The organism is Mycolicibacterium llatzerense (genome assembly GCF_000878195.1).
Lineage (GTDB): Bacteria > Actinomycetota > Actinomycetes > Mycobacteriales > Mycobacteriaceae > Mycobacterium > Mycobacterium llatzerense.
Window position 1 is genome coordinate 1 of the sequence record NZ_JXST01000048.1, and the last position, 46,085, is coordinate 46,085.

The window sequence follows — 46,085 nt, forward strand, 5'->3', positions numbered from 1 at the left end:
GGGCAGCCCGAGCAGTCGAGCGCGCTCGGCGACGTCGGCGACCTGGCGGCGACGTGCCCACTCGTTGATCGCCGACCACGCATAGTCGATCGGGACATCGGATTCGAGCAGCGCCGGCACCGCAGCGACGTCATCGGGCCGCGCCAAAGTCAGGGCGAACCAGCCGTCTCGGCCGGCAAGCAGTCGCGTGGCCCCGCCCGCGCTGATCCGGCCTTGCCGGCGCAGCCCCAACAGCGCGGCCCGCCCCGCCAGGAGTTCCGCGGCGTCGACCGTGACGCCGAAATGACCGGACAACTCGGACGCGACCCCGCGTGCCCGGCCCAACACCGCGGCGCGACCGACATCCGGCGGCCCGTCGGGCATGCCGGTCAGCGCGGCCAGCCCGCTGGCCGACCAGTCACGCACAGACGGCATCGACCAAGCCCCAGGTCTGCGCCGTCGCCGCGTCGAGCGTCGCCCCGGACAGCACCAAATACGCGGTGCGCCAGCGACCGATCCGCCGCGTGATGCTCACCGTGCCGCCCGCACCGGGGATCAGCCCTAACGCCAATTCCGGCAGGCCGAGTGTCGCATCGGGATGACAGGTCACCTGCCCGCAGAACGCCGCCATCTCCAGCCCGCTGCCGAGCACCTGTCCGTGCACGACGGCCTGGCAGGCTGCGCCCAGCCTCGCCGTGATCTCGTCGAGCACCTGGGCCGGGCTGTAGCGCGTGCGGGCCAGATGCGCCGACGCCGGATCGTCGAAGGACCCGAATTCGGCAAGATCGCCGCCGCTGCAGAAGGACGGGCCGTTCCCGGTGAGCACCAAACCCGTGACAGAGGTGTCCAACCGAGCCACCTCCAGCGCCTCGAGCAGCGCCGCCCGAGCATCCGTGGAGAACGCGTTGTGGCGCTGCGGACGGTTGAACGCCACATGCAACGTGTCGCCGTCGCGGCGCGACACCACCGGATCAGGCAGCAGCGGAACGGTTTTCGGGCCGCGCTCAGCCAGCCAGCGGCCGAACTCCCGGCCGGATTGCAGCGTCGAGTACGCCAGCGATTCGGTGATCACCCCGGCGAACGCAGGCGCCGCGGGATCGAAAGCGCGGAGCACGTCGTCGCACACGGCGGCGGTCTGCGGCCAGGTCGCTGCGCGTTCGGTGATCTGCGCCAGCGCCTCGCCCACGTCGGGCACCTGCACGGTCCTCGGGTCCGCACACGGGCGGTCGACCAGCGTGAAAGTCGCTTCCCGCAACCAGAACTCGGCGTCGTCGCCCGCGGGATCCCCGACCCCGATCACCAAACCGGCGGCGCCGGGCGCATCGGCGAGGTCGACGACCCTCAGTTCGTCAGGCAACAGAGACCCAGCCCTTCGCCTCACGGTGGGCCACCGGCATGTTCGCGCCTCCTGCTGATATCGACATCCGGATCATGCCATTTCTGCCGTTCATCACACCCGTGTTGTCGGTAGCCGGTGCAAGGATGCGGAGCATGTCGCCCACAGCAGAAACCGCGGGTCCGAAGTGATCGACCACGTATACATTTCGGTCACCGATATCGACACGGCGCTGAAGTTCTACCTCGAAGCCCTCAAGCCTTTGGGCTGGCGAGAGTTCGGCAGCTACAGCGCCTCGTCGGGCCCGGCCAACGTGCCCGACCTCTTCGGCATCGGCGACGCCACGTACGTCTCCGGGACAGGTGTCGGCTCCAGTATCTGGCTGCGGCAACGCCAAGCCGGTGAGACCGGCCTCTATCTCGGCATCGTGTGCGACAACAACGACGCCGTCGACGCGGCCTACGCTGCCGCCATCAGGGCCGGCGGCATCGACGAAGGGAAGCCGGCCGACCGGACCTACTTCGCACCGGGCTACTACGCCGCCAACGTCGCCGACTCGGACGGCAATTGCCTGGAGTTCGTGCACAAGGCGTGGAATGCGACGCGCCAGCCCTAAGCCAAGGCGACGCGCACCGTGACCCGGCCCTTGTCGTCGCGCGTTGCGATGGCATGGCCGGCACGGTCGGTGCCGCGGAAGTTGAGCAGCGTGATGGGTCCGCCGTCGCCGAGGAAATTGCGCCACCAACTCTTGGCGTCCGGCGCCATCACACTGATGACCACATCGTCACCAGAGAGCCGGTAGTTCACCGGGGTCTGGAAGCTGCGCCCCGATTTGCGGCCGGTGTATCGGATTTCGACCAGGTTGCGGCTGACGATTCCGCCAAGGACGGGGACAGTGGTCAGACCCACCGCCGCCTTGTTGAGGGCGTGGGCGACAGGGTTGTCGAAGATGCTGTTGGACATGCTCGCCAGGCTAGCCCGGGTGGTGATAGCCGATCAGTGGACAGTTGTCGGCAGCTGTACACCCTCTCCCGTACGGTGTGTCTGTGAGTTTCACGATTGACAGGTCAGTAGAGATCGACGCGCCCGCCGACGTGGTCTGGCAGGTGCTCACCGATGGAGCCAGCTACGGCGAGTGGAATCCGTTCGTCACCGAGTGCTCGTCGACGTTCGAGCCCGGCAGCCCGATCGACATGAAGGTGGTGCTGGTCGGCCCGCCGAAGAAGCAGCGCGAATTCATCAACACCTTCACCCCGGGTGTCGAGTTCAGCTACAACATGAAGCCCGCCCCGCTGGGACTGCTCCGCAGCGAGCGCTCGCACCGGCTGACCACGCTGCCCGACGGCCGCACCCGCTATGACTCGCATTTCCAGCTGTTCGGCCCGGTGTCACCGATCGTCGCCGGCATCATGGGCCGCGCGCTGAAGAAGGGCTTCGGCGGCATGACCGACGGCGTCAAGAAGCGGGCAGAGTCCATCCGCTGAGCGGATATCGCGCGGTAACCCTCGGCGTGAACCGCGCCGAGGGCCCGCACTGGCGACCAGACGGAAGCGGGACAATCAGCACCGATCGGGTAGTCTGAAACATGTCGGTAATATTGCCGACCCTCAGGGCAGACAACTCGTTGGACGTTGGGCTCATCGCCTCGCCTCGATCTCGTCGCCTCCTCTGAGCCTTCTCAGAGGAACTCATGTCTTCGCGTACCAGTGGTACCCCTTCTCTCATCGCATCTCTCGCCACCTCCAAACCGAGCGAGTCGATCCTTCCGGCAGCTCCGTTTTCCCTGCCCGTTGGTTCCACCGCGATCGTCTACTGCGAGGGCCAGTTCGGCGAGCAGGACGGTAAGACGGCCAACGGCCTGGTCCGGCACTCGGAGAAGTACGAAATCCTCAGTGTCATCGATAGTCTGCGGGCCGGCGTCGATGCCGGGAAGTTCCTCGACGGCACCGCGAACGGCGTTCCGGTGCTGGCGTCGCTCGCCGAGTCCATCGCGCACGCCGGCCGGGTACCTGACTACTTGATCTGTGGGCTGGCGCCTGCCGACGGTCTCCTGTCGGATGAGCAGCGGGTCGTGCTGCTCGACGGCATCGCCCGTGGCATGCACATCATCAACGGTCTGCACGAATTCCTCAACGACGACGCCGAATTCGTGGCGGCAGCCGTGATCGCCGGCGTCACTATCACCGATGTGCGCCGGCCGAAGGACAAGCGCGACCTGCATCTGTTCTCCGGCCGGATCTTCGACGTGACGTGTCCGAGGATCGCAATCCTCGGGACAGACGGGGCGATCGGGAAGCGCACCACTGCCACCTTGCTGGTCCAGGCGCTGAACGCGCACGGCATCAAGGCGGTCATGGTCGGTACCGGTCAGACCACGTTGATCCAGGGCGGGAAGTACGGCGTCGCGCTGGATGCGCTGGTCCCCCAGTTCTGTTCGGGCGAGGTCGAGCACCAGGTCGTCGCCGCGTTCGAGGGTGAGGACCCAGACGTGATCGTGGTCGAGGGCCAGGGCGCGCTCAGCCATCCCGCCTACATCACGTCGGCTCACATCCTTCGTGGCAGCCGCCCGGCCGGCGTGATCGTGCAGCATGCGCCCAAGCGCGCGGTGCTCGGCGACTTCCCCATGGTGCCGATGCCGACCGCGGCCACCGAGATCGCATTGATCGAGGCGTTTGTGGACACCCGCGTCATCGGCATCACGATCAACCACGAAGAGATGACCGAAGACGAGCTGAGTGATGCTATCTCCCAACATCATTCGCAGCTCGGCCTCCCGGTCACCGACCCACTGACCCGCCCGGCGTCGGAGCTGGTCGACATGGTGCTGACGGCCTTCCCCGCGCTCGCGGCGGTGGCCGACACGTCCACTTCTGTGTGACACTCCGGATCGAGACCGACCTCGACAAGATCGAGCAGAACACGCGGATCCTGGTCGACCGGCTGGCCTTGACGGGCATCCGGGTCACCGGGGTCACCAAGGCCGCGTTGGGCTCGCCGGGAGTCGGCGCGGCGATGCTACGTGGCGGCGCCCGCGGCCTCGGCGATTCCCGCGTGCCGAACCTCGCTCGGATGGCCGGCCTCGATGCATCCCCACCACGCACGTTGATCCGCTCGCCCATGCTCAGCCAAGTGGCACAGGTTGTCGACTTCGCCGACGTCAGCCTGAACACCGAGGCCGTCGTCCTGGCGGCGCTCAATCAGGCTGCGGCCCAACAGCATCGGACGCACGCCGTCGTGCTCATGGTCGAGCTCGGTGACCTACGCGAGGGCATCTCGCTCGACGATCTGCCAGCGGCCGCGCGGACCGTCCTCGGTCATTCCGCTCTCCGGCTCGCCGGGGTCGGCGCCAATCTCGCGTGCCAGAGCGGCGTCGTACCCGACGACCGCAACATGGGCGTCCTCACCGGGCTCGCGAACGATATCGAGGCGCGGCACGGGATTTCACTCGACATCGTTTCAGGCGGCAACTCGGCGAACCTGAACTGGGCGCTGCACACCCACGACGTCGGCCGGATCGACGAGCTCCGACTGGGCGAAGCCATCCTTCTCGGCCTCGATCCCCTGTACCGGACAGCGATCCCTGGGCTGCACACGGATGCCTTCACCTTGACCGCCGAAGTCATCGAGGTCGCCACGAAACCGGCTCAACCCTGGGGCGATCGCGCTCAGGCGGCCTTCGGCCATGCGCCCGTCCGCACCGGCAACAGCACTGTGCGCCAAGCAATCCTGGCCCTCGGTCGCCAGGACTCGGACCCCGACGGTCTGCAGCCTCCCGAGGGCATCACGATCCTCGGGATGAGCAGCGACCACCTGGTGGTCGACGTCGCCGATCACCCTGTGGAGGTCGGCGACGAGATCGCTTTCGGTGTCGGCTACGGCGCACTCGTGCGGGCGATGACATCGCCTTTCGTCACCAAGATCGAGCACCGCCTCAGTTGAGGCGGACATCTGCTCAGCGTGCGCTGAACGGAATCCGTAGCCCCGTCCCCATTGTTGTCGTCGGTATGCCCACTGGTGTCGTGCTCGATCCCGACCGTAGTTCCGCCAACCATGTCGCCGCCGCGATCGACCAGGCCCGACGCGCCTACGACGCCGGCGTTCGCCAGGTGTGGATAGCCCAGCAGTTCGACCACGACGCCATCTCGCTGGCCGGATACGTCGGCGCCGCGGTGCCAGGCCTGGGCGTCGGTACCTTCGTCGTACCGATCAACCCACGGCATCCGCTCATCCTCGCCTCCCAAGCGCAGACCGCCCAAGCCGCCACCGGTGGGAACTTCAGCCTCGGGCTGGGTCTGGGGGCCCACGCGCCGGAAGAGGTGGCTTTCGGGACGGCATGGCCCAACACCATCGGCCGGCTACGCGAGCATCTGCAGGTGCTCAGGTCGATCCTCGACACCGGTACCGTCGACTTCCACGGTGACGAATTCACCGCCGCCCCGCAGTTTCCGGTGACAGTCGCCGGCGGCACGCCCCTGCCCGTCTACGTCGCGGCCATGGGTCCCAAGGCATTACGAGTGACGGGCGAATTGGCCGATGGCACGCTGCCCTATCTGGCTGGGCCTCGCACCCTCGAGGATTTCATCGTGCCGACCATCACCGCTGCGGCTACCGAAGCCGGCCGGTCCGCACCGAAGGTGATCGCCGCGGTGCCCGTACTGGTGACCGATGACGTCGAGGAGGGCCGGGCCCGGGCCGCCGAGGCCCTCGAGTTCTACGCAACCATCCCGTCGTACGCGCGGGTGATCGAACGCGAAGGCGTCGACTCGGTCATCGACCTCGCGGCGGTCGGCACCGCCGCCCAAGTGACTGCACAACTGCGCCGCTACCGCGACGCCGGTGCAACGGACATCGTGCTCAGCCCCCTCGTCCGCACGGGCATCGCAGCGCTGGAACCGATCTGGGACGTCGCCGCAGCGCTGTAGACGCGGGCGACAGGCCGGCTACCGCGCTGACGCGACGATGATGTCCACGGCTTCTGCCACGCTGTCGGTGCAGTGGATCAGGTCAAGGTCCGATGCGGAGATCTTCCCTTCGGACTGGACGGTGTTGCGGATCCAGTCGATCAGGCCCGACCAGTAGTCGACGCCCAACATGATGATCGGAAATGCGGTGACCTTGCGGGTCTGGACGAGGGTCAAGGCTTCGAAGAGTTCGTCCAGGGTGCCGAATCCGCCGGGCAGGCAGACGAACGCCTGCGCATATTTGACGAACATGGTCTTGCGCACGAAGAAGTAGCGGAAGTTGATCCCGAGATCGACCCAGTGGTTGAGGCGCTGTTCGAACGGCAGCTCGATACCCAGACCGACCGAATAGCCGCCGGACTCGCTGGCCCCACGGTTGACCGCCTCCATCGCACCCGGGCCGCCACCAGTGATCACCGCATAGCCCGCCCGTGCCAGTGCGGTGCCCAATTCCTCACCCAATCGGTACTCGGGCGAATGCGGTTCCGTGCGAGCAGAGCCGAAAACCGTTACGGCCTTGGGCATTTCGGAGAGCGCATCGAAACCGTCCACGAACTCGCCCTGAATCCGCAGTACCCGCCAGGGGTCCGTGTGCAGCCACTGGGTGTCACGGTGACTATCCAGCAGACGCTGATCAGCGGTCGTGGCAGCGCAACGGTCGCGACGAAGTTGCACCGCACCGCTGATCTGCAGCTCGCCGTCATTGTCCTGGTTGTCGATCTCGTTCACATCGGCCAGCGTATGCGGCGCAGGATCAACTCTGGGTTCAGCGACTCACGGCGCCGTGGCGGATCAGCCCGGCGAGATCCTCACGGTCCGAGATGTCGAGCTTTGTGCAGGCCCGATACAGGTGGCCCTCCACCGTCCGCACCGACACAGTGAGCCGGTCGGCGATTTCGCGGTTACTCAATCCAGCGGCAACCAGGTTGGCGATCTCGCGTTCGCGCACCGTCAAGGGCAAGGGGTGGGTCGCCAATTCCAGTGCCGGAGTTCGCACCCCGCCGCACTGCGCGGCCAGCCGGTTGGCCACGGCTGCAGCCTCGGCGCTCCGCCGCCGGTCGTCGGCCGCTTCGAAGGCGGCCGATGCTTGCGCCGCCGCGTCGAGCGCGGACAACAATGCACCGAGTTGCTCAAATTGCTGTGCAGCGGCGAACAATCCAGCGCCGTCGCGATCACTGACTGCCCGGGCATGCGCCACAATCACGGTGGCGAGACGGCCACCGACGGCAGAGGCGATCTCGATCAACCGGTCCGCGGCACCCTGGTCGCCGAATCGCACCGCATCGTGCAGCGCCAGCATGGACACCGCACATTGGCCGGAGCTGTCGGCCAACCGGGCTGCATCCAATGCCAGCTCGATAGCTGCACTTACGTTTCCCTCGGCCGCAGCGAGCCACGACTCCGCGATCCTCAGCTGCGGGCCGAACACCGCGACGTGCCGGCCCGAGCGGACTTTCAACTCGGCCACCATCTTGGCCCCAGGTTGCACCCGGCCCAACGCGCAATAAGACTGCGCCAGCAGCAGCCGGGCCGGGAAACTCCAGGAGGCTGCCGACTCAGCAGTCAGCGCCGCCACCGTCTGCTCCATCCGCGACACAGTCTCGATGAAGTTGCCGCGGGCAAGTCCGATGGTGCCGGCCAGCACATTGGCCATCCCCCACGCCAGATACTGACCCGACGAGGTGATCCGCATCATGACGGTGGATCGGTCGCTCGCCGCGTCGAATTCTCCGGCGAGCACCAATGCGCGCACCTCCCCGAACGCAGTGAGGTAGCGGAGCAACCCGTCCGCCTTCGCGCTGGCCATGCGACCGCGGCGAGCCAATACCGCCACCTCATCACTGCGTCCCATCAGCGCCAGCGCGAGTGCACCGCCGAATGCCGCCCACTGCACCGCGACCGGGTGCGCGATCGGGTCGGCCAGCACCCGTTCGGCCATCGCCACGGCCTCTGGCAGGCGGTTCTCGAAAGTCAGAGTGGCCGACGCGGTGCCATCGATGATCGGTACCAGCTCGGGACTCGTGATCCGCTCCCGGAGCAACGCGAGTACTTCGTCGGCGCCCTCGGCGTCACCCATCGACCAGTGCAGGTTCGCGATACGCGCCCATCCCCACCGCAGCAGCTCCAGTTCGGTCATCTGTTCGGGATCGAAGGAGCTGAGCGTTTCCTCGGCTTCGGTCGCCTTGCCCTGCCACAGCAGCGAACGCGCCAGCAGTTCTCCGGCCTCGAGACCGCCGCCCCGATTGGTCGCCGCGCGGGCCAGTCGCTCACCCAGCGTCACGTTCGTCAGGGCGATCGCCTCTCGTGCCGCCGTGACGAGCAGGTCCAGTTCGGGGACCTCGTCACTGTCCAAAGTCAGCTCGGCCAGCCGGATTCGATGCGCCGAACTGACCAGTGGACGGTCGCGCATCGCGCGCACGAGTTCGCCGCGCAAGCGGCGCCCCGCGGCCATCCCCAGTCGCCGGCGGATCACCTCACCGAACAATGGGTGGGTGAATCTCACGTCGATGCCACCCGGCTCCTCGGCGACGCGCACCAGGCCGCGGTTCTCCGCCTCTTCCACCACGTCCGCACCGACGATCACCGTCAGGGTGTCCAGGTCGAGTGGTTCGCAGAAGGTCAGCAACCGCAGCGCGTGCAGCACCTGGTCGGGCAACTGGTCGACCCTCGAATCCAGCAACGACGCCAGCTCTGAGGTGACCGCAGCCCGCCCCCGAAGCTGCCACACTCCCCGCACCTGCCGCAGGGTCCCCGCCTCGATGGCCCCTTCCACCAGGTGGCGGACGAATAGCGCGTTGCCGCCCGAGGCCTGCCACATCAGCTCGGCGGACAACCCCTCGACCTGCCCGCCCAAGGCCTCTTCGATGAGGCCGACACATTGCTGCTGGCTGAACGGCATCAAGTGCAACCGCTGCAGATATCGGTCCTTCCACAGCGACGTGATCGCGTCGGGGACCGGCGCGCCGGAACGGACCGTGGCCACGATGCGCACCGACCCGTCCATTGCCAGCTGATGCAGCAGAGTCGCCGACAACTGATCCAACAGATGCGCGTCGTCCACACCGATCACCGAATGACCCTCGGCCATAATCGTTTCGCGCGCCGCGGACAGGAATGCCACCGGATCGCGCGACGTGGCGCTGCGCACGAGATGGGCGAATACCCCGAGCGGAATGCCCCGTGCCGACTCGGTCGCCGCAACCCAGTGGGCGCGCACCGGCAACGACTGGGTGACCAGCCGGGCGAGCGTTGTTTTACCGACACCCGCGTCACCGACCAGGACGATGCCGCATTCGCCGGATTCCCCGAGCAATGCTCCGCGAATCAGCGAGAATTCACTATCGCGGTGAACGACCGGCCAGTTCTGGGCCACGGCGTATAAGACTACCTGCCGGTTTCTGCCGTTGAAGGCGTTATGACAGCGAAATATCAGGCCCGCCTTTCGGGCCGGCAGTTAACGTCCGGCCCGAAATATCGACCGTCACATCTTGTCGTGCAAATCGGACACCATGTCGAATAGCGTCTTGTTGTTGTGGGTCCTGGTGAGGACTTTCGCCAACGTCGTGATTTCGTCCAGCACCGAGCGGGTGGCGTTCTGCCTTAGGTCGAGCGGCGCAGTGTCCGGGGCCAGCAGGTCGACCACACGGTAGTCCGCGCCGTCAGGACCGATCAGCGGCGAGCCGTCGGTGTTCGTGCCGTTCAGCATGTTCCAGATGTCTTGAGTCTGGGCCATGGTGATCACACCTCGCGCCGCTGTGGCGGCTGCCGGTCTCACGCCGGCTGCGGTTCCGATGCCGCAGGCCGCGGCAAAATCGTTGGGCGACAAGCCGTCTGCGACGTTCATATCGCAGTTGCCGAACGGGTTACAGCCCATCGGCAGGCCCTGATTGGCGCCGTATGCGCCGTCTGTGTACTGGTGGGCGATTTGCCCCGGCAGCAGCGGGTTTGAGCCGTACGACGCCGCGATCACCCGTAGTCCTTTGGGCCGCGACAGCCACATCGTGTTGAAGTCGCCCTGGTTGGCGTAGCCGATGATGCGCGCCGGGTTACCGGCGTATTCGGCGAGATTGTTGTAGAGGGCATTGATCCAGGCCGATCCGTCGCCACCAGGGTTCCCGCCGCTTTCGACGTCCAGCATTAGTACGACCCTGGGGTGCAGTCCCCCGTTGGCGTCGATCATCTGCCGCACCGTGTTGGCGTTGTCCTGCCAATTCGGCCGCACGTAGGTGTAAACGATGCCGCAATCCAGCCGGCCGGAGTCCAACGCATTGCGCATCCACGCATAGTTTTGCGCGAAGTTGGAATCCTGGTGAGTGCCGTCGCACACGCGGATCGAGAGAATCTTGTACGGGTAGGAATCGCTGACCGGCGCCTGGAATTCGGACACGTCGGCGAAGAAGCTGTCCACGTGGCCCTGAGTCGGGGGTGTGCCGTCTTCGACGATCGGGCCGGCCACGTACCAGTGATCGTTCCAGTAGTTGCTGTCGGAGGGGATGGCCTTGGGGGTGGTACAGCACCCCCAGGAGCCCGACGATTCCATCGCGACCCCGTCGACGACACAGTTCATGTGCGAGTGGGGACCGCCGTCGCCCTCATGGTGAAGGTTGATCACCACCGGCGCGTCGCCAGGCACGTCGCTCAACGATGCGACGTGCATCAGATCGAACGGCCCGACGTGCTGCTCTCCAACCGGCAGGTAGCGATACGACTCGGTGGACAGACCTTGCCTGCCCCAAACCATTTCGCTGCCGTTGAACACCGCTGAGAGCACATCGGTCACCAAGCCCGAACAGTCACAACCCACACCGCGATCATTCGGATCCCAGGTGCCGCCGTAGACGTACTCGTCGCCGAGCCGGTCCAAGAATATGCGTTTGGCGAACTCCACGTCGCCGCGAGTGACGGTCATCGGTCCCTCCTTTGATGAAGTGATGGAAAACCAAGTGTCGCGACGAAATGTGCAGGCACGCACCAGTAGCCCACTACTCGAATCGGTACTGATCTGGGCACCGAATGTCGTGGTGACGCGGCGAAGGTCGAGTAGCCGGCTACGCGGGCGCCCGAGTCGCCAGCGGCGCAACATCGTTGGGGCGTAGGCGAACTGGATCGCGAGCTGACGCGGCGACTCGGTCGTCCTCGCCGTCACAGAGGAGGTCATCATGAGTCTGGCTTGCATGGCGTCGTTGGCGATCGCGCGCGACCTCGCACCCGCCGGCCAACCGCTGAAGAGCCCGGCGATGGGCTCGACAGGCGCGGATCTTCCGCCACCGGCGCCGCCGAACGGACTGTCGTACCCGCAGTCGGAAATGCCGGCGATGGGGCCGACCGCGACATTGCCTCGACCACCTGAGCTCCGCCAAATCGCCGGCTCCGCACCGCTGGTTGACACAGCTGCCGGATTTGCCCAGTTGCTGGCCGCGCAGATCCCCGCTGAGGCGCTGGTCGCCTACACGACGTTGTTGGCTTTGCTTTATCGCGCGGACGGTTCGTACAACACGGGCCGGTGGGTGCTCTACGGATTTTCGGTGATCGCCTGCGGAGCCACAATTCTTGCGGCTTATTGCGCGAAACGGAATTACACGTTGCACCCCGGTGCCGGTGGCGTGTCCGGCGGCTTGGCTTTACGTGGCATTCGTCCGCCGTACCTGCCGATCGCGGCGGCCATGTTGTCTATGGCCGTCTACGGATTGACAGTGCCCGGGTCGCCACTGCAGTTCAATGTGTCGGAGTCGGCATTTACCTTGCTGTCCGGATCGCTTTCCGTCGGCGGAGCGATGATGATGACCATTCTCACGCCGTTCCTGGGCACCGGTAATGATGCCGTTCCGGTAGCGAATTCCGAGTCATGACACCTGAATTTGAAAAGTCGAGTAGTCGACTACTCGATACAGGTACACGACACCGCCATTAGCTTCGAATTCAGTAAAGGGAGGTGCGCGATGGCTTTTCAGAATCCATCATTGGCATCGGATGCCACCCAGGAACTGCGACTGGCGACCACGATGACCGGTGGTGTCAGCCTCGCGATCTGGATGGCCGGGGTGACACGCGAGATCAATCTGCTTACCCAGGCGTCTCAGTGGCGATTGAAGGGCGGCGACCTCCCCGCCTCCACGCTGACCACAGCGGCGGAAGCGTCCCTCAAGCTGTATGCCGAACTGATCGATGTGCTCGACGTCGTTGTCGACGTCGACGTCCTGTCAGGGACCAGCGCCGGCGGCATCAACGCAGCGTTCCTTGCCTGGGCCCGAGTCAAGGGCGCCGACCTCGGCAATCTCCGCGAACTCTGGCTCGACCTGGGTGCCTTGACCGACCTGTTGCGCGAGCCGACGGACGCCAGCACGCCGTCGTTGCTCTACGGCGACGAACGCATGTTCAAGAGCCTCGACGCCGAGATTCCGACATTCACGCATGGGCCGTTCCCGATCCAGCCCACCGCCGGCAGCAACGGTGGTCTCCCGTCCACCACGCTCTACATCACGACGACGCTGCTCAACGGCGAGACCAGCAGGTTCACCGACTCCTTCGGTACCCAGGTCCAAGATGTCGACCGGCGCGGCGTCTTCACCTTCACCGAGAAGAACCTCACGAATGGCGACGCCGCGTCAGCGCTGGCGTTGGCCGCCCGCAGCAGCGCCTCGTTCCCCGCCGCATTCGAACCCTCCTTCATCCCCTTCACCGAAGGAACCGCCAAGACGGGAGGCGTGCCCGCTCGACCGCCGATGGCACCCTTCACCAACTTCACGCGGCCGCACTGGGTCGCCGATGGCGGAATGCTGGACAACCGTCCCATTGACGTTGTGCTGCAACGAATCTTCGACCGTCCCGCCCAACGACCAGTCCGCCGGGTCCTCCTGTTCGTCGTGCCATCTTCGGGACCGACACCGACCCTGGAAGAAGCTCCGCAAGACGAACTCAACGAACCACTCGGACTCCTTGACTCGCTGCTCAAGGATCTCACCGCGATGACCTCACAGTCGATCTCAGCCGACCTGCGCGCCATCCGCACCCACCAAGACCGCATGCACGCGCGCGTCAACACGAGACTGCATCTCGCGCAGCTCGCCCTCAAGCTGGGGGCAGATACGCCGTTGCTCACCCCACAGCTGCTGGCGGACTACACCCTGCAAGAAGCTACCCGACACGCACAGACCATCACCGCCGCCCTGCTCCGCCAACTGAGTACATGGCCAGCGGCGAACGGCTCACCGCAGTGCATCCCCACGAACTGGGGGGCCAATCTGAAGATCGGCGGCAATGCCGAAACCCTCTGCCGCACAACGATCACCGAAGCCATCAAGAACCGTTGGCAGTCCGCCGGCGGTTCGTTGCCAACGAGCGCAGCCGACCTAACACGGTACGGACGGCCGGCCTTCGACCTTGCCAAAGCGTGCGCGATCGTCATCATCCGGGCCGCCTACCAGCTCGCGACATCGCCAGCCGAAATGGCCGCCGTGGCGACGATCGCCAACGGCATATCCGATGCGTGCCCGCCGCCCGAACCGTTCGACCTCGGCGACCTCGTCAACACAGTCTGCACCAACCCGCAGACCCGGAACGGTTCGTTGCAAGACGCCGCCACTCAACTCGCCGACGCCTACCTCGAACACTTCGGAGTCGAAGACGATCCCTGGGGCAAGCTGGGCACTGCCATTGTCAACGGTTACGGAACGCTGAGCGCCATTGCCGACCAATCAGCGACGCCCGACCCCGCAGCAGATGGCGTGCGCGCGCCCGACGCGCGACAAGTCGATCAGCTGACGACCTACCTCGAATATCTTGCGCCAGGCACCAATCCGGCGACCGTGGCAACCAAGCTGTTCAACCTCGCCGCCACCCAGCGAGCGATGCTCCCCGCCGACGCAGACGTCGAACAATCACTCGAATTGATACAGGTCAGCGCCGACACCCGGTGCCAGCTCGCACCCGAATGCCAGACTGCCGCCCAGAAACTCACCGGCATGCAGTTCCACCACTTCGGCGCCTTCTACAAACGCTCATGGCGAGCCAACGACTGGATGTGGGGTCGACTCGACGGAGCGGGATGGCTCGTCCACGCCCTGCTGGAACCACGACGAGTGCAGCGGATCGTCCAAACACACAGAGCCGGGTGGCCGGCCGGCCCGGACTGCAGAGCCCAGTGGTTCGCGAGCAGGCTCAGTACGATTGGGGCACAGGATAATCCGAGTCCTACTCCCCCGCCGGCCGCGGTACTCACAGAACTCCGATTCCTGGACCAGCCAGAAATGCCGCTACCGTCCAGCCTTCCCAACACATCACTGTGGCTGGCGCAGGCGTGGCAGAAGCGCGTCCTCGACGAGGAATTGGACGCGCTAGCCAATGCGGTGCTCAACCCACAACCACCGAAACCCGCGGACTGGAGCCCCACAACAACTCACGACTGGGCCGAAAAGGTACTGGCCAAACCCTCCGGACCCGCCAAATACGCTCTCCTGGCAGAGAATCCCGTCGCCCGCGAGACCCTCGCCACCGACAGGAGCTCGCCACTCATGTCGCGCACCATCACCAAAACCGTTGCCACCGCGACCGCGGCGGTCGGCTGCGTCCAGCAGCTGCCCGGCGTCCTCAAGCCGCCCCTGAACACGGCCCGGACCATGGCACTGGGTGCATACCGCGTCGTGTGGTCGACCAAAGGCAATGCGGGACCGGTCATCATGGCCGGCGCCGTGCTGCTGATTCTCGGTGTCGCGGCTGCGATGCAATCCTCAACCGGGCTCGGACTGTTCGGTCTCGGCGCGAGCGGGACCGGCGCCTATCTCATCACACTGGGAACCTGGCAACGCTCCAGCAAGCTGCCGCTTGCCTTGCTCTCGACAACGCTCGTGATCCTGATCGCGGCCCTGACCGTACCTACAGTCCGGACGGCATTGTTCGGCACCCGCGAGCACAGCGGTTTCGTTGGCGCCCATGCCTACTGGATCGGAGCCCAGTGGTGGTACCCCCTCATCGCCGTCGGAGCGCTCGCGTTGGCGGTCAGCGCCGTCGGTGCCGGCATCGAACGTGCGAGGCACAGCCACAAACGATGAACAGCGAGGTCTCGACCTGGGACCAGCGCGACATGACAAGAAGGGAGCAGACCGATGCCACTACCGTACGGGCCGGGGGCCCACGGAACAGAAATCGAATACTGGCAAGCATGGTTCCAGCGTGAGTATCGCGCGTATGCACCGATCAAGGACCGGGTTTACGGTGACGGCGATGTCGCCGCGGTCACCGAAATGCAACGGCGCCTAGGGTTACCGCAGACCGGAATCTTCGACGACACGACCGCGCAAGCCGTCCACTACGTTCCGCCACCGCCGAATCTGCGCCCGATCATGTTCACGGTCGAGGGCCACCTTTCGGACATGTTCAGGGGGCCGGTGGCCGACACGGCGACTGCCCTTGAATCCCAAGGCATTTGCCGTCACCAGCCCATCGGCTACAACAACGGCGCGCTCCCGTTCGACAACGACAGCGGTGTCAACGAACTCGCCCGGCTGCTCGGCGCCACCCAGATGGACAACGGCGTTCCGTTCCCGCAGGGCACGCCCTGGTCGCTCGGCATCTACTCCCAGGGCGCGATCGTGGGATCGTACTTCTACTTCCGCTACCTGCAACCCGGTCAGCCGCTGGCCTGGCGCACCCCGGATCTCAAAGGCGTTCTGGCGTACGCCAACCCGTGTCGGCAGACCGATTCCATCGCGCCATGGGCCAGACCAGGGGTGACAGCGACCGGTACCCACGGCCTGGACCCGCTTCAGCGGTTCGGGTTGCCCGGTTTCCCTGCCAAGCCCGACAACTGGATGGACGTCTACCGCGAAGGCGACATCTTCGCCGAGAACAAAGACGACCAGGCAAGTGCGGTCAAAGCTGCCGTCTACGAAGCGGTGATGAACGACTGGATCAGCAACCCGTTCTCCCTTGCCGGGCAGATCGCGTTCACTCTCCACGCGCCCTTCAACGAGGTGTTCGCGGTAATCGAGGCGATGATCAGCGGCGCGGTGTTCCTGGCCAGTAACCCGAACCCGCACTACGCGCCGTTCGAGCTCGAGGGCGGCACGCAGTGGATGCGCGAACGACTCATCAGTGGATCAGTACCGACGCCGGTAGTCGTCTGAATCCCCTAGCCCACGCGGACTTGGATCACTGCGTACCCGCCGCTGGTCCGCCATCGCTCTCCGGTGGCATCGAGTTGTGCGACTTGCTCGGACGTGAGGCCGACGAGGACTTCCGATTTCAACGTCCGCAGTGCGGTCACCGGAGACGGAAAGTAGGCCACGGTTTCGTCGAACGGTGTCGTGGCGGGCCAGTACCGGTCTCCGACGAGGCGCCGATAGTTGAGGTCGCCTTTCATCACCGTCATTGTGGCCGTGGCAAATTCGGCTGCGAGGTCGTCGGGCATGTCGTGGAACGCCAGCGGCGCACAGAAGAACTTATGCGTGCGTACCTTGAGCCGGCCGCTGCGCACAGCGTCCCAGAGTCGGTCGCCGATGCTGCCGATCTGGGGACGTGGCTCGGCCCTCAACCGTTGGATGACCGCCAGCACATCGGTCATGGTCGCATCCGACACGTAGTAGGGGCATGGCTTGACGTACAGCACGATCTCGGCCGCAAGACGCTGCGTGAGCAGACTGTCGGCCAGCACGAGATCCGCCAGCAGCTCGCGTCCGGCGTTGTCTGCGACGACGCAGACGATCGGGTTGTCCTGCGCACTCAGCGCAGCCCAGAGCAACGCACTGTCGTCGACGAGGATGCCCTCCGACCGGGCTTCTGCGGCAGCTGCGTTCAGTTGGAGTTGGAAGCTGAGGTCGGCGCGGTTACCCCACAGCGCGGCAGCCAGCAGCGCCTCGTGTTGCAGGTCCCCCGACGCGTCCGCCAATACGGCGAACGCACTCAGTTCTTCATCGACCTCTGGTCCCGCCAACTCGGCGTTCTTGACCGGAGCGAACGGGTCGACTCCGTGCCAGGGGCCGGTCCCGAAGTAGCCGACAGCCTCGAGCAATCGCCGGTAGAAGTAGCTTTCGCTCCACAGGAACGGCACGTCACCCCACGGTCGTCCGTAGAGGCCTTCTCCCCACGCCAGCCAATCGGCACGGTCATGAGCCGTCTCGGGCAACGGCTCGAGGACGCCGGTGGTGCTTTCGGCGAGAAGCTGTTGCAGCATCGCCCCCTCAGCGGAGGGGTACGGCGTGGTGTCCAGTACCTGACGAATCAGCTTTGGGTGCCGCTCGTGGAACACACCCCACTCGAAGGAGCCGGGGACCGCTGCGGTGATCGTGGGCGCAGCAGTGCTGTCTGCATGGCTTGGCACCATCAAACCCGCGGGGGTCCGCTACTCCGCTAGGCGGAAGTACGGTTCGACCGTGCCGCTTTGCTTGACGACCATCGGATTTCCGCGGCGATCTTTGGCGGTCGGGACTTCCAAACGCACCCAACCCTCGGCGACGTCGTATTCGACCACGTTGGTTCGCTCGACGCCATTGAAGCGAATACCCACGCCTCGGATGAGCGCCTCTTCGCTATAGAAGGGGCTACGCGGATCGATGGAGAGGTGATTCGGTGGGACGTCTGTGTTCTGATCCTCGGGCATGATGGCTTTCGTCGATTGGTGCGTTGGGTTCTCGGACTTGATTCTCCAAGAACGTACGCGACCCTGCACCGGCGGGTTCCGGGTAGGTCTCGGCGAGCCGTGGGGCCGAAAGAATTCCGATCTAAACCCGTTGGCGGCGTGGGCAATTGCTGACGAGCGCCCTCTCAGCATCCCCACGTACCTCACGCGTCGCACCCGTCCCGCGAACTCCACCGGGTGCGGTCACTCGCCTACTCCCATATCAATCTCAGTACCCCAAAACTCGGCCTACCATCGGAATTTATGGGCCGGGTGAAGGCAACTCACCAGAGCCTCGCGACAGATCAAACCTCATGGCAGAAGGAGGGATGGGCTGATGAAAACCGCACTAGCGATCGCCGCCACCGCGCTCGCACTCAGCCCCATTGGCGTAGCCCACGCCACGCCGGGACAATGCATGAACACGCCCTGGGGCGGATTCTGCGACGGACAATCCGACAACAACGGCATCTTCAACCATTGCGAAGGCGCACTGGGATTCAGCAACTGCTACTACGTGCGCGCCGTACCCACGGATGTAGACCCGCGCGGGTGGGTACCGCTGAACTGACGCCTCGCTCGCCTGGAGCAGTTGCGGACGGGCGGCGTTCAGCTCGGTATCAGCCGGAGTTGACGCGCCTTTTCCAGAATGATCCGGGCGCGGTTCAACCGAGGTAAGTCGCTGCCGTCCTTGGGTTTTCCACCGCGGGCGTTGAACTGCTCGACGAACTCGCGCGCCCAGCCGATATCAGAATCGGACGGGCTCAGCCCGGTGTTGATGGTGTCGGCGTCGGACGAACGCAGCGCGAGCTTGCCCGTCATCCCCATCTGCCGAGTGAGCGCCACGCCCTCGGCCAGCTGATCCGGGTCGCGGGTCGGCCCGTCGATCGGACCCGGGATGTGCGCCGCGCGCGATGCGACGACCAGCTGGGAACGGCTGTAGGCCAGCGCCAACGGGTCCTGCTCCACCCCGATGTCCAGTGTGTAGTCGTTGACGCCGAACGCGATGCGAAAGCACGGTCGCGCCGCGGCGATGTCATGCACGCGCGCCAGCCCGCGCGCGGTTTCGATCAACGCGATCACCGGCGACTCGCCGCCGAGCCGGTTCGCGGTGTCCCACATGTGATTCCCGCCCTCCGTCTTGGCCAGCACGACGCCCTTCATCCCGCGGCACTCGGCCAGGGCACGACAGTCGGCAGACCAGAAATCGCTGGACGCATCGTTGACGCGGACCCACGCCCGGGCGCCGGAGTTCAGGAATTCGATGACCCGGTCCCGCGCCGCCTCCTTCTCATCGGGAGCGACGGCGTCTTCGAGATCCAGAATCACCTCGTCGGAGCTCGTGGTCGCCACAAGTGCCCCGAGATCAGGCTCGCGAGACGGATTGACGAGGAGCCAGGAGCGCGAAACCTTCGAGTTCACGGTCATGGCGTCAGGCTAACCGGACAACAAGATCTAGTCGTCGGCTTCGAGTCGCTGTTTCAGATTCCGCAATGTGATGGCCAAGTTCCTGCTCTGAATCTCAGCTCCGGTCAGGCCGTTCGCTGACCAGTGATTGACTGCATCGACTACCGGCCGTGGCCAGGGGCCAACCGCCCAGGTCTCACTGACCGCGGTCGTCGCCTCGTCGATTGGCCGGAACCGGTACGTCCAGGTCGCTATCGGGAAACGCAGAAACGGTCGGTCCCATCCGATCGCCCGCACCTTGAAGGCAAAGCACTCGTTGACATCGGCGGCGATCACCTCGCAGCGGGTGGTCCAGCGCAAGCGGCCACGCAGGTTGCGGCCGTCGAAGACTGTTCCGACACCCACGATTCCACCGTCTCTGATGGTCGCGCCGGTGTTCTCCGGACTCCACCGGCCCATTTGCGTCACATCGGCTACCTGCGCATAGACACGATCGACAGGAACATTGATCACCACCTCTTCGGTGGCGGTAGCCAGATTGCCGCCGACATGCGCGGAACGCCGGTCAGGCCGCAGTGCTCTGGCCAGCTCCAGAGCGAACGTCGGTGCACGAAACACCATCTTCTCGGCCGCGCGTTCAGCTTCGGCCCAACCGCCATCCCAAGTTCTGGATGCGCTGCTATATCTCGCCATCACCACTCCCTGGTCGATTGTTGCGCCTTGTGCCGATGGCCATAGTCTTCGACTTGTGGCTGCCGGCTGTCCAGACCGGGCCTTCGACGCCTAGCGCGCCTGCGCCGACATCCGTGCGATCGGCGTGAGCAGGACCCCGGTTGCGCCGGGTTGACGCTATCGACCCGCTGAGATTTTCGACGCGCCCAGGGGGCCAGGGACTGCCTGGCTAGGCCCGCGGTCCGTATAGAGCAGACATCCAAATGTTGTACAGCACGTCGACTACAAGGTCCGGGTCCGGGTGGGGCTCACGCGAAAACGCCTGTGTCAGATAGCGTTCGTCCATCCAGACCAAGGCCCGTGCGGTTTCGGTGGTATCGAGGTCGGCCTTGATCCGCCCATCCGCCTGATCATCGGCGATGCGTTTGGCGGTGGCGTCGATGAACCGTTGAATGAGGTCTGCGTAAGCGGCTTCGACCTTCTCGTCGCTACCCGCCGCGTCCGACAGCGCACGTAAGACGGCACCATGTTGCGAATAGACCTCGGTCAGCCCTTTGAATGCCGACCTCGCGTCGTTGACGAGGTCGGTGCCCACGAGCCACCGGTCGACCATCTCTCCGATCTCCATCCCGAGTTGCTCGACGACGCGCAGCGCGAGATCGTGGCGGTCCCGGAAGTGCACGTAGAACGCCGGCCGCTTGAGTCCAGTCCGGCTCATCACCGCGTCGACGGTCATCTCGCGGAATGGCCGCTCCCGCAAGAACTCCTCCGCCGCGACGAGGATTTCGCGTTCGGACTCCTTGGGATCGTGTTTGGGGCGTCTGCTCATCGTGTCCTTAGTTCATCACAACCGTGGCGCGATGCCGGTTATGTTCGTCCATCGCGCGGTAGGCGTAGTAGTAGACGATCAACTGGAGCGCCCACGTCGTCAGCGCCGCCGTGTAGAAGATCGTCCGGTTCGAGTCATCACCGGGTACGTCGTAGAAGTCATACGTCGCGGCGATCACCGACCCCATCGCAGTCACGACCATGACGAGCACCGCGTGGCCCCGCTCGCCGATACGCCACAGCCGGGTGGCGAAATAGATCAGGAAAATCGTGGTGAGGACGTTCACCGCGACGAGGAACACCGCGCCGGTCAGGCCGATGTGGTGCGTGACCGGTGATGCCGTCCGCAAGGCGTAGAACGTGAGGACGAGACCGACCACGCCGGCCAGGGCGAAGACGCCGATATCGACTGCGCGCGACGGCTGGTATCCGTGGGTCACGGCCATCAAGCCGAGCACCAGGATCAAGGTGATCCCGACCGATCTGGAGAACGCGTCGAAGAAGATCGCGACGTGAAAACTGCCGCTCTCCTGGCTCAGCCGCAGCACCGCGTAGATCAAGAAGTTGACCCCGGAGGTTGCGACGATGATCCACTCCAGACCGAGCAGATAGTTCCCATGGTTCCGGATGAACTTCCAGCCGTAGGTGAAGCCGGCGAAGATCATGAGGAGATCCGCGAGGGCGAACAACGCGCCGATGACGTCCATATTTGCTCCTTGCCGCCTATATCCGGGCCAGGCGGTCGAGAACGCGGTCGCCGAACCAGCCGAGGGTCAGTGCCGGCTGGCTGACGAAGCTGGGCCAGAATCGGCCGTCATGCCAGATGGTCTTGAGGTCGTCCGGCATGGGTGCGCCCGAAAGTCTGTCGGCGAGCAGGTTTCCGACGTACTGTGCCTGGGCGAAGCCATGTCCGTTGCACGCCAACGAATACAGCACGTTCGGCGCGGCCTCCCCGGCGACCGGCAGCCAAGCGGAGCTCATGCCGATCCAGCCGCCCCAGGCCCGTTGCGGTGCAACGTCGCTCAGGCCGGGGAACCGCTCGCGGAAGCCGCGCACGAGATCGTCGACGACGGGCCCCGAAGGCGTTCGCGCGTGCAGCGGCCCGTTGGTGGTCTCCAACCGCCGGGTACCGAAAACGATGGTGTTCCGCGGGGTTACGCGGTAGCTCTCCAAGATCATGTGTGCGGTCACCATGGGCGCGCGGCTGGTCCACCCGATGGCGTCCAGGCGTTCCGGGGCGACCGGCTCGGTTTCCACCAGTGAGGTCCACACCGGGGAGACCAGCCGGCGCGGCGCAATGGCGAAGTCCTTGAGGTTGGCGTTGGCAGTAAGCAACGCCTGCTTGGCGCGGACCCGGCCCTGCGCCGTCTCGACAGTCACCCCGGCACCGCCATCGGTGACGTTCCGCACCGGCGTGTGCTCGAAAACCCTTACCCCAGAGGCCAGGACCGCGTCGCGCAGTCCCATGGCGTACTTGCCGGGATTCAGGGTCCCCCCGATGCCTTCGCGCACGCCGCCCAGGAAGCCGTCCGGCAAGCCCGCGTCTCGTCCATCGACGAACTCGGCCGACGAGCCGGCCTCGGCCAGGATCTTCGCGTTTCGCCGCGACTTCCGCAGCTGGCCCTTCGACACCGCAGCCAGCACAATGCCGACCTTCTCGAAGTCACAGTCGATGGCGCGATGCTCGATGGCGTCCTGGGTGAATTCCACTGCCGCTTCGGCAAACTGGAACAGCGCGCGGACCTTGCTGCGGCTCAACAACAGTGCCAGCAACGATGGATCGGCGGCGATCGAGTTGGTCACATAGCCCGCGTTGCGCGAACTCGCGCCCCAGCCGCAGGTCTGCGCTTCGAGCAGAACGACGTCGGCGCCGGATTCGGCGAGGCGCAAGGCTGCCGTCATCCCACCGACGCCGCCCCCGACCACGGCGACATCACAGGTCACCTCGCCGGCGAGCGCCGGTTCGCCGACAGGCACAGGGGCCCAACCGGTTTCGGTCAGCAGGTTCATGCGGACACCACCTTGCGGGAGGTCACCGCAGTACTCGGGGTGACCACTGCCTCGACCACCTGGTGCAGTGGCGCCCCACCGGTGGCCGCCAGCGCGTGGTAGAAGGTCTCCGGGTCGGCCCAGTCCTCCGGCGCCAAAACCCCGGACCGCTCGCCCAATTGGTCGACCGCCAACAGTATGAACGCCGCGGTGGCCGAACCCGTGAGAGACGCCATGGTGGTCCACGGGGTACCGGGCCCGCTCACCGGTGCACGCCGCACCGAAACCACCTGCTGCCCATCGCGTTTGCCCGTCACCCGGACATAGTTGGTGCCCCGGAACGGCGGGTGTTTCTTTGCCGCCGACGTTGCCAGGAATCTCAGCACCTCGGCCACGCCGATCTCACCGCGACGGATGGTGCCCCAGAGCCCCGACAACGCGTACCGCCACACCTTGAGCGAACCGGTCTTGTCGGTCAGGAGGTCGTTGACGAAGTCGATGGCCTCGTCCATGGTGATGTTGTTGTCCTGCACGGCCACTGCGACGCCACGCATGATGCCGTTGGTGGGCGGCGGATCGAGGGCGCCCAGAACCCGAATCCGGTCGGCTCCCGGCCAGCGCCGCGGCAACGTCACCGCTTCTGGATGCGCACACTCGTAGAATCGGTAGGCGTCACCGAGTGAGTTGCCGACGTCGAACACATCGGTCTCCAGGAACGTCTGATGTTGCACTGCGCGCCCGTTCTCCCAGGTCCAGCACGGCCCGGCGAAACCGCGGATCGCGTGCTCGAGCACCGCCCGGCCGAACGGCACCGGCCCCTCATCGCCGGTCACCCAGCAGATGTCAATGCGCTCAACAACATCCATGTCGCGCGCCGCATCGGCGGTCATCACATTGGTGTACCCGGGCGATGCACCACAGCAGATGAGGATCGGGACACCGGCAGCCTTCGCGCGGTCATCGAGCGCCAGCGCTGCACGCGTGCTCGCCTCGTCGTCGTCGAGATCCAGATAGGGCACCTGCTTCTCGATGCATGCCTCCATCACCGGCTCCGCGGTGCGGTTGTACGGCCCCGCGCCGAGCACGACGAGGTCGGCGCCGTCGATCGCCCTGCGCAGCGCGCCACCGTCGAAGAGGTCGAACGAGCCGACCGTCACCGAGCCCGCAGGCAGCTTCGCCGCGAACTCATGCAGCAGTTCCGGCCGGATGTCGTAGAGCTCCAGCATCCAGTCGGCGTCGCCGGCCGCCTTGACGAACCGTTCGATGGCGACACGGCACATCTCACCGGCTGCCCCGATGAAAACAACTCGCTTTGTCCTGGTCATGACACCAGCTTGCGCCCCTAATTACGGTCTGTCAATGACGTTGTGTAATTAAATAGAGCTCGAACGCTCCACGAGCCTGACCAGGCGGTGGAAATCGGCGGCGAGAATCGCCCTGCCGTCAGGGTCGCGAGCCGGCCAGCCTCGAGCTGGTTGCGCCCGATGCATTCCAGAATCGCCGCCGCCACCTCGGTCAGCCAGTCAAACTGCAGCTGTCCTCGACCCGGCCCTTCGAAGCATCTCTGGGAATCTGGTCCCAAAGCGGTCCCGGCACGGTATCACCGCCAAGCAATCAAAAACCCACTCCGACGCTGGTCAGAGTGGGTTTTTCTGTGTCGGGGTGGCCAGTGAAATGGGCAAGAACGACGGTAGTTTTCTGCCGGAGCCGATTCGTCCGCGTCCGCGCAACCAATCGGGCCGGCGTATCCGTTGAAAAGTTAGTCGCGCCGCCGCCCCACACGCAGCAGCCAGTCGGGCCACGCCAACCCGTGGATGATCCTTTGCGTCCGAAAGTACTGGCGCGGAAGCGATGCCGTGTTGTAGGGCAGGCCGTACTTCTCGCACAGTTCCCGGACCCGGACACTCACTTCAGGCAACCGGTTACTCGGCAGATCAGGGAACAGGTGATGCTCGATCTGGTAGCACAGGTGCCCACCCGAAATCGCCAGCAGCGGGCTTGCGTTGAAGTTCGCCGTCCCGAGAATTTGTCGCAGATACCATTCGCCGCGAGTTTCGTCCTTGACCACAGCGGGGTCGAACGTCTCGGCTCCGTCGGGGATGTGCCCGCAAATGATGTTCACGTACACCCACAGGTTCCGGAGCACATTCGCAGTGGCATTGGCCGCCAGCGTGCGACGCCACCGGCGCAGGCTCAGCGCAGGGAAGAACACATAGTCCTTACCCAACTGGCGGGCGCCCTTGGCGAGAAACTTCCGCTTCTCCACCGCGACAGCGTCTGCCGTCTCGCCCCGGAGCCGCTCCGAGTGCAGGCCGTGCAGGGCGATGCCCCATTCGAACATCGCTGCCAGCACCAGGTTTCGCAGCGGAGTCAACAGATAGGCCCACCGCCACGGCTGGTCGGTCGTCACGCGTAGCAGTCGGTAGCCGATGTCCTCGTCCATGCCGAGCACGTTGCTGTAGACGTGATGCCGATAGTTGTGCGAGTACCGCCACTGCGCGGAATGCCCGACCATGTCCCACTCCCAGGTGTTGGAGTGGATTTCGGGGTCGTTCATCCAATCCCATTGGCCGTGGGAGATGTTGTGGCCGAGCTCCATGTTCTCGATGGACTTCGCGTACGCCAGAGCGCACGTGCCGGCCACCCAGCCAACCTTGGACCGGCTACCGGCGATCATCAGCCGCGCCGCGACATCGAGCGCCCGCTGGAAATGGATCACCCGCCGGATATAGGCCGCGTCCTTCGTCCCGAGCGACTCCTCGACGTCCCGGCGGATCACGTCGAGTTCGTAGCCGATCTCTTCGACGTCCTCACTGCTGAGGTGCATGTAGGCAGAGACATCGGCGATCGCCATCAAGGTGTCCTCGGGTGGGTGCGACAGTAAGACGGCGCCATCCAAGCCACCGCGAGGCCTTTGACCTGTACAAACTTTGTCGGGCTGACAGGATTTGAACCTGCGACCACTTGACCCCCAGTCAAGTGCGCTACCAAGCTGCGCCACAGCCCGCGGCGCTACCGGACGAACCGGCAACGGTTGGAAAGCCTACCTCAGACCTTCCGCCGGACCCTAAACGGGTCCGGCGGCGCGTCGACGGTCAGCGCTTGACGCCGCGCTTCTCCCGCACCCGCACATTGATCTTGATCGGGCTACCCTCGAAACCGAACTCTTCACGCAGCCGGCGCTCCAGGAACCGGCGGTAACCGGCCTCCAGGAAGCCCGTGGTGAACAGCACGAAGGTCGGCGGCCGCGAGGCCGCCTGCGTGGCGAACAGGATGCGTGGCTGCTTGCCACCGCGCACCGGCGGCGGCGTCGCGGCGACGATCTCCTTGAGGAACGCGTTGAGCCGTCCGGTCGAGATGCGCGCGTCCCACGATGCCAGCGCGGACTCCAGCGCCGGCACCAACTTCTGCACGGCCCGACCGGTTTTCGCGGAAATGTTGACGCGCGGCGCCCATTGCACCTGCACCAATTCGCGTTCGATCTCCTTGTCCAGCAAGTAGCGCCGGTCCTCATCGACCAGGTCCCACTTGTTGAACGCGATGACCAACGCGCGCCCGGCCTCGATCACCATCGACAGCACCCGCAGGTCCTGCTCGGACAGCGTCTGGGAGGCGTCGATCAGCATGACCGCGACTTCGGCGGCGTCGATCGCGCCGTGCGTGCGCACCGAGGCATAGAACTCATGACCGCTGGCCTGGCCGACCTTACGGCGCAGACCGGCCGTGTCGACGAAACGCCAAGTCTTGCCGTCCAATTCGATCAGCGAGTCGACCGGGTCCACGGTGGTACCGGCGACGTCATGCACGACGGATCGCTCGTCACCGGACAGCTTGTTCAGCAGCGAGCTCTTGCCGACGTTGGGCTTGCCGACCAGCGCGACGCGGCGCGGACCGCCTGTCCCGCCACTCATTTCGGACAGGGTCGGCAGCACCTCGAGCACCGCATCGAGCAGGTCGGCCACACCGCGTCCGTGCATCGCACTGATCGAATACGGCTGGCCCAGCCCCAGCGACCACAGCGCCGCGGCCTCGGACTCCACCTTCTCGTTGTCAACCTTGTTGGCCGCCAGGAACACCGGCTTGCCGGAGCGCTGCAGCCGCTTGGCCGCGGCCTCGTCGGCCGCGGTCGCTCCGACCACCGCGTCGACCACCAGGATGATCGCGTCGGCGGTGCGCATGGCGACGGTGGCCTGCTCGGCGACCAGCATCTGCAGACCCTTGGCGTCGGGTTCCCAGCCGCCGGTGTCCTGCACCACGAACCGGCGCCCGACCCATTGCGCGTCGTACGACACGCGGTCCCGAGTCACGCCGGGGATGTCCTGGACCACCGCTTCACGACGGCCCAGAATGCGGTTCACCAGAGTCGATTTGCCGACATTGGGCCGCCCGACGACGGCCACCACCGGGGGCGGTCCCGCGTACTCGTCGAGCTCGGCCTCGAATCCCTCCGCGCCGATCTCCCAGTCGCCTTCGTCGAACCAAACTCCGTCGTCGCTCATTGACGCACACCTACCTTCTGCTGCACGAGATCCAGCAGATGTGCCACCACACCAGCCTGGGTCATATCGCTGGAATCGACCACGACCGCATCATCGGCGGCCTGCAGCGGCGAAACCGCGCGGGTGGAGTCCAGATGGTCCCGGCGCTGCACATCGGCCAGCACCGCTTCGTAGTTGTCGCCCAAGCCATTTGCGACGTTCTGCGCATTGCGCCGACGGGCGCGCTCCTCGGCTGAGGCGGTCAGGAAGATCTTGAGATCGGCGTCCGGCTTCACCACGGTGCCGATGTCACGGCCCTCGACGACGACCGAGCCGGCCTCCGCGATGAGCTCACGCTGCCGCTGCACCAGCAGGGTCCGCACGGCCGGAATCGCCGACACGGCCGACACGGCAAGGGTGACCGCCTCACCGCGAATCTCGTCCGAAACGTCTTCGCCCGCAAGGTACGACGTGTCGTGGTCCGGGTCGAAGCTGACGGAGAAGTCGGTCTGCTCACACACCGAGACGACGGCATCGGCGTCGGCGGGGTCGATCCCCGCCCGTAGCACCGCCAGCGTCACGATCCGGTACATCGCCCCGGTGTTGATGTGGTTGGCACCGAGTGCGTGCGCCAAACCCGTTGACACCGAGGACTTTCCGGTACCCGCCGGACCGTCGATCGCAATGACGATGGCGCCGTTCACAGTTCCACCGCCTGGTACAGCTCGCCAACTTCCTTGCGCGTCAACGCCCGCAGGCTGTTGACCCGCTGCTCCCCCAGCGACACCGTGCCGATGTGCGTGCGCACCAGTTCCTTGACCGGGAACCCGACCTCGGCCATCAACCGACGCACGATGCGATTGCGCCCCTCGTGCAGAACGATTTTCACCAGAGTCTTGCCGGCGGCCATGTCGACCACCACGAATTCATCGACGTGGACAGGTCCGTCTTCCAGCTCCACGCCCTCGCGCATCTTCTTGCCCATCCCGCGCGGCACGGTGCCCTGCACGGTGGCGAGGTATGTCTTGGGCACCTCGTACCGCGGGTGCATCAAGCGGTGCGCCAGTTCACCGTCGTTGGTCAGCAGGATCAGTCCCTCGGTCTCGGCGTCGAGCCGGCCGACGTGGAAGAGCTTCTTGTTGCCACGCACCCGGTGCTCGACCAGATCACCGATGCACGGCCGGCCCTGATCGTCAGACATGGTGGAGTGCATGCCCTTTGGCTTGTTCAGCGCGAGGTACACCAAGTCCTCGTCGACGAGCACCCGGCTGCCGTCCACGCGGACCACCTGCCGATCGGGGTGAACGCGGGTACCGAGTTCGGTGACGATCTGGCCGTCGACCTCCACCCGGCCGTCCATGATCATCCGCTCGGCGACGCGCCGAGAGGCAACTCCCGCCTGCGACAGCACCTTCTGCAGTCGCACGCCTTCTTCGTTGGCCACCATGTCAGTCCCGATCTACGTCGAATTTGGCCGGCTCCGCCGGCGCAGGGGTTCCGCCGAGTTTGGCGAAACGCGGTTCCTCAGAGAGGGTTTCAGTGATGTCGTCGATGACGTCGACATCCGGCAACAGCGGGGCGAGTTCCGGCAGCTCGGCCAGCGAGTTGAGTCCGAGCCGCTCCAGGAAAAGCTCCGTGGTTGCGAAAGTTGTTGCACCACTATCGGAATCGGTACCGGCTTCGATGATCAGCCCGCGGGCGGCGAGGGTCCGCATCACGGCGTCGACGTTGACGCCACGCACCGCACTCACCCGGGCGCGGGTCACCGGCTGCCGATAGGCAACCACCGCGAGCGTCTCCAGCGCCGCTCGGGTCAGCTTCGACCGCGAGCCGTCGAGAATCAGTCGCTCGACATACGGCGCGTACCGGGCGCGGGTGTACATCCGCCAGCCGCCACCGGCTTCGCGCAGGTCGATGCCGCTGCCGCGCTCGGCCAGCTCCGCAGCCATCCGGCGCAGCTTGTCCTCAACCCGCTCGATCGGCTCGTCCAGTGCGGACGCCAGAGAATCCACCGGGGCCGGGGTGTCGACCACCAGAAGCAAGGCCTCCAGAGCCGAGCCCAGTTCGTCATCGGTGATCTCGGTGTCGAGTGCGTCACCTTCAGTGCCGGCGGCTTCGTCGGTCACACCGGCGACAGGGTCGACGTCCTCGCCCACGCTGCTATCCGCGGTAATCACCGCGTCGTTGTCTGTCATGAGTCTTCTTCCACCGCCGCTGCCAGATGCTCGTTCGTCGGCCGCTCCCCGGTCCACGAAACTTGCAGCACTCCAAGCGGTTCAATCTGCTCGAAGTTTACCGCCTTGGCACGGTAGAGCTCTAATAGCGCCAGGAACCGCCCGACGATCTCCATCCCGCCGTCGCAGTCGGCGACCAGTTCGGTGAACGACGCCCACTCCCCGACGCCGCGATTCTGCAGCAGGCCCATGAGTTTCATCGCCTGCTCGGGTACCGAAACCGCCTGCACGTGCAGGTGATCGACCCGCAGCGACGGCACCGGACGTGGCGTGAACGCGGTCGCCGCGATCTGCGCGAACCGATCGGCGTCGACGCCCAGCATCACCTCGGGCAGCAGCTCGGTGAACCGGTCCTCGAGAGTGACCGCGCGCGGGTAGCTGCGCATGGCCGCGGCTTCGAGTTCGGCGAACATCAAGGCGACGTGCTTGAACGCGCGGTACTGCAGCAGCCGCGCGAACAGCAGGTCGCGGACTTCCAGCAGCGCCAGGTCTTCCTCGTCGTGGACCTCGGCGGCGGGCAGCAGCCGGGCGGCCTTCAGATCCAGGAGCGTCGCCGCGACCACCAGAAACGCGGTCGTCTCGTCCAGCTCCAGCTGGCTGCCGATCTCCTTGGTGTACGCAATGAACTCATCGGTGACCCGGTGCAGCGCCACTTCGGTGACGTCCAACCGGTGCGCGAAGATCAGCTGCAGCAGCAGGTCGAACGGGCCCTCGAAGTTGGTGAGCTTGACCTGGAATCCGACCTTCTTCTCCTCCGGCTGGTCGGGCGCCGGATCCGCCGGCGCCGCGTCCCCGGCAACATCAGAGACGACGTCCGAAATCACGCGCCGAACCGGTCGATGACCTCAGACGCCAATGCCCGGTACGCCTGGGCACCACCGGATTTCGGGGCCCAGGTGGTGATCGGTTCGCCGGCGACGCTGGTCTCCGGGAAGCGCACGGTCCGGCTGATGACGGTGTCGAACACCAGATCGCCGAAGCGCTCCACGACGCGGGCCATGACCTCACGCGCGTTGACGGTGCGGTTGTCGTACCGGGTGATCAGGATGCCGCTGATATCGAGTTTGGGGTTCAGCCGGTCGCGGACCTTGTCGACGGTGTCGGTCAGCAACGCCAGGCCGCGCAGCGAGAAGAACTCGCATTCGGTCGGGATGATGACCCCGTCGGCGCAGGCCAGACCGTTGACCGTGAGCAGTCCCAGGGACGGCTGGCAGTCGATCAGCACGTAGTCGTAGCGGTCCAGCACGGGATACAGCGCGCGGGACAGCGTCTGCTCGCGGCCGACCTCGTTGACCAGCTGAATCTCGGCGGCGGACAGGTCGATATTGCTGGGCACCAGGTCCAGGCCCTTGACCCGGGTGTTGATCAGCACGTCGTCGATCGAGACCCGCGGTTCGATGAGCAGGTTGTGCACGGTGTGCTCGAGCTCGTAGTGCGGGACACCGAGACCGGCGGACAGCGCACCCTGCGGATCGAGGTCGACCAGCAGCACCCGGCGGCCGTATTCGGCCAGGCTGGCACCCAGATTGATGGTCGACGTGGTCTTACCGACGCCGCCCTTCTGGTTGCACATCGCGATGACCTTGGCCGGGCCGTGCACGCTCTTGGGTTTGGGCTCCGGGATGTATCGGGCGGGACGTCCGGTCAGACCGATCGCGGGTTCCGGATCTGCGGGCGTGGCCGAGCCATCGACATCAAGCGACAACGAAACCGGTTCCATCGGGCTCAGACCCCCCAAGCCTGTTGGGACGTCGGTCATGCGTCGCCGATCAGCGGCGTGACTCCCATAGCGAACATCCGGGCAAGTTTAACGGTGCCACGCCGCTGACGACGGCAGACCCGCTGTCCTAGTGTGTCAACTATGAGCTGGAAGCAGCGGTGGTCGTTCGTGCAGATGGCGCTGGGGATGCGCAAGTTCATCCAGACAGGACAATTCGGCGACGGCCGGGAGGCCGCTGCGGCAGCGTACGTGGAAGCAAATGCCCGCCCCGGCGACGTCGATGATGTCCTCGCGACCATCGACAAGTTCGCCCGTGAGCAGTCGATGCTGGTCAATGTCGGCGACGAAAAAGGACAACTCCTGGAGTCTGCGGTGACCCGCGCCAACCCCGAGCGAGTCCTGGAGCTGGGCACCTACTGTGGCTACAGCGCTCTCCTGATGGCCCGCACCGCCCCGGAAGCGCACATCTACACGGTGGAATTGTCGACGGACAACGCCGAGGTGGCGCGCCGCATCTGGACCCACGCCGGCGTCGCCGACCGGATCACCTGCGTGGTCGGCACCATCGGCGACGACGGCGCCACCCTGGACAAGCTGGCCGGTTACGGGTTCGGGCCGGGCAATCTCGATTTCATGTTCATCGACCACAACAAGGACGTCTACCTCGACGACCTCGAGTCGGTCATGAAGCGCGGCTGGCTGCGGCGCGGCGCCATCGCGGTCGCCGACAACGTGAAGGTGCCCGGTTCGCCCAAGTACCGGGCGTACATGAAAGAGCAGCAGGGCAAGACCTGGAACACCGTGGAGCACTCGACCCATGTCGAGTATCAGAACCTGCTGACCGACCTGGTGCTCGAATCGGACTACTTGGGCTGACTGCCGCCCAGCGGCCGGGCCGGACGCTGCCACGGCCACGAGCCGGTCATCTCGACCTGCAGCGAGAAGCTCAGGAAGGTCCGGATGGCGACAATGCCGGCCAGTACCGCGACGCTCTGCGCGGTCGGGGTGACGGCCACCGTCCGGATGATGTCGGCCGCGACCAGGAATTCGAGGCCGAGCAGGATCGAGCGGCCGAGCTGCCGACGGAATGCGTCGTAGGCGCCGCCCGCCGATCCGCCCTTGGTGCCGCGCAACCTGACAATCATTGCCGGCAGGGCGATCACGGCACCACCCACGATCACCGCGACACCGACAGCATCGATCACCTTGCCGGTCGTCTCGATGATCTCGTAGAAGGCCATCACCGGATGCTAACGCCGGCCGATCGTCATCCTTATCTGGCGCGCGGGTGCGCCCCGGCCCACACTTCGCGCAGCGCGCTGACCGTCACCAGGGTGTAGATCTGCGTCGTGGTGACCGACGCGTGGCCGAGCAATTCCTGCACGACGCGCACATCGGCGCCGCCTTCGAGCAGGTGCGTGGCGAACGAGTGGCGCAGCGTGTGTGGCGAGACCGCGGCGGTGATGCCGGCTCGCTCGGCCGAATCCTGCAGCACCTGCCAGGCGCTCTGCCGGGACAACCGGCCGCCGCGCGCATTGAGGAAGATCGCGGGCGTGCCCTTGCCGCGGCGCGCCAGGTCGGGACGGCCCCGCACCAGGTAGGCGTCCAGCGCCGTGACAGCGGGCCGGCCGATCGGCACCAGCCGCTGCTTGCCACCCTTGCCGTGCAGCATCACCGAACGCGACTCGGTATCGACGTCGTCGCGATCGAGGCCGACCGCCTCAGAAATGCGCGCTCCGGTCGAATACAGCAGTTCCAGCAGCGCGCGGTTGCGCAGGGTCAGCGGGTTGTCGGCGTCACTGTCGCCGCCCGCACCGTCCAGCAGGGCCAGCACGTCGTCGTAGCTGAGGCTCTTGGGCAGTCGTCTGCCCGGTGTCGGCGGTTTCACGCCGCGCGCGACGTCGATGTCGGTGAGGCCTTCGGCGGCAGCGAACTTGTGCAGCCCGCGCACCGCGATGACGGCCCGCGCGGCAGAGACCGACGACAACGCGACGACGCCGTTCTCCGGATCGCCCTGCCGCAGCGCGACCAGGAACTCGCTGACGTCGGTCTCGGTGACCGCGCCCAGATCGTCGATGCCGCGGCCGGCCAGGTGGGCGGTGTACCGCCGGATGTCACGCCGGTAGGAGCTCAGGGTGTTGGCCGCGACGCCCCGCTCGATGCTGAGGTGGTTCAGGTAGCCCTGGACCTGCTGTTCCAGTCGCGAACGGACCCCCGCAGGGGCGGAAGTGGCCGAAACCGCCCCGGTCATCAGTCCTGATCCCGCCGGGTGCGCAGCGCGGTCGGCCGGTCGATCCAGGGCGCGTCGAGCGGGCGCAGCTCGGCCGGCCGATGAGCGGCGGCCAGAATCCCGGCCACCGCAAGGGCATTGACGATCTCGCCGTCGAACACCATCCGCACCGCATCGGCCAGTGGAACCCGCTTGACCACCAGGTCGGCTTCCTCGTCGTGCGCGTCCGGACGGCCGATCTCGGTCAGCCCGGTCGCCAGGAAGATGCGCACACTCTCGTCGCTGAATCCGGGCGCCGAGTCGACGTCGATCAGCGGCTGCCAGTGTTCGGCGGCCAGGCCGGTTTCCTCTTCGAGTTCGCGGGCCGCGGTGAGGTGCGGCGGCTCGTCGCCCATGTCCAGCAGCCCGGCGGGCAGCTCCCACAGCCGCCGCCCGATCGGGTGCCGGTACTGGTACACGAGTACCAGGTTCCCGTCCTCGTCGAGCGCGACGATCGCGACCGCCCCGTAGTGCTCGACCACCTCACGGCGTGCCGAGCCACCACCGGGCATCGTGACCTCGTCGGCCCGCAGCGCGAAAATCTTTCCTACGTAAACAGTTTCGCTCGAAAGCGTGGCGAAATCGTGCTCAGCCACGGGATTCTTGCAGCTGCTCGGCGTCATCGTCCGAACCCTCCGCATGTGATCCGTTGCCGTGCACCTCCGAGTCGGCCTCTTCCAGCGGCAGCCGCTCGGCGGCCTTGTAGTCCAGCGACGCCCCGACGAACGCGGAGAACAGCGGATGCGGACGCGTCGGGCGGCTCTTGAGCTCCGGGTGCGCCTGGGTGCCGACCAGGAACGGGTGCAGGCTGGCGTCGTACTCGACGAACTCGACCAGCTGTCCGTCTGGCGAGGTGCCGGAGAACTTCAGCCCGCTCTCGGAAATGCGGTCGCGGTAGGCGTTGTTCACCTCGTAGCGGTGCCGGTGGCGTTCGGACACCTCGGTGGCGTCGTACGCCTTAGCCACGATCGAATCCGCCTGCAGCACGGCCGGGTAGGCACCGAGGCGCATGGTGCCGCCCAGGTCGGCCTCGCCGGCGACCGCGTCGCGCTGGTCGGCCATGGTGGCGATCACCGGGTCCGGCGTGTGCTCGTCGAACTCCGCCGAGTTGGCGCCGCTGATGCCCACGGACCGGGCGGCTTCGATGACGATGCACTGCAAGCCGAGGCACAGGCCCAGCAGCGGCAGCCGCTGGCGACGGGCGTAGCTGATCGCGCCGAGCTTGCCCTCGATACCGCGGATACCGAAGCCACCCGGGATCAGGACACCGTGCACGTCACCGAGCGCGGCAGCCGCACCCTGATCGGTCTCGCAGTCATCGGAGGCGACCCAGCGGATCTCGACCTTCGAGTGGTGGGCGAACCCACCGGCGCGCAGCGCCTCGGCCACCGAGAGGTAGGCGTCGGACAGGTCGATGTACTTGCCCACCAAGGCGATTCGCACCGTCTCCTTGGGCTCGTGCACCCGGCGCAGCAGGTCGTCCCACTCGGACCAGTCCACGTCGCGGAACGGCAGGTTGAGCCGGCGCACCACGTAGGCGTCCAGCTCCTCGCGGTGCAGCACCTTGGGGATGTCGTAGATGGACGGCGCATCCGGCGTCGAGATGACGCCGTCGATGTCCACGTCGCACATCAGCGCGATCTTGTTCTTCAGCGGCTCCGGTACGTCACGGTCGCAGCGCAGGATCAGCGCATCCGGGGTGATACCGATGCTGCGCAGCGCGGCCACCGAGTGCTGGGTGGGCTTGGTCTTCAGCTCGCCCGACGGCGCCAGGTACGGCACCAGCGACACGTGCAGGAAGAAGACGTTCTCCCGGCCGACGTCGTGGCGGACCTGGCGGGCCGCCTCGAGGAACGGCTGCGACTCGATATCGCCCACGGTGCCACCGATTTCGGTGATGACCACGTCGGGGCGCTTGCCCTTGGCGTCGGGCAGCGCCATCTCGAGGATGCGGCTCTTGATCTCGTCGGTGATGTGCGGGATCACCTGGACGGTGTCACCGAGGTAGTCGCCGCGGCGCTCCTTGGCGATGACCTCGGAGTACACCTGGCCGGTGGTGACGTTGGCCGAGCGGGACAAGTTGCGGTCCAGGAAGCGCTCGTAGTGGCCGATGTCCAGGTCGGTCTCGGCGCCGTCCTCGGTGACGAACACCTCGCCGTGCTGGAACGGGTTCATGGTGCCGGGATCGACGTTGAGGTACGGGTCCAGCTTCTGCATCGTCACGTGCAACCCACGCGCGGTGAGCAATTGGCCAAGACTGCTGGCGGTCAGACCCTTACCGAGCGAGGAAGCGACCCCGCCGCTGACAAAAATATGCTTCGTCGCGGCCTGTGGGTGCCTGCGTAGCGATGCCAAGAATGACCTCCGTGGTGATGGGGCACGGTAGCGGTCGAGCTACCTGGGGGCCTGCCGACCCACGGAATTTCACCCTATCACCGACCGGCGCGAGCCGAAGCTGACGCGCCGGTGATGGTCGCCACGGCTGGGCGGTTTACTGCAGGACGGTCACCGAGCTGGCACCGCGACCGATGCCGAGCTGCGCCGGATGACCGCCTGAGATGAGCTGCTGCAGCGCCAGGACGGCGGTGATGCGGCCGGCCTGGCTGTTGATGTCGTCGACGGTCCCGACCGCTCCGGACAGCCCGGCGTCAGAGCGCACCACTGCGACCGCCGCGGTACCCGAGGCGCAGCCGTCCCGGCCCGCCACCAGCGTGCCCGCACCGTGCGGCGCCAGGCCCGAGGCCAATCGGGCCACCGTGGCCCCGCGGTTACCGGCGTCGTCGCCCAGGGCGCCGCCGGTGACGATCAGTGCACTGTCGGCGACCCCGATGCGCTGGTTGCCGTAAGTGATGAACCCGGTGTCGCGCAGCGTGGCCAGCACGGTGTCGCGCTGCATGTCGTCGACGGGCAGCACCGCGGGGTTGCGGTCCCGCAGCAGGGTGATACCGAGCAGGTCGCCGGCCTGTGAACCCTGGTCGACGGTCCGGGTGCTGAGCTGACGCCCGGCCGGCACGATCGGCGAGTTCACCACCGACAGCAGCTTCTCCGAGGCATTGGCGTCCACGAACTGCTGAGTCAGGGCGATGGTCCCGGTGACCGAACCACCTGCGGCCGCAATCAGTTTCGTGGCCGCGTCGACGTCATCAGAGACGGCATCCGGGGTGCGGAACACCACGACCGACTTCCCCGCCAACGCGTCGCGCACCATCCGCGGCGACATCTGCGCATCGAACTCGCCTGCCGCACTGAGCTTCTGGTTCAGCGCGTTCTTGTCGTCGGTCAGGGTGTTGATCTGGTTCTGCAACTCGTGTTTGTCGTCACGCAATCCCGACAACAACGTGTTGGACAACAGGCCGGAACCGAGCATCACCCCGATGGCCAGCGCCAGGAACACCGCGGCCAGTGAGATCGCATGCGAGCGTAGGGAAATCATCGTGCGGCTAGCTCACCAGACCCTGAGCCCACAGCAGGAAGCGGTTCCAGTAGTCGGTCACCAGGTGCAGGACAGTGGCGTCGGCGCGCGCGACGTACAGCGCGACGATGACGGCCACCAGCATCGCCAGCACCAGCAGCGCGATGGCGCCACCGGAGACCCGGCTGCGGTACAGCGTCGCAACGGCTTTCGCATCGACCAGCTTCTCCCCCACCTTCAGGCGGGTCAGGAACGTCGACGGCGTGCTCGACTGCCGGGTGCGGTCGAAGAACTCTTCGATGTTGGCGCGGTGGCCGGCGGTGACGATCAGCGCGGCGCCGTGGTGGTCGACGAGCAGCAGCGCCAGGTCCGCAGCCGAGCCGGCGGCCGGGAAGGTCATGGCGCCCACGCCCAGATCCTGAATGCGCTCAAGGCCTTTGGCGTGACCGTCGGCGTCGGCCGGCAGCACCACCTGGGCGCCGGAGCGCAACACGTCGGCGCTCATCTCCTCGGGGTCGCCGACGATCAGCGCGGGCCGGTAGCCGGCCTTGCGCAGTACGTCCGCGCCGCCCCCGACGCCAACGAGCACCGGCTGGTACTCCTTGATGAACGGCTTGATGGCCTTGAGGTCGGCTTCGGCACTGGGGTCGTCGGTCACGACCACGACGTGGCGACGGGCCACGTCGACGTCGATGTCCGGGATGCCCATGCCGTCGATCAGCAGTGGGCTCTCGCTGCGGATGAACTCGATGGTGTTGCCGGCGAACGCCTCCAGGTGCGCGACGAGACCGCTCTTGGCCTCGTGCATCATCTCGTGGATCTGCTCGTCGCTGCGCTCGTTGCCGAGGACCAGGCGACGGTCGCCGTTGTAGATGCCGCCGTTGTGCAGCCGCACCTTGGCGCCGTCCTTGACCTTCTTGAAGACCTCGGGGCCGGTCTCATCGATCAACGTAACTCCGTTGGCGACAAGCACTTCCGGGCCCAGGTTCGGGTAACGGCCGGAGATGGACGACGATGCGTTCACCACTGCGGCGACCTCGGCCTCCACCAGCGCGTCGGCGGTGATGCGGTCGAGGTCCAGTGCATCGAGGATGACGATGTCCCCCGGACCGACGCGGCGCAGCAGTCGATCGATGTCGCGGTCAACGCGGGCGGTTCCAGTCACGCCCGGCTTCGGTCCGGCATTTCGGGTGAGCAGCGCTGCCATCTTCATGCGTCGATTCTGGCGATGAACCCTCAAGTAGAGGTGGAGGCGCGCCGTAACATCAGCCTCAGAAGTTTTCTTTTGTCACATCTGTAACAGCCAATTGGTCTCAATCTCGCTTCGCCGCGTAGTGCCGAGCAGCCTTGGCGCGGTTGCCACAGGTCGTCATCGAGTGCCAGCGCCGGGTGCCGTTCTTCGATGTGTCGTAGAACCACAGGACGCAATGCGGGTGCGCGCACTGCTTGATCCGCCCGGCCGACTCGGCCAGCAGTTGCAGCAGGTTGTCCGCGGCGAGCCAGCCGGGCAGCCACTCAGATCGCGGCACCTCCACGTCGTCCTGCGGCCCGGGGTCGGCGAGGAAGCGCCGGATACGACCGTGGTCCAGGACTGCGTTCAATTCATCAGCTGAACCGTCGGTGACCACCTGCAGAATCGCCTCGCGGGCACGCACCAATGCCGCCCGGGTTTTCTCGTCGGCGCCGCACCGGTCGTCGAGATCGTTGGCGACCAGCCAGCATCGGAGCCCCGCCACATCGGTCAGGAGATCCTGCGGCCCGTCCGCCGACATCCAGCGGGTGTTCAGCAGGTCCAGCGCGAGGGGTTCGCCGACATGCGGGCGCGGATCACGCATAGCTGAGATTAACCGCCTCTCCTGCATCGACAGCCTCCCGACAGTCCACTAACCATCTATTTCAATTTTGGTGGTTGACACCTTGCGCTACCGATTCTAACCTTCAAATGTCAGTTAACTAGTTACAACGGAGGAACCGATGACCACCGCCATCACACCCAAACTCGCCCCCGGACACGTCGGACTCAACGTCACCGACCTGTCCCGATCCGTCGACTTCTACCGCCGCGCTTTGGGTTTCGAACAGCTGGGCATCAGCGACGAGGGCGAGCACCGCTTCGCCTTCCTGGGTTCCGAGGGCACCCTGCGGCTGACCTTGTGGCAGCAGAGCGACGGCGCGTTCTCCACCCACAGCCCGGGTCTGCACCACCTGTCGTTCCAGGTCGACACCATCGAGCAGGTTCAGACCGTGGAGGCCGCGCTCAAGGAGCTGGGTGTGACCTTCGCCCACGACGGTGTGGTGGCGCACGGAGAAGGCGCGGCGTCGGGCGGCATCTTCTTCACCGACCCCGACGGCATCCGGCTGGAGATCTACGCACCGAATGGCGCGCAGACCGCACCGGCGCCGAGCGGCGCCGCCCCCACCTGCGGATTCTTCTGAGCCGCGCCATGAACGCCTACCACGCCGGTGAGCTGGCAGTGCAGCGGCGCATGGGACAGGCGGAGATCGCCGCCCGCGTCGGCCGGATGATCCGTACGGAGATTCCGGCCGCCGCGGCGGCCTTCCTGTCCGAGCAGCCGATGATCGTGCTCGCCGCGACCGACGACGCCGGCCGGGTGTGGGCCAGCCTGGTCACCGGCCCCGCCGGCTTCGTGCACGCCGAAGACGACCAAACCATCACGGTCGAGGCCCTCCCCGTCCCCGGCGACCCGCTGCACGATGTCCTGCGCCGGCCGGGCCGGCAGGTCGGCATGATCGCGATCGAACCGCAGACCCGACGCCGCATGCGGGTGAACGGCAGCGTCCAACCGGCCGCGACCGGACTGCGTATCCACCCCGACCAGGTGTACTCGAACTGCCCGAAATACATCGCGCGCAGGCACGTAGACGAGGTGGCCGACGTGGCATCTCCCGCGGTCGTTCGCCGCGCCGACGTGCTCGACGAACGGTTACAGCGGATCGTCGCGCGCGCCGACACGTTCTTCATCGGATCGGCCGATCCGGAGGGGAACGCCGACGCCTCGCACCGCGGCGGCAATCCGGGCTTCCTGCAGGTGCTTTCGCCGAACCGGCTGCGGTGGCCGGACTATCGCGGGAACTCGATGTTCATGACGCTGGGCAATATCAGCGCCAACCCGCGTTGCGGCTTGCTGATCCCGGACTGGGAGACCGGGACCACCCTCCAGCTCACCGGCACCGCCGAGATCGTGTGGGACGGCGGCGTCGCGGGCTCCCAATGTTCAGTGGAATTCACTGTCGATGAGGTGATCGAGCTGACCGACGTCAGCCCGCTGCGGTGGGGCCAGGCAGAGCTGTCACCCGCGAACCCTGACTGACTAGGGCGCGGCATGCTCCTGCTGGGCCGCCGCCAACAGCTCGCGGGCGTGCGCGCGGCCACTGTCGGTGTCGCCGAGTCCGGCCAGCATGCGGGCCAACTCGGCGACCCGGTCGTCGTCCTCCAGGCGGACCACGCGGCTCGACTTCGGGCCGCTCTCCACCACCAGGTGCACGTCACCGTAGGCGGCGACCTGCGGTAGGTGCGTCACCACGATGACCTGGTGTGTGCGGGCCAGCCGGGCCAGCCGCTTACCGATCTGCACGGCGGCGCGGCCACCGACACCGGCGTCGACTTCGTCGAACACCATGGTGGTGCCCATCGAATTCGCGCGCGATGCGACCAAAACGACCTCGAGAGCCAGCATCACGCGGGACAACTCACCGCCCGAGGCGCTCTTGGCCAGCGGCAGCACGTCCGAACCGCTGTGCGGCGTGAAACCGAACTCGACGGCGTCGACGCCATCATGGCCGGCGTGCACCGCGGTGCCGTCCGGCAAGGTCAGCGGTGCGCTGTCGTCGGCACGCGCCTCCAGTGGCGAGACCGCGATGCTGAAGCCGGCGCCGCCCATCGCCAGACCCGCCAGCTCGGTGGTCACCGCCTTGGCCAGGGACTTCGATGCCTTGGTTCGCGCCTTGGTGACCTCGGCGGCGGCCAGCACGACCTTGTCGTGCCGTTCGTCGACCTGCTTCTGCAGTTCAGCCAGGGCCCCTTCGGAGACGTCGAGCTGTGACAGCCGCTGCCGGGCGTCGGCGGCCCACTGCAGCACCCCGTCGATATCGGCGGCGTACTTGCGGGTGAGGTTGCGCAGCTCACCCTGGCGGGCCAATTTGGATTCCAAAGTGCTTGCGTCACTGGGCAACTCGGACAGGTAGTCACCGAGTTCACCGGACACGTCGCCGATCACCGCGAGCGCCTCGCTCAGCCGGTCGCCGAGGGCCCGTAGCACCGAGTCGTCCGTCGCCGACAACGCCGACTTGGCCTGCGCGGCGGAATCCAGTGCGGAGGCGGCGTCGTCCGACGGGCCGTCACCGAGTTCCCCGGACAGTGCCGCGCGTGCGGTCTGCGCCGCGTCGCGCAGCGCATCCAGTTCGGACAACCGGCGGATATCAGCCACCAGCGCGTCGTCCTCGCCCGCTTCCGGCGCGACGGCGTCGATCTCCCCCAGCCCGAACTGCAGCCGGTCGGCTTCCAACGCGAGGTCCCGCGCCCGGTTGCGCCGGTCGATCAAATCCCTACGTGCCGTGAGCCATTCGTCACGCAACTTGCGGTACTTGGCCAGCAGCCCGGTCACGTCGACGTAGCGGTCCAGCGCGCCGCGCTGCTCGTCGGGGCGCATCAGGCGCAGCTGATCGTTCTGTCCGTGCAGGGCGAGCAGTTCGGTGGTGAACGTCGCCAGCGACTTCGCCGGCACACTGCGGCCGCCCAGGTAGGCGCGCGACGGCCCGTCCTTGCTGACCGACCGCGCGGCGATGACGCTGCCGTCGTCGTCCCGGTCGGCGCCCGAGGCTTCCAGGATCCCGTCGACCCGCTCGGAGACCCCGTCACCGAGTTCTGTTGTGGTGAAACGCCCTTCGACCACCGCCCGAGCGGAGCCCGAGCGCACCCGGCTGGCATCGGCCCGCGCACCGCCCAGCAGATGCAGGCTCGTCACGACCATGGTCTTGCCAGTACCGGTTTCCCCGGTCAGCACAGTCAGGCCACGCCCGAATTCGGCAGTGGCCGCACTGATGGCGCCCAGCGCCTCGATGCGAATCTCGGTCAGCATTACTGGCCGCGCCACCCTTTCACCGGCAACCGGAATTTGCGCACCAGACGGTCAGAGAACGGGGCGCTGTCGAGACGAACCCATTTCAGGGACGTGTGACACCGGGTGACCTCCAGCCGGCCACCGGCCGGGACCACCATCTGGCGACGGCCGTCGCAGAACACCATGGCGTCATTGTTGCCCGATTCGACCTCGATCGCGATCGCAGCGTCCGGGCTGGTCACCATGGGACGGGCGAACAGCGCGTGAGCGTTGTTGGGTACCACCAGGATTGCTTCCAGGTCCGGCCACAGAATCGGGCCGCCGGCGGAGAAGGCATACGCCGTCGACCCGGTGGGGGCGGAGACCAGCACACCGTCGCAGCCGAACGCCGAGACCGGCCGGCCGTCGACCTCCAGCACCACACTCAGCACACCGAACCGGCTGCTCTTCTCCAGGCTGGCCTCGTTGAGGGCCCAGCCGCGCTGCACGATCTCGCCGTCGACGCGGACCCCGATGTCGAGCGTCATCCGCTCTTCGACGCGGTAGTCCTTGTCGATGATGCGCTCGAGGACGTGGTCGATGGCCTCGGCCTCGGCTTCCGCCAGGAAGCCGATGTGCCCCAGGTTCACCCCGACCACCGGGATTTCGGCATTGCGGGCCAGTTCAGCGGCCCGCAGGAAGGTGCCGTCGCCACCGAGCACCAGGACCAGTTCGCAGCCCTCGGCCGCGTGTTGGTCGGGATCGACGACCGTGATGTCGACTCCGAGTTCCCGCATGTGGTCCGGGGCCAGGTGCAGGGCACCGCGATCGACGGCCTCAGCTGCGAGCACGCGCAAGCCGATTCCGTTGTCCCCCAGTACCTTTTCCACCCGGGTCGCGGTCTCCGTGGCTTCGTTGCGCCCGGTGTGGATCACCAGCAAGACGGTGCGTTCGCGCGTCACTGCGGCCCCTCGGCGACAGCGCGGCCGACGGCGGCGACCAGCGCTTCACCCTCGAGCGGTTGATCAGTGGTGGCCCGCAGCCGCAGGAAGAATTCCACGTTGCCGGACGGGCCAGGCAGCGGACTGGCCGTGACGTCGACTGCGTACCAGCCGAGTTCAGCGGCCCGCCGCGCCACCGTCAACACGGCATCGGCGCGCAATTCTGGGTCGGAAACCACACCACCGGCTCCGACTCGATCCTTGCCCACCTCGAACTGCGGCTTCACCATGGGAACGATATCGGCTTGGGCCGACGCACATGCGGTCAGTGCCGGTAGGACGGTGGCCAGAGAGATGAACGACAGATCGGCCACCACCAGGTCGACCGGCCCGCCGATGGCCTCGGCCGTCAGCTCCCGCACGTTCGTCCGCTCCATGACGATGACCCGATCATCGGACCGCAATGACCAGGCCAACTGGCCATACCCGACATCGGCGGCGACGATCTCGCGCGCGCCACGGTCCAGCAGCACCTCGGTGAAACCCCCGGTGGAGGCCCCAGCGTCCAGGCAGCGCCGTCCCTCCGGCGATACGCCGAACGCATCGAGGGCACCGATCAGCTTGTGGGCACCGCGGGACACCCAACTGCGTTCGGCAGATTCGGCGACCAGGAGATTGGCCGCGGGCGTGACTGCGGTCGAGGCTTTCGACGCCCGCATCCCGTCGATGGTCACGCGGCCGGCCTCGATCAGTTCGGCAGCCTGTTGACGAGACCGGGCGAGCCCCCGGCGGACGAGTTCAGCATCAACACGTGCGCGTCGCGTCACGTGCGATCACCCCTTCTCGACCGATTCCAGGGCCCGGACCAGCAGATTGTGGGCGTGGTCCAAACCCGCCGCGACAGCTTCGAGGTCCGGGGTCTCGTCACCTTCACCGGACAGATCCGGGAGGTGGGACAGCAGGACCGCGATGTCTTCGCGGATCTGGTCAGGATCGGTACTCATAGCGATGTTCACGCTAGCGGATCGGTGCCGTCGAGCAGCGACCACTGATCCAATGCGGCGCGAGCCGTGTCGTCGGCGGCCGTGATCCGCACCCGGCCGTTGGCGGATGTGGCCCATACCGCGACTGCTGTGGCCCGGACCACCGACAGTGCGTCGTCGATGGGTTCGCCGGTGGCGTGCACAGTGACATCATCACCCGACGTCTCGACCCGCCACGCGGGGTGCGGTCCGATCCGCAGCACGTCCGCAGGAGTTGCGAGCGAGCGCAGATCCGGCGCCACATAATCGGGCCGCTCGGCGGGGATGGCGTGCACCATGTCGGCTGCGGTGTTCACGCCGGTCAGCACCATCAGGCTCGGCAGACCGGCGGCGTTGGCTCCCGAAATATCGGTGTCGAGCCGGTCCCCTACCACCAGTGGGGTCTCGTACCGGCCGCGGGCCAGGGCGTCGTTCATCAACGTCGGCTGCGGCTTGCCGGCGACCTGCGGCACCTGTTCGGTGGCGGTCTGCAGCGCAGCGACCATGGATCCGTTGCCCGGCAGCAGACCACGTTCCGACGGCAGCGTCTTGTCGACGTTGGCCGCCACCCACAGACCGCCGGCCCGGATGGTCAAGGCCGCTTCGGCGAGGTCAGCCCACCCGGTCTGCGGCGAATGTCCCTGCACCACAGCGACGGGATCGTCGGAGAATTGCCGCACGGGAAGCAGCCCGACGTTAGCGACCTCGGCCACCAGCGCATCGGTCCCGATGACCAGAACCTTCGCGCCCTGCGGAAGCTGCAGCGCCAACAGGTGTGCCGCACTCTGGGCGCTGGTCACCACATCGTCGGCATGCGCGGAGAAGCCGAGCGCGTCGAGGTGATCGGCCACCTCCGCCGGGCTTCGTGAGGCGTTGTTCGTGACGTAGAGCTTGCGGGACGTGACCGCGGCGAGCGCGTCGACAGCTCCTTCGGTGGCCTCATGGCCGCGAAAGACCGTGCCGTCGAGATCCAGGAGCAGACAGTCGTGCAGCAGTGTCAGCGTCGTCACGTCAGCCCAATTCGGCGGCGCGGTCCTCGGCATCGGTGACGCCTTCCAGGTCAGCGGCAGCCGCATGAAGGAACCACTGGAGTGCGTCATTCGTGCGGTCGAGGGCGAGCAGCGTCTCGGCGTACACATAGAACAGCCGCGCGGCGGTCTGGCCCGTGCGCGTGGAATCCAGCGGCGGGTTCGACAGCAGCGCCAGCGCTTGAGCCGGCTGCCCCAGGTCGCACCGCGCACCAGCCAGGACGATCTTCAGTTCGTCGGCGTCGTCACCGGTGAGCTGCTCTGCCTCAGGACTGCGGCCCAACTCGATGGCGCGCTCCGGACGGCCGACGCCGCGCTCACAGTCGGCGATCAGGGCAAGCAGCGGTGACTTGCTCCCCATCCGTCGCGCCGCGCGCAGCTCGGACAGGGCCTGCGCCCAGTCCCCGCAGTAATAGGCCGCGATGCCGACGGCTTCACGGATTGCGGCGATGCGCGAAGCACGAGCACGCGCGGCCCGCGCATGCTCAAGTGCTGCTTCAGGATCTTCTTCGATGAGATCGCCGGCCATGACCAGGTGCTTGGCCACATAGTCGGCAGTCGCCTTGTCGAGGGTCGTCAGCTCACGACGGACCTCGGGCGACAGCTGCTTGGCTTCGACATCATCGGGCAGCCTGGGACCAGCCGGCCGATCCGACGAAGACGCGGCATCACGGAACTGAGGTGGCCGGCCGTTCCGATCGGAGCCGGGTCGCCGGGGTGCCTGCGTGCGGTCACGCTGAGGCCGCTGTCCCCGCCGTGCGTCGCCGTCGTCTCTGCGCGAGGGGCGACGATCGTCGCCCTGCCTGTTGTCGACCACTGGAACCTTTCCCTACGAAATCTCAGGTCAGAATACGGCCCGACATGTCATTGGCCGAACTTTGCCCGCGAAACTCTCCATCCGCGCACCGGCGCCGAACCCATCGGCGGCCGGTCCGGGGCCTATTTCCGAGCCGAGAAATAGAAATTCCTCAAATAGAATCACCCCCCACATAAATGTGGGGGGTGATTCCTAATTTGTGTTCGGCGGTGTCCTACTTTTCCGCCCGTGCAGGGCAGTATCATCGGCGCTGGCAGGCTTAGCTTCCGGGTTCGGGATGGGACCGGGCGTTTCCCTGCCGCTGTTGCCGCCGTAACTCTA

At 66.3% G+C, this 46,085-nt stretch carries 45 protein-coding genes, 1 tRNA gene, 1 rRNA gene and 1 pseudogene; 12 read left to right on the forward strand and 36 right to left on the reverse strand.

The window, feature by feature from the left end; all coding sequences use genetic code 11:
* A pseudogene (locus TL10_RS25195) lies at positions 1–414 on the reverse strand (CoA transferase); the annotation flags it as partial.
* Positions 398–1,336 (reverse strand): enoyl-CoA hydratase/isomerase family protein, encoded by a 939-nt coding sequence (locus tag TL10_RS25200; RefSeq protein WP_234711536.1) that lies wholly within the window; start codon positions 1,334–1,336, stop codon positions 398–400. The pseudogene TL10_RS25195 and the gene TL10_RS25200, both read right to left, overlap by 17 nt.
* 166 nt (positions 1,337–1,502) lie before the next feature.
* Between TL10_RS25200 and TL10_RS25205 the strand changes: the two genes are divergently transcribed.
* Positions 1,503–1,931, forward strand: coding sequence for a VOC family protein (locus TL10_RS25205; protein ID WP_043987827.1), 429 nt, complete (start codon positions 1,503–1,505; stop codon positions 1,929–1,931).
* On the opposite strand, the gene TL10_RS25210 is transcribed toward TL10_RS25205, so the two are convergent.
* A complete protein-coding gene (locus TL10_RS25210) occupies positions 1,928–2,278 on the reverse strand; it encodes a hypothetical protein (RefSeq protein WP_043398690.1) in 351 nt (116 codons plus the stop codon). The genes TL10_RS25205 and TL10_RS25210 overlap by 4 nt on opposite strands.
* 83 nt (positions 2,279–2,361) lie before the next feature.
* Here TL10_RS25210 and TL10_RS25215 point away from each other — a divergent pair, with 83 nt between their 5' ends.
* The 4 genes from TL10_RS25215 to TL10_RS25230 all read left to right on the forward strand — a co-directional run bounded on the left by TL10_RS25215 (position 2,362) and on the right by TL10_RS25230 (position 6,237).
* On the forward strand, positions 2,362–2,799 hold the full coding sequence (locus TL10_RS25215; RefSeq protein WP_043398693.1) for an SRPBCC domain-containing protein: 438 nt from the start codon (positions 2,362–2,364) through the stop codon (positions 2,797–2,799).
* 206 nt (positions 2,800–3,005) lie between these two features.
* A complete protein-coding gene (locus tag TL10_RS25220; protein WP_082068083.1) occupies positions 3,006–4,193 on the forward strand; it encodes an N-acetyltransferase DgcN family protein in 1,188 nt (395 codons plus the stop codon).
* The gene (locus TL10_RS25225) at positions 4,190–5,254 is read left to right on the forward strand and encodes an alanine/ornithine racemase family PLP-dependent enzyme (protein ID WP_043987828.1); all 1,065 of its coding nucleotides are present in this window, start codon (positions 4,190–4,192) and stop codon (positions 5,252–5,254) included. The genes TL10_RS25220 and TL10_RS25225 overlap by 4 nt, the downstream gene beginning before the upstream one ends.
* Before the next feature lie 65 nt (positions 5,255–5,319).
* Positions 5,320–6,237: an LLM class F420-dependent oxidoreductase gene (locus tag TL10_RS25230; RefSeq protein WP_043987829.1), complete on the forward strand. Its 918-nt coding sequence runs from the start codon at positions 5,320–5,322 to the stop codon at positions 6,235–6,237.
* An 18-nt stretch (positions 6,238–6,255) separates the two neighbouring features.
* Here the strand turns inward: TL10_RS25230 and TL10_RS25235 are convergent, their stop codons facing one another.
* The 3 genes from TL10_RS25235 to TL10_RS31800 all read right to left on the reverse strand — a co-directional run bounded on the left by TL10_RS25235 (position 6,256) and on the right by TL10_RS31800 (position 11,185).
* Positions 6,256–7,005 (reverse strand): LOG family protein, encoded by a 750-nt coding sequence (locus TL10_RS25235; RefSeq protein WP_043987830.1) that lies wholly within the window; start codon positions 7,003–7,005, stop codon positions 6,256–6,258.
* Between the two features lie 37 nt (positions 7,006–7,042).
* Positions 7,043–9,649 carry a helix-turn-helix transcriptional regulator gene (locus TL10_RS25240; RefSeq protein WP_043398700.1) on the reverse strand — a complete coding sequence of 869 codons (2,607 nt, stop codon included), beginning with the start codon at positions 9,647–9,649 and terminating at the stop codon, positions 7,043–7,045.
* A 108-nt stretch (positions 9,650–9,757) separates the two neighbouring features.
* A complete protein-coding gene (locus tag TL10_RS31800; protein WP_231575635.1) occupies positions 9,758–11,185 on the reverse strand; it encodes a glycoside hydrolase family 25 domain-containing protein in 1,428 nt (475 codons plus the stop codon).
* Between the two features lie 265 nt (positions 11,186–11,450).
* Here TL10_RS31800 and TL10_RS25255 point away from each other — a divergent pair, with 265 nt between their 5' ends.
* The 3 genes from TL10_RS25255 to TL10_RS25265 all read left to right on the forward strand — a co-directional run bounded on the left by TL10_RS25255 (position 11,451) and on the right by TL10_RS25265 (position 16,397).
* Positions 11,451–12,125, forward strand: coding sequence for a hypothetical protein (locus tag TL10_RS25255; RefSeq protein ID WP_043398703.1), 675 nt, complete (start codon positions 11,451–11,453; stop codon positions 12,123–12,125).
* A 90-nt stretch (positions 12,126–12,215) separates the two neighbouring features.
* Positions 12,216–15,323, forward strand: coding sequence for a patatin-like protein (locus TL10_RS25260; RefSeq protein ID WP_081936781.1), 3,108 nt, complete (start codon positions 12,216–12,218; stop codon positions 15,321–15,323).
* 54 nt (positions 15,324–15,377) lie between these two features.
* Positions 15,378–16,397, forward strand: a complete 1,020-nt coding sequence (locus tag TL10_RS25265) for a peptidoglycan-binding domain-containing protein (RefSeq protein WP_231575636.1) — start codon at positions 15,378–15,380, stop codon at positions 16,395–16,397.
* Positions 16,398–16,402: 5 nt separating this feature from the next.
* Here TL10_RS25265 and TL10_RS25270 read toward each other — a convergent pair whose 3' ends face one another.
* Entirely contained in the window at positions 16,403–17,590 is a 1,188-nt protein-coding gene (locus TL10_RS25270; RefSeq protein ID WP_231575637.1) for a damage-control phosphatase ARMT1 family protein, read from the reverse strand.
* Positions 17,591–17,611: 21 nt separating this feature from the next.
* Positions 17,612–17,869, reverse strand: coding sequence for a DUF3297 family protein (locus tag TL10_RS25275; protein ID WP_043398709.1), 258 nt, complete (start codon positions 17,867–17,869; stop codon positions 17,612–17,614).
* Positions 17,870–18,224: 355 nt separating this feature from the next.
* On the opposite strand from TL10_RS25275, the gene TL10_RS31040 reads away from it, so the two are divergent.
* A complete protein-coding gene (locus tag TL10_RS31040) occupies positions 18,225–18,458 on the forward strand; it encodes a hypothetical protein (protein WP_131630807.1) in 234 nt (77 codons plus the stop codon).
* A gap of 38 nt (positions 18,459–18,496) precedes the next feature.
* Here TL10_RS31040 and TL10_RS25280 read toward each other — a convergent pair whose 3' ends face one another.
* From TL10_RS25280 to TL10_RS25345, 14 genes are all read right to left on the reverse strand, one after another.
* Positions 18,497–19,315 (reverse strand): HpcH/HpaI aldolase/citrate lyase family protein, encoded by an 819-nt coding sequence (locus TL10_RS25280; RefSeq protein WP_043398712.1) that lies wholly within the window; start codon positions 19,313–19,315, stop codon positions 18,497–18,499.
* A gap of 27 nt (positions 19,316–19,342) precedes the next feature.
* Positions 19,343–19,987 carry an SRPBCC family protein gene (locus TL10_RS25285; RefSeq protein WP_234711537.1) on the reverse strand — a complete coding sequence of 215 codons (645 nt, stop codon included), beginning with the start codon at positions 19,985–19,987 and terminating at the stop codon, positions 19,343–19,345.
* 208 nt (positions 19,988–20,195) lie between these two features.
* Positions 20,196–20,795, reverse strand: coding sequence for a TetR/AcrR family transcriptional regulator (locus TL10_RS25290; RefSeq protein ID WP_043398715.1), 600 nt, complete (start codon positions 20,793–20,795; stop codon positions 20,196–20,198).
* A 7-nt stretch (positions 20,796–20,802) separates the two neighbouring features.
* Positions 20,803–21,501 carry a hypothetical protein gene (locus TL10_RS25295; protein ID WP_043987831.1) on the reverse strand — a complete coding sequence of 233 codons (699 nt, stop codon included), beginning with the start codon at positions 21,499–21,501 and terminating at the stop codon, positions 20,803–20,805.
* A gap of 16 nt (positions 21,502–21,517) precedes the next feature.
* On the reverse strand, positions 21,518–22,804 hold the full coding sequence (locus TL10_RS25300; protein ID WP_043987832.1) for an NAD(P)/FAD-dependent oxidoreductase: 1,287 nt from the start codon (positions 22,802–22,804) through the stop codon (positions 21,518–21,520).
* The gene (locus TL10_RS25305) at positions 22,801–24,108 is read right to left on the reverse strand and encodes a saccharopine dehydrogenase family protein (protein WP_043987833.1); all 1,308 of its coding nucleotides are present in this window, start codon (positions 24,106–24,108) and stop codon (positions 22,801–22,803) included. The genes TL10_RS25300 and TL10_RS25305 overlap by 4 nt, the downstream gene beginning before the upstream one ends.
* Before the next feature lie 434 nt (positions 24,109–24,542).
* On the reverse strand, positions 24,543–25,637 hold the full coding sequence (locus TL10_RS25310) for a fatty acid desaturase family protein (RefSeq protein ID WP_043987834.1): 1,095 nt from the start codon (positions 25,635–25,637) through the stop codon (positions 24,543–24,545).
* Between the two features lie 79 nt (positions 25,638–25,716).
* Positions 25,717–25,790: transfer RNA gene (locus tag TL10_RS25315), tRNA-Pro, on the reverse strand.
* An 88-nt stretch (positions 25,791–25,878) separates the two neighbouring features.
* Positions 25,879–27,282 carry a ribosome biogenesis GTPase Der gene (gene der / locus TL10_RS25320; protein WP_043987835.1) on the reverse strand — a complete coding sequence of 468 codons (1,404 nt, stop codon included), beginning with the start codon at positions 27,280–27,282 and terminating at the stop codon, positions 25,879–25,881.
* A complete protein-coding gene (cmk, locus tag TL10_RS25325) occupies positions 27,279–27,965 on the reverse strand; it encodes a (d)CMP kinase (RefSeq protein WP_043987836.1) in 687 nt (228 codons plus the stop codon). The genes der and cmk overlap by 4 nt, the downstream gene beginning before the upstream one ends.
* A complete protein-coding gene (locus TL10_RS25330) occupies positions 27,962–28,708 on the reverse strand; it encodes a pseudouridine synthase (protein WP_043398729.1) in 747 nt (248 codons plus the stop codon). The genes cmk and TL10_RS25330 overlap by 4 nt, the downstream gene beginning before the upstream one ends.
* Position 28,709: 1 nt before the next feature.
* Complete coding sequence (gene scpB / locus TL10_RS25335) at positions 28,710–29,456, reverse strand: SMC-Scp complex subunit ScpB (RefSeq protein ID WP_043398730.1); 747 nt, start codon at positions 29,454–29,456, stop codon at positions 28,710–28,712.
* Positions 29,453–30,319, reverse strand: a complete 867-nt coding sequence (locus TL10_RS25340) for a segregation/condensation protein A (RefSeq protein ID WP_043398732.1) — start codon at positions 30,317–30,319, stop codon at positions 29,453–29,455. The genes scpB and TL10_RS25340 overlap by 4 nt, the downstream gene beginning before the upstream one ends.
* Positions 30,316–31,215, reverse strand: coding sequence for a ParA family protein (locus tag TL10_RS25345; protein WP_043987837.1), 900 nt, complete (start codon positions 31,213–31,215; stop codon positions 30,316–30,318). The genes TL10_RS25340 and TL10_RS25345 overlap by 4 nt, the downstream gene beginning before the upstream one ends.
* A gap of 141 nt (positions 31,216–31,356) precedes the next feature.
* Between TL10_RS25345 and TL10_RS25350 the strand changes: the two genes are divergently transcribed.
* Positions 31,357–32,091: an O-methyltransferase gene (locus TL10_RS25350; RefSeq protein WP_043987838.1), complete on the forward strand. Its 735-nt coding sequence runs from the start codon at positions 31,357–31,359 to the stop codon at positions 32,089–32,091.
* Here the strand turns inward: TL10_RS25350 and TL10_RS25355 are convergent.
* The 7 genes from TL10_RS25355 to TL10_RS25385 all read right to left on the reverse strand — a co-directional run bounded on the left by TL10_RS25355 (position 32,079) and on the right by TL10_RS25385 (position 38,731).
* Complete coding sequence (locus tag TL10_RS25355) at positions 32,079–32,456, reverse strand: DUF1622 domain-containing protein (protein WP_043987839.1); 378 nt, start codon at positions 32,454–32,456, stop codon at positions 32,079–32,081. The genes TL10_RS25350 and TL10_RS25355 overlap by 13 nt on opposite strands.
* Positions 32,457–32,488: 32 nt before the next feature.
* On the reverse strand, positions 32,489–33,466 hold the full coding sequence (gene xerD / locus TL10_RS25360) for a site-specific tyrosine recombinase XerD (RefSeq protein ID WP_043987840.1): 978 nt from the start codon (positions 33,464–33,466) through the stop codon (positions 32,489–32,491).
* The gene (locus TL10_RS25365) at positions 33,466–34,080 is read right to left on the reverse strand and encodes an NUDIX domain-containing protein (protein WP_043987841.1); all 615 of its coding nucleotides are present in this window, start codon (positions 34,078–34,080) and stop codon (positions 33,466–33,468) included. The genes xerD and TL10_RS25365 overlap by 1 nt, the downstream gene beginning before the upstream one ends.
* The gene (locus tag TL10_RS25370) at positions 34,073–35,839 is read right to left on the reverse strand and encodes a CTP synthase (protein WP_043987842.1); all 1,767 of its coding nucleotides are present in this window, start codon (positions 35,837–35,839) and stop codon (positions 34,073–34,075) included. The genes TL10_RS25365 and TL10_RS25370 overlap by 8 nt, the downstream gene beginning before the upstream one ends.
* 136 nt (positions 35,840–35,975) lie before the next feature.
* On the reverse strand, positions 35,976–36,917 hold the full coding sequence (locus TL10_RS25375) for a copper transporter (RefSeq protein WP_043987843.1): 942 nt from the start codon (positions 36,915–36,917) through the stop codon (positions 35,976–35,978).
* A gap of 7 nt (positions 36,918–36,924) precedes the next feature.
* Positions 36,925–38,109 (reverse strand): putative cytokinetic ring protein SteA, encoded by a 1,185-nt coding sequence (gene steA / locus TL10_RS25380; protein ID WP_043398752.1) that lies wholly within the window; start codon positions 38,107–38,109, stop codon positions 36,925–36,927.
* Positions 38,110–38,209: 100 nt separating this feature from the next.
* On the reverse strand, positions 38,210–38,731 hold the full coding sequence (locus TL10_RS25385) for a CGNR zinc finger domain-containing protein (RefSeq protein ID WP_043987844.1): 522 nt from the start codon (positions 38,729–38,731) through the stop codon (positions 38,210–38,212).
* Between the two features lie 139 nt (positions 38,732–38,870).
* On the opposite strand from TL10_RS25385, the gene TL10_RS25390 reads away from it, so the two are divergent.
* Positions 38,871–39,332 carry a VOC family protein gene (locus TL10_RS25390; RefSeq protein WP_043987845.1) on the forward strand — a complete coding sequence of 154 codons (462 nt, stop codon included), beginning with the start codon at positions 38,871–38,873 and terminating at the stop codon, positions 39,330–39,332.
* Between the two features lie 8 nt (positions 39,333–39,340).
* Complete coding sequence (locus TL10_RS25395; protein ID WP_043987846.1) at positions 39,341–40,228, forward strand: pyridoxamine 5'-phosphate oxidase family protein; 888 nt, start codon at positions 39,341–39,343, stop codon at positions 40,226–40,228.
* Here TL10_RS25395 and recN read toward each other — a convergent pair whose 3' ends face one another.
* The 7 genes from recN to rrf all read right to left on the reverse strand — a co-directional run bounded on the left by recN (position 40,229) and on the right by rrf (position 46,079).
* On the reverse strand, positions 40,229–41,995 hold the full coding sequence (gene recN, locus TL10_RS25400) for a DNA repair protein RecN (RefSeq protein ID WP_043398763.1): 1,767 nt from the start codon (positions 41,993–41,995) through the stop codon (positions 40,229–40,231).
* Positions 41,995–42,918, reverse strand: a complete 924-nt coding sequence (locus TL10_RS25405; RefSeq protein ID WP_043398765.1) for an NAD kinase — start codon at positions 42,916–42,918, stop codon at positions 41,995–41,997. The genes recN and TL10_RS25405 overlap by 1 nt, the downstream gene beginning before the upstream one ends.
* Positions 42,915–43,724, reverse strand: a complete 810-nt coding sequence (locus TL10_RS25410) for a TlyA family RNA methyltransferase (RefSeq protein WP_043398766.1) — start codon at positions 43,722–43,724, stop codon at positions 42,915–42,917. Before TL10_RS25410 ends, TL10_RS25405 begins: the two co-directional genes overlap by 4 nt.
* A gap of 6 nt (positions 43,725–43,730) precedes the next feature.
* Complete coding sequence (locus TL10_RS31490; RefSeq protein WP_090562517.1) at positions 43,731–43,901, reverse strand: hypothetical protein; 171 nt, start codon at positions 43,899–43,901, stop codon at positions 43,731–43,733.
* An 8-nt stretch (positions 43,902–43,909) separates the two neighbouring features.
* Positions 43,910–44,962: an HAD-IIA family hydrolase gene (locus tag TL10_RS25420; RefSeq protein ID WP_043987850.1), complete on the reverse strand. Its 1,053-nt coding sequence runs from the start codon at positions 44,960–44,962 to the stop codon at positions 43,910–43,912.
* Positions 44,931–45,764 carry a tetratricopeptide repeat protein gene (locus TL10_RS25425; protein ID WP_081936782.1) on the reverse strand — a complete coding sequence of 278 codons (834 nt, stop codon included), beginning with the start codon at positions 45,762–45,764 and terminating at the stop codon, positions 44,931–44,933. The genes TL10_RS25420 and TL10_RS25425 overlap by 32 nt, the downstream gene beginning before the upstream one ends.
* 201 nt (positions 45,765–45,965) lie before the next feature.
* Positions 45,966–46,079 (reverse strand): 5S ribosomal RNA (gene rrf / locus TL10_RS25430).
* Positions 46,080–46,085: the final 6 nt, after the last annotated feature.

Excerpts from the sequence above, each read along its gene's own strand:
- TL10_RS25220 (WP_082068083.1), top strand. The coding sequence starts at position 3,006 with ATGTCTTCGCGTACCAGTGGTACCCCTTCTCTCATCGCATCTCTCGCC.
- TL10_RS25300 (WP_043987832.1), bottom strand. The coding sequence starts at position 22,804 with ATGAACCTGCTGACCGAAACCGGTTGGGCCCCTGTGCCTGTCGGCGAA.
- TL10_RS25295 (WP_043987831.1), bottom strand. The coding sequence starts at position 21,501 with ATGGACGTCATCGGCGCGTTGTTCGCCCTCGCGGATCTCCTCATGATC.
- TL10_RS25230 (WP_043987829.1), top strand. The coding sequence starts at position 5,320 with ATGCCCACTGGTGTCGTGCTCGATCCCGACCGTAGTTCCGCCAACCAT.
- TL10_RS25420 (WP_043987850.1), bottom strand. The coding sequence starts at position 44,962 with ATGCCGAGGACCGCGCCGCCGAATTGGGCTGACGTGACGACGCTGACA.
- TL10_RS25280 (WP_043398712.1), bottom strand. The coding sequence starts at position 19,315 with ATGACCGTGAACTCGAAGGTTTCGCGCTCCTGGCTCCTCGTCAATCCG.
- TL10_RS25330 (WP_043398729.1), bottom strand. The coding sequence starts at position 28,708 with ATGGTGGCCAACGAAGAAGGCGTGCGACTGCAGAAGGTGCTGTCGCAG.
- TL10_RS25375 (WP_043987843.1), bottom strand. The coding sequence starts at position 36,917 with ATGATTTCCCTACGCTCGCATGCGATCTCACTGGCCGCGGTGTTCCTG.
- TL10_RS31800 (WP_231575635.1), bottom strand. The coding sequence starts at position 11,185 with ATGACCGTCACTCGCGGCGACGTGGAGTTCGCCAAACGCATATTCTTG.
- TL10_RS25260 (WP_081936781.1), top strand. The coding sequence starts at position 12,216 with ATGGCTTTTCAGAATCCATCATTGGCATCGGATGCCACCCAGGAACTG.
- TL10_RS25350 (WP_043987838.1), top strand. The coding sequence starts at position 31,357 with ATGAGCTGGAAGCAGCGGTGGTCGTTCGTGCAGATGGCGCTGGGGATG.
- steA (WP_043398752.1), bottom strand. The coding sequence starts at position 38,109 with ATGAAGATGGCAGCGCTGCTCACCCGAAATGCCGGACCGAAGCCGGGC.
- TL10_RS25385 (WP_043987844.1), bottom strand. The coding sequence starts at position 38,731 with ATGCGTGATCCGCGCCCGCATGTCGGCGAACCCCTCGCGCTGGACCTG.
- TL10_RS25390 (WP_043987845.1), top strand. The coding sequence starts at position 38,871 with ATGACCACCGCCATCACACCCAAACTCGCCCCCGGACACGTCGGACTC.
- TL10_RS31040 (WP_131630807.1), top strand. The coding sequence starts at position 18,225 with ATGAAAACCGCACTAGCGATCGCCGCCACCGCGCTCGCACTCAGCCCC.
- scpB (WP_043398730.1), bottom strand. The coding sequence starts at position 29,456 with ATGACAGACAACGACGCGGTGATTACCGCGGATAGCAGCGTGGGCGAG.
- TL10_RS25355 (WP_043987839.1), bottom strand. The coding sequence starts at position 32,456 with ATGGCCTTCTACGAGATCATCGAGACGACCGGCAAGGTGATCGATGCT.
- TL10_RS25290 (WP_043398715.1), bottom strand. The coding sequence starts at position 20,795 with ATGAGCAGACGCCCCAAACACGATCCCAAGGAGTCCGAACGCGAAATC.
- TL10_RS25310 (WP_043987834.1), bottom strand. The coding sequence starts at position 25,637 with ATGGCGATCGCCGATGTCTCTGCCTACATGCACCTCAGCAGTGAGGAC.
- TL10_RS25285 (WP_234711537.1), bottom strand. The coding sequence starts at position 19,987 with ATGGCGAGATATAGCAGCGCATCCAGAACTTGGGATGGCGGTTGGGCC.
- TL10_RS25395 (WP_043987846.1), top strand. The coding sequence starts at position 39,341 with ATGAACGCCTACCACGCCGGTGAGCTGGCAGTGCAGCGGCGCATGGGA.
- der (WP_043987835.1), bottom strand. The coding sequence starts at position 27,282 with ATGAGCGACGACGGAGTTTGGTTCGACGAAGGCGACTGGGAGATCGGC.
- TL10_RS25345 (WP_043987837.1), bottom strand. The coding sequence starts at position 31,215 with ATGGAACCGGTTTCGTTGTCGCTTGATGTCGATGGCTCGGCCACGCCC.
- TL10_RS25210 (WP_043398690.1), bottom strand. The coding sequence starts at position 2,278 with ATGTCCAACAGCATCTTCGACAACCCTGTCGCCCACGCCCTCAACAAG.
- TL10_RS31490 (WP_090562517.1), bottom strand. The coding sequence starts at position 43,901 with ATGAGTACCGATCCTGACCAGATCCGCGAAGACATCGCGGTCCTGCTG.
- TL10_RS25275 (WP_043398709.1), bottom strand. The coding sequence starts at position 17,869 with ATGCCCGAGGATCAGAACACAGACGTCCCACCGAATCACCTCTCCATC.
- xerD (WP_043987840.1), bottom strand. The coding sequence starts at position 33,466 with ATGACCGGGGCGGTTTCGGCCACTTCCGCCCCTGCGGGGGTCCGTTCG.
- recN (WP_043398763.1), bottom strand. The coding sequence starts at position 41,995 with ATGCTGACCGAGATTCGCATCGAGGCGCTGGGCGCCATCAGTGCGGCC.
- TL10_RS25265 (WP_231575636.1), top strand. The coding sequence starts at position 15,378 with ATGCCACTACCGTACGGGCCGGGGGCCCACGGAACAGAAATCGAATAC.
- TL10_RS25305 (WP_043987833.1), bottom strand. The coding sequence starts at position 24,108 with ATGACCAGGACAAAGCGAGTTGTTTTCATCGGGGCAGCCGGTGAGATG.
- TL10_RS25255 (WP_043398703.1), top strand. The coding sequence starts at position 11,451 with ATGGCGTCGTTGGCGATCGCGCGCGACCTCGCACCCGCCGGCCAACCG.